A 57671-nucleotide genomic window follows, 5' to 3' on the forward strand; every position below is an offset into this window, starting at 1 on the left:
AATCCGGCGCATGTCGACCGAACTGAAAACCCACCAGCTGTCCATGACCGTGCTGATGTCGCCGGAGATGGCCAATTTCTCCGGCAAGGTCCACGGCGGTGCCATCCTGCGCCTGCTCGACCAGGTGGCCTACGCCTGCGCCAGCCGCTACGCCGGCAGCTACGTGGTCACCCTGTCGGTGGACCAGGTGATGTTCCGCCAGCCCATCGCGGTGGGCGAGCTGGTCACCTTCCTGGCCTCGGTGAATTACACCGGCACCTCGTCGATGGAGATCGGCATCAAGGTGGTGGCCGAGGACATCCTCAAGCGCAGCGTGCGCCACGCCAACAGCTGCTTCTTCACGATGGTGGCGGTGGATGAAGATGGCCGGCCGACGCCGGTGCCGACCCTGCAGCCATCCACCTCGGACGAGAAGCGCCGCCAGGCCGCCGCGCAGATCCGCCGCCAGCTGCGCCAGGAAATGGAACAGCGCCATCTGGAACTGCTGGCGTCGAACCCGCCGTCGCCGGAGGAGTGAGGTAGTGCCGGCCGCTGGCCGGCAACCTCCTCATTGCCGGCCAGCGGCCGGCACTACCCTGCCAGGTGGATCACCCCGTGTTCTGCACGCCCTGCGAAACACCGTTCACGCAGGCCACCAGTGCGCGCAGCAGATCGTCATCCTCGCGCCCGCTGGCCCGCCAGCGCTGCAGCAGGTCCACCTGCAGCACGCTGATCGGATCGACGTAGGGGTTGCGCAGGCGGATCGACAGCGCCAGCCGCGCGTCGTGGTCGAGCAGCGTCCGCTGGTCCATCAGCGCCAGCAGCCAATGCCGGGTCAGTTCCAGTTCGCGCTGCACCTGCGGGAAGAAGCGCCCGTGCAGCTCACCGGACAGCTTCGAGAACTGCTCGGCAATGGTGATATCGCCCTTGGACAGCACCATCGCGATGTCATCCAGGAAGGTGCGGAAGAACGGCCAGTCACGTGCCATCTCGCGAAGGGTCTGCTCGTGACCAGCATCGACCGCGGCCTGCAGGCCGCTACCCACGCCGTACCAGCCGGGAATGACCGCACGCGCCTGGCTCCAGGCGAACACCCACGGAATCGCGCGCAGGTTGCCCAACGCCGCGTCCTGACCGAGCCGGCGCGACGGCCGCGAGCCCAGGGTCATGCGCTCGATCACATCGATCGGCGTGGCCGTGCGGAAATAGTCCATGAAGCCGGACTGGCCAACGAAGGCGCGATACACCTCGCTGCTGGCCAAGGCCACCGCGTCCATCACCGGCCGCCAGTCATCCTCGCGCGGCTCAGGTGCGCGTGGCCGCAGGCTGGCGCGCAGCACCGCGCCGGTAGCCTGCTCCAGCGAACGCAGGGCCAGCGCACGGATGCCGTACTTGCGGTGGATCACCTCGCCCTGCTCGGTCACCCGCAGGCGACCATCGATGCTGCCACGCGGCGAGGCATCCACCGCGTGCGTGGTCTTGCCGCCACCGCGGCTGATCGAGCCACCACGGCCATGGAAGAAGGTCAGGCGGATGCCGGCCTCGGCCGCCACTTCCAGCAGTTCCACCTGCGCGCGCTGCAGGCCCCAGCGCGAGGCGGCGATACCACCGTCCTTGCTGCTGTCCGAATAGCCCAGCATCACCATCTGCACGTCGTCGCGTGCTTGCAGGTGTGCGCGATAGATCGGGTCGGCCAGCAGATCACGCAGGGTCGCGGTGCCGCGCTTGAGGTCATCCACGGTCTCGAACAGGGGGGCGATGTCCAGCGGCACCGAACCGCCCTCTTCCACCAGGCCGCCACGGCGTGCCAATGCGAGCACCGCCAGCACGTCGCTGCGATCATGCGCCATCGAGATGATGTAGTTGCCCAGCGCATCACCACCGTGGCGTGCGCGCGCATCGGCCAGCGCCGCGAACACCGCGTCCAGGCGCTGATTGCCTTCATCGTCACCCTTCGGCAACGGCGCCTCACCACTGGCATGCGGTGCCAGCAGGCGCGCGCGGCCCACGGCATCCAGACCGTCCCACACCGCGTCACCGCCCAGCACGGTGGCCAGCGCGCGCGCATGCACGCTCGACTCCTGGCGCACGTCCAGCCGTGCCAGATGGAAGCCGAAGGTCTTGACCCGCCACAGCAGGCGCTGCACGGCAAAGCCACCGGCATGCTCGCCACGGTGGGCGCGCAGGCTGTCGAGGATCAGCTGCAGGTCGTCGATCAGTTCGTCGGGGCCGGCATAGGCACCCTCGCCGTCGTCCAGCGTGGCCTGCAGGCGCGCGCGCATGCGGTCGTTGAGCAGGCGGTACGGCATGTCGGCATGGCGCGGCCGTGACTGTACCTGCGGCAGCAGCTGCTGGTAGTGCGCCACGCGCGCCTGCAATGCATCGCTGACCCCCACCCGCTCGGTGGACTGGCTGAGCAGGCTGGCCAGCTGCAGCAGTTCCTTCTGGTAGCGCCCCAGCACCGCCTGGCGCTGCGCATCCAGCGTGTTGCGGATGGTGGTGGCATCCACGTTCGGATTACCATCCATGTCGCCGCCCACCCAGGTACCGAAGCGCAGCAGTCGCGGCAGCGGCAGTTCTTCGCCATAGGTATCGCGCAGCGCCTGCTGCAGCGATTCGTACAGCACCGGGATCACCCGGTACAGCACCTGCACCAGGTAGAAGCCAACGTGCTCGCGTTCGTCATCGACAGTGGGCCGCACCGGCGAGGAATCGGTGGTCTGCCACGACGCGGTCAGCGCCATGCGGAAGCGCGCAGCATCGGCCGCGGCTTCACCCGGCGTGCGCTGGCCGTCGAGGTTGTCGACCAGGCTGGCCACCATCAACTGCTCTTTCTCCAGCAGCGCGCGGCGCACGGCTTCGGTGGGATGCGCGGTGAACACCGGCTCGATGTCGATGCGCGGCAGCCACTGCGCCAGCTCGTCCACGCCCACGCCCTGCGCCTTCAGGTGCTGCAGCGCGTCCTGCAGGCCATCGGGCTGCGGCGCGGCAGTGCCGGCCCGCTGGTAGTCACGCCGGCGGCGGATGCGATGCACGCGCTCGGCGATGTTGACCACCTGGAAGTAGGTGCTGAAGGCCCGCACCATGGTCTCGGCCTGCTGCGGCGAGCGCCCGGCCAGGCCATCGGCCAGCTCCGACAGCGGCGCCTGGTTCTCGCGGCGGGCGATGGCGCGGGTGCGCACGTCTTCCACATCGTCGAGGAAGGCGGCGGAGACCTGCTCGACCAGCAGGTCGCCAACCAGCGCGCCGAGCCGGCGCACGTCATCGCGAAGCGGAAGATCGGGAGAAGCGAACTCGATGCTGCTGCGGTACTCGTTCATCGGCGACGCACAGGCCTCGGTCAACGGATCCAGACCCCAAGCCTATCCCAGATCGGGCGTCGTGCTGCGATGCAAAAATGGTTTCATCTGGTAGTGCCGGCCGCTGGCCGGCAACCTCAGGTTGCGTGGGTCCATGAGGTTGCCGGCCAGCGGCCGGCACTACCGGGTCCGGTCAGCGCTTCTTCTTCGCCTTGCCCTGCTCGGCCGGGCCGATGGTCTGCTCCAGCCAGCGCTCGCTTTCAGCCAGCATGGTCATGATCGATTCGCGCGCGCGGTAGGCATGCGATTCGTTCGGCAGCATCACCAGCCGCGCGGTGCCACCCAGGCCCTTCACCGCGGCGAACATGCGCTCGCTCTGGATCGGGAACGTGCCGGAGTTGTTGTCGTCCACGCCGTGGATGAAGAGGATCGGATCCTTGATCCTGTCGGCGTAGTTGAACGGCGCCATCTTCTGGTAGACGTCCTGCGCCTGCCAGTAGTTGCGCTCCTCGGCCTGGAAGCCGAACGGCGTCAGCGTGCGGTTGTAGGCACCGCTGCGCGCGATGCCGGCCTTGAACAGGCGGGTGTGCGCCAGCAGGTTGGCGGTCATGAACGCACCGTAGGAATGGCCACCGATGGCGATGTGCTCGCGGTCGGTCACGCCACGCCGCACCACTTCATCCACCGCCGCCTGCGCATTGGCCACCAGCTGTTCGATGTAGGTGTCGTTGGGCTCCTTGTCGCCCTCGCCGATGATCGGCATCGACGGGCTGGCCAGCACCACGTAGCCCTTGGCCAGGAACGCCTGCGGGCCCCAGTAACTGATCGCGTTGAAACGGTACGGCGAATCGGTGACCTGGCTGGCCGCGGCCGCGCTCTTGAACTCGCCCGGGTAGGCCCACATCAGCAGCGGGCGCGGGCCGTCGCGCTTCGGGTCGTAGCCCGGCGGCAGCAGCAGGGTCGCGGTCAGATCGACGCCGTCCTTGCGCTTGTAGCGGATCTGCTCCTTCTGCACGCCCTTCAGCTGCGGCAGCGGGTGGGCAAAGTGGGTCAGCGCGCGCGGCGCGGCGCCGGCGTCGGCCAGCGACTGCACGTAGAAGTTGGCCGGCTCGTCCGGGCTTTCACGGCTCAGCAGCAGCGAACTGCCCTGTTCGTCCAGCAGCGCAACCGGCAACGAATAGCTCGGTGCCTGCGAGTGGAACAGGCGCGTCGCCTTGCCCGTGGCGATGTCGAAGCGATCGACGAACGGGCGGTCGCCTTCCGGCGAGGCACCGGCACCGGCCAGGTACAGGCTGCTGCCATCGGTGCTGGTCTGCAGCAGCGAGCGGCCGCGGTCGTCGCTGGACATCAGCGGCCGGCCCGGATCGGCGTAGCGGTCCTGCGCGTCGCGATCCCACAGCAGGCGCGGCTCGGCACCGGCGTTGTCCGGGGCGATCATCCAGGTCTTGGTCTTGCGGGTCTTCCACCACGATTCGGTCAGCAGGGCCAGGTCGCCACGGCCCCAGCTGATGCCGGCCAGGCGGCTGCCGAGCTGGGCCAGGGTCACCGGCGGTTTGTCGAAGGGTGCGGCCTGCATCAGCACCGCATCGCGCACCTTGGCCTCCCTGTTCGGGTCGCCGCCGTCCTGCGCCTCGGCCCACACCAGGGTGGCATCGGCATCACCGCGCCAGCGGATGTCACGCACGCCGGTCACCTCGGCATCGTTGCCGGTCGGCAGGCCTTCCACCAGCGGGCGTACCGCCACGGTGTGCACCAGCTTGCCGCTGGCACGGTCGATCACTTCGATGCGGCGCGGGAAGCTGTCCACCGGCACCACGTACGAGTACGGCCGCTGCACCGGCTGGCGCAGCACGTAGCGGCCATCCGGCGAAACCGAGAAGCCCATGAAGATGCCGGCCGCGCCGATCGGGCGGGTGTTGCCGTCAAGGCTGACTTCCACCGGCTGGGTGGTGGCGTAGTAGTCGAACTGGCGCGCGTCGGCCTCGTTCTTCAGCAGGTCCTGGTAGGTACGGATCGAGACGACGCCGCCGCCCTGGCTGGTCTGCTGCACGGCCGGGCCGGTCGGGATGCCGTCGGCGGCAGGGGCGGCGCCCAGGTTGGCCGGGCGGGTGAACACCACCAGCCCACGGCTGTCCGGCAGCCACTGGTAGCCACTTCCCATCACCGTGTTCAGGCCGGCCATGAGGCGGCGGGCGTTGCCGGCAGCCACGTCCACCAGCCACAGTTCATTGGCGCCGCTGGCGGCGTCCACCTGGTTGAAAGCCAGCCATTTCTGGTCCGGCGACCACATCAGGCTGGCGATCGACAGCGTGCCCGGCAGGCCGCTGATCGGCCGTTCCTTGCCGTCGGCCACGTTCATCAGCCACAGCTTCTGGCCGAAGCTGAAGCGGCTGTCGGAGAACGTACGCGGGTTGATGCGCTGGCCGGCCAGCTTCAGTTCCGGCTGCGCCACCACCTGGATCGACGGCAGCGACGGCATCTGCATCAGCGCGGCCACGTCGCGGCGCGGCGACAGGAACAGCGAGGGCGCGCGCGGCGCATCGACCACCGCCTGCAGCGCGGCCGAGGGCAGTTCGTACGCCGTGACGCCCTGCGCCTGCGTCGCAGCCGGCTGCGGGGTGGCCGAGAAGGCCAGCGGGGCCACTGCCAGCAGTCCCATCGACAGGACCAGGCCGGTCCAGCGCCGTGCGCGGCGCGTGTGCATGCTCATCGTTCCACCTGTGTGATGCGTGAAAACACCGACCTTAACAGGCCGTGCATACCTGCCCATCTGCCGATGGTTGGGTCATCCCTGTGTCATGACGGGGCCGCGATATAATGGGGGTCCTCCCCTGCCGAGGGGCGCTGCGACCGGATCCCACGAGGCCCGGCCAGGCTCGGTAAGGTGGCTATGCAACAACGGCGCCCGGCCAGATGCGAGCACCCGCTCGCCCACAACCGGAGCACACGAATGAACGCTGTTGCCAAGACCTTCTCCACCGAAGGTGATTACAAGATCCGCGACATCACGCTGGCCGACTGGGGTCGCAAGGAACTGGACATCGCCGAGCACGAGATGCCGGGCCTGATGTCGATCCGCCGCAAGTACCAGGCCGAGCTGCCGCTGAAGGGCGTGCGCGTGACCGGCTCGCTGCACATGACCATCCAGACCGCGGTGCTGATCGAGACCCTGAAGGACATCGGCGCCGACGTGCGCTGGGCCTCGTGCAACATCTTCTCGACCCAGGACCACGCCGCTGCCGCCATCGCCGCCACCGGCACCCCGGTGTTCGCCTGGAAGGGCGAAACCCTGGAAGAGTACTGGGACTGCACCCTGGACGCGCTGACCTTCACCCTGGCCGACGGCACCCTGACCGGCCCGGAGCTGGTGGTCGACGACGGCGGTGACGTGACCCTGCTGATCCACAAGGGCTACGAGCTGGAAAACGGCAGCGACTGGGTCAACACCGCGTCCTCCTCGCACGAAGAACAGGTCATCAAGAACCTGCTCAAGCGCGTCGCCAAGGAGCGCCCGGGTTACTGGGGCCGCGTGGTCAAGGACTGGAAGGGCGTCTCCGAAGAGACCACCACCGGCGTGCACCGCCTGTACCAGCTGGCCCAGGCCGGCACCCTGCTGATCCCGGCGATCAACGTCAACGACTCGGTCACCAAGAGCAAGTTCGACAACCTGTACGGCTGCCGCGAGTCGCTGGCCGATGGCCTGAAGCGCGCGATGGACGTGATGCTGGCCGGCAAGGTCGCCGTGGTCTGCGGCTACGGCGACGTCGGCAAGGGCTGCGCCGCGTCGCTGCGTGCCTATGGCGCGCGCGTGATCGTCACCGAGATCGACCCGATCTGCGCCCTGCAGGCGGCGATGGAAGGCTATGAAGTCAACACCATCGAATCGACCCTGGGCCGTGCCGACCTGTACGTCACCACCACCGGCAACAAGGACATCATCCGCATCGAGCACCTGAGCGCGATGAAGGACCAGGCCATCGTCTGCAACATCGGCCACTTCGACAACGAGATCCAGGTCGATGCGCTGGTGTCGTTCGCCGGCATCAAGCACGTCAACATCAAGCCGCAGGTGGACAAGTACATCTTCCCGAACGGCAACGCGATCTTCCTGCTGGCCGAAGGCCGCCTGGTGAACCTGGGTTGCGCCACCGGCCACCCGAGCTTCGTGATGTCCAACAGCTTCGCCAACCAGACCCTGGCACAGATCGACCTGTGGGCGAACAAGGACAGTTACGAGAAGAAGGTCTACCTGCTGCCGAAGAAGCTGGACGAGGAAGTGGCGCGCCTGCACCTGGAAAAGATCGGCGTGAAGCTGACCACCCTGAGCCAGGAACAGGCCGACTACATCGGCGTGCCGGTGGAAGGCCCGTTCAAGCCGGACCACTACCGCTACTGATGCCTGTGGTGTGCCGGCCCACGGCCGGCGCACCCGGTGCATGCAACACACGGAACGGGCGCCTTCGGGCGCCCGTTCTGCGTCTGCCCCTCAGAAGTCGAAGTTGACCGGAATCCTGGCCAGGCTGATGTCGGGCGGGTCGCCTCGCTTGCTGGTAAACGTCCAGGCCGATGCCGCGTCGACGGCTGCCGCATCCAGCGTGGGATGGCCACTGGACTCGGCGATGATCCTGCCGGTGACCCGGCCTTCGCGGTTGATCACCACCAGCACCACGGTCGTGCCTTTCAGACCCTGCTTGTACGCCTCCTGCGGATACCTTGGGGCAGGCGATGACAGCGGCCACCATCCCACCGGCGGCGCATCCGGCGGGTCGGTATCGACCAGGCAGCGCTCGGGTATGCGGATGCCCATGCGGGTGTCCTGCTTCGGATCCACTTCCATGGCAATGCCGCGACAGTTGCCCGCCAGCGCGGCGAGGAACAGCGCCTGCCGCCACGTTGCGCGGATATCCGACCCGACCCCGGTGAAACGGCATTGGTCGCCCTTTCGATGCGATGCCATCGACACCATGCCCGCATCGATCAAGTCCCGCACGGCCTGCCCGCGTGTACAGCGGCCCTCATTGGCCAGGGCCGGACCAGCGACCACCATCATTCCGGCAAGCAGACCCGCCGCGATCATCCGCTGATAGACCACTTCACTCCCCTGTGCTGCGTCCTGTTGACCCGAGTCTGCCACGCCATGCGTGGATGCTCCACCCGCAATAGCCTCGGTCAAGGCAATGCCTCCGCCCCGCGCTACGATGCCTCCATGACACCGGCCATCAACCTGCTCAAGCGCGAGAAGATCGCCCACACCGTGCGCAGCTATGTGCACGACGCCCATGCCGAATCCTATGGCGGCGAAGCCGTGGAGAAACTGGGCCTGGACCCGGCCCAGGTGTACAAGACCCTGCTGGCCAGCACCGAAACCCACGAACTGCTGGTCGCGATCGTGCCGGTGGCCGGCCAGCTCGACCTGAAGGCGCTGGCCGAAGCCGCCCGCTGCAAGAAGTGCGAAATGGCCGCGGCCGATGCCGCGCAGCGTGCGACCGGCTACCTGGTCGGCGGCATCAGCCCACTCGGGCAGAAGAAGCGCCTGCGCACCTTCCTGGATGCCAGCGCCGAAGTGCTGCCCATGCTGCATGTCAGCGCCGGGCGGCGTGGCCTGGAAGTGGAACTGGCGCCGGACGACCTGCTGCGCCTGACCGCCGGCCACTACGCGGCGATCGGCAAGGCACGCTGATGCGCTGGCCGTGGTCCGCCGCACCATCACCCCGGCTTGAAGATCCACAGGCCGATGTACTGCTGCAGGACCTGCTGTCACGCGACGGTGCACGCATCACCGACGCGGCACGCACGGTCGCACGGCTGTTCAGCGCGTCGTCGCTGGAGGCGCTGGCGGTGCACACGGACCTGATTGAAAAATGCTGCCAGGGCATCGCACTGGGCGGCATGCTGATCAGCAACCAGGCGCACCTGAAGGCGGCCCTGCAGCGGCTGCGCTACTGGCAGGCACGCCAGGGCTGCCTGTGCGCGCTCAATCCCGGCTACCCGTTCTTCGATCCGCGTCGCCTGCTTGAACAGGGGCAGATGCAGCTGCTCTCGGTGCAGGACGCCGAGGATGGATGGGGCGACTGCCACACCGTTGCCTGCACGCAGTGCGGCCGGCACTGGCAGGCGATCGACCGCGAATACCATTACCCCTGGTGGGAGTGGAAAGCCATCTGACAGGGACGCAGCCACGCATGGCGTGGCTCTACCGCGGTCCAGTAGATCCACGCCATGCGTGGATGGCGGTCACTCCACCAGCTCATACCGCATCGGCACCCGCACAATGGTCAACTCCGGCACGGTGCTCTCCGCTTCGGCACGGACGAAAGGCCAGCCACGCAGGTCATCCACCGCTGCTTCATCCAGCAGCGCATGGCCACTGGATGTCTCCACGATCACGGCGACAACCGCCCCGTGCGCATCAATCAAGGCCTTCAGCAGGCTGCGCCCGGACAGCCCCTGCTGCATGGCCTCCGGCGGATAACGCGGCGACACACCACGCGCCGGCTTCCACGCAATCCCCTCGCCCGCGAACAGGTCCCGGCTGCTGCGCGCCGCGCAATGCTTGGGCAGACGCAACTGCAGGGATAGACGTGCGTCATCCACGCTCACTTCCGCAGGCGTCGCGCAGGCATGCCGCGCGAGCATCTCCAGCATCTGCTGTTGCCGACGCAGCGCCTTGCCGTTGGCGGCAGTCACCTCCACCACGCAACGCGCATCCTTGGGCTGCATCGACAACGCGGTCACCCCCGCATCGCGCAGCGCGGGAACGGCCGCCAACGGCGAGCACGCCGTCTCCGCCGCCGGTCCTTCCGCCAGAGCTGCTGTGGCGGGCAGCAGGCCCGCCAGCACCATTGGAATCATCCCTGCCCAGCTCCGCATGCCCCGCCCTCCGTGCGTTCGTCTGGCCCGATCATACCTGGCGCATGGCAGCGGGTGATCGGGTCAGAGCCCCGCGGTGCGAGGATCTGACCCGCGACGGCTACGGCCGCCAGTTGGCGTTGTTCTCCCAGAACGCCACCGAGCGCTGGTAGGCCTCCCGGTCCAGCGGCACACCCGAGCCGCCCTCCTCCACGCCCAGCGCATTGCGCATCATGGTGATCGGCGCCATCGGCACCTCTTCCGGCTCGGCGGTGTAGATGCAGCCGACGATGCCCCAGTCGGCCTCGATCGGCGAACCTTCCTTGGCCAGCTGCTCGGCGCTGTACAGGATCACTACCAGATAGTTCGCGCGCGGCGACTCCACGCCTTCGAACCAACGCACCAGCACCGGCAGCTCATCACGGTTGCGCGCTTCGTAGCCGCTGCGCAGCTGGTGGCGGTTGGCCTCGGTCACCGGCACCGTCAGGCAACGCGTGCTGGTCCAGTTCTCGTAGACAAACAGCTTGCAGAACGGCGCATAACCGTCGAGCACCTTCAGCGGTGCGTGCGCATTGAGGTGCGCCTCGAACTGCTCGGCGGTGCAATCCTGGATGGTGTTGCCGCGCGGCACGCGCGGGAACAGGCGGGGACGGGCGAAATCGGTGAGGACGATGGACATGGCGCGATGTGATCAGGAGTTCTGCCGTACAGGGTAACCGCCCCGCAGGCGGCAGGGGCGGATGCCGATGCTCACTGGCATCCGATCCAGGATTGCCGCACCCTGCGCAGGACCCACCGCAAGGATCGCCGGCTCATGGAAGCAGCGCGCGTATTGCCCCGTCCCGCCCACCTTCGTCGCTGGCTGAAGGTGCTGGCCGTACTCCCGCTGGCGCCGCCGTTGCTGTTCGCCGCCGCCCTGTTCTGGCCGCTGCCGGCACCGCCGCTGCCCGAGCCCGGCAACAGCCGCCTGATCGTCAACGCCCGGGTGGTAGACGTCGTGCGCGGCCAGGTCAGCGAACCGACCACGGTGACGCTGCGCAACGGCACGATCACCGCCATCGGCGGAAGCGTTGCCGATGCAGCGTTGCCGGTCTTCGACGCCGGTGGCCGCTGGCTGCTGCCCGGCTTCTGGGACATGCACACCCATGCACTACAGTTGTCGCCGCAACTACAGTTCCCGCTGATGCTGGCCAACGGCATCACCGGTACCCGCGACATGATGGACTGCCCGCAGGCCACCGATCCGCTGATCGCCTGCGTGGCCGACAAGCGCCGCTGGACCGCACAGGCCATTGCCGGGCAGCAGGTTGCGCCACGCTTCGTGCAGGTCGCCAGCTTCTACTTCGAAGATCCTGCGCTCGCGCCGGAAGCCGCCGCTGAGCGTGCACGCACGTACAGCGCGCGTGGCGTTGACGCATTGAAGGTCTACAACCGGCTGCGTGCCGATACCTACCAGCGGCTGGCCACCGAGGCACAGCAGCTGCGTCGCCCGCTGGTCGGCCACCTGCCCAGGGCCGTGCCACTGGAAACCGCGTTGCAGGCCGGCCAGCGCAGCTTCGAGCACGCCCATCTGTTCGTACGCCACTGCTTCGACAACGCGGCGGCGTGGCGCGGTGGCACGCTCGATGGCGAAGACCCGACCGCGCTGGCCGAACGGATGGTCAGCGGCTACCAGCCAGCCCTCTGCAGCGAAGCGTTCGGATTGATGCAGGCCAGCGCTGCAGCGTTCGTGCCGACCCACGTCACCCGCGAGGAAGACGCGCGCGCACGCGATCCGGCCTTCATCAACGATCCGCGCCTGGCCTATCTGGATCCACTCTCCCGCTGGGCGTGGCGCGACGATCTGCAGGCCACGGTGGAGCGTTACCCAGGCCTGCGCGGCGAAGACGTGCTGAAAGCCTACTTCGCGCATGGACTGGCGCTGACCGGTGCCGCGCATCGTGCGGGCGTCACCGTGCTGGTCGGCACCGATACCGGGCTGGGCGGTTTCCGCTACCACGATGAACTGCAGTGGCTGCGACGGGCGGGACTGAGCCAGGCCGACGTACTGCGTGCCGCCACGCTGCAGGCCGCGCGTCATCTGGAGCTGCAGGCATCGCACGGCAGCATCGAGGTCGGCAAGGCCGCCGACCTGGTCCTGCTCGATGGCAACCCGCTGCACGACACCGCCAACACCCGCCGCGTGCACGCCGTGCTGCTGGCCGGGCACCTCTACGACCGCCCGCGACTGGATGCCCTGCAGGCCTACGCCCTTGCGCAGGCACGATCGCCCGCGGTGATGGCACGCCTGCTGTGGGGCTTCGCCACCAGCCCGGTCAGTGCCGAACTGTAGCGGCAGCTACAACGCCATCCGCTCGCGCAGCTCGCGTGCCTGCCGCCGCGATACTTCCACTTCGCTGCCGTCATCCAGCGCCAGGTCGTAGCCATCGCCGATGCTCGGCGTCACCGCGCGGATACGGCGCAGATTGACCAGCGTGTTGCGGTTGGCCCGGAAGAACAGCTCCTGCGGCAGGCGTGCTTCCAATGCGCTCAGGCTGCGGGTCAGCAGCGCGTTCTGGTCGCGGAACCACAGCCGCGTGTAGTTGCCATCCACCACCAGCCGCCGGATCTCGGAGACCGCCACGAACCAGCAGCGCTCGCCCTCGCGCACGAACACCTGGTCCTGCGCGCCCAACGTGCCACGCAGCGCGGGCGCTTCAGTCGTCTCCACCTCGCGCTGGCGCACCCGCTGCAACGCTTCCAGCAAGCGTGGTGCCTCGACCGGCTTCACCAGATAGTCCAGCGCATTGGCTTGGAACGCGCGCACCGCGTAGGTGTCGTAGGCAGTAACGAAGACCACCGCTGGCACCGTCTCCAGCCCATCCAGAACGTCGAAGCCACTGCCGGAGGGCATCTGCACATCCAGCAGCACCAGGTCCGGTGCCAGTGTTGCAATCGCCTCGCGCGCAGCGGGCACATCGTCGGCCTCGCCCACGCACTGCACCCACGGCAACGCCGACAACAGCGTGCGCAGCTCCTGCCGCGCCAGCCGTGCATCATCAACGATCAACACACGCAGCACGCCACTCATTGCGCAATCTCCAGCACGGCCTGCATGCGCTCGCCGACCGGCTGCAGGATGAAACGACCGCGCGTGCCCAGCTGTGCACGCAGATAGGCCAGGCCGACACCATGCCCGTGAGTGGGCTCGATCGCGCTGCCCAATGGATTGTCCACCTGCAGGCGCAGCACATCGTTGTCCAACGTGGCACGGATCTGCACTTCGCCGCCCCCGGGGCGGCTGGCGATGCCGTGCTTGATCGCGTTTTCCACCAGCAGCTGCAGCGCCATCGCCGGCAGCTGTGCCTGCGTGGCATCGGCATCGATCTGCTGCCACACCTGCAGGCGCTGTTCGAAGTGGATTGCCTCGATCGCCAGGTAGTCGTCCACCACCGCCAGTTCCTCGGCCAGCGTGACCTGCTCGCTGCGGTTGTGCGCCAGCGCCTGGCGCAGGGTGCGCGACAGGCGGGTGACCATGTCGCGCGCGCGCTCGGGATCTTCCAGGATCAACGCACGCAGGTTGTTCAGCGCATTGAACATGAAATGCGGATTGAGCCGCGCGCGCAGTGCATCGCGCTCCAGCGCGCTGCGTTCGGCTTCCGCGCGCAGGCGGGCCAGCTCCGCGCCACGTATCCGGCGCAGGCTGTGCAGGCCCGCCCAGAGCGCGGTCCACAGCGCCAGCATCACCGCCGTGGTGTACCAGTAGAGCAGCAGCGCCTTGGGGCTGAAGTCGGCCGCCTGGCGACCTGCGTCCACCCATCCCAGTGCCAGCGCCGTGTGCAGGGCGATGATCACCAGCGCCTGCGCCAGCGCCGCGCCGAGCGCCACCGACACTGCCAGCCGCAACAACAGCCCGGCGGTACCGCGCGACCACCAGCCGGTACGCAGGGCCATTGCGCGGATGCCACCGCTGCAGCCGAACAGGCTGACCGCCAGGCCAACCGTGATCAGCACGCCCGCGCTTCCGGCGTCGGCCAGATAGGCATGCCGCAGCCCGAGGCCGGCGACCGCGTAGAGTGCCCACACCAGCGCATTGAGCAGCCAGAAGCGTACCGACGAAGAGGAGTCCGGCATGTCCATTCCGAGGCGTGTTGAAACTCAGGGGTGACGGTCGAGGAAGGCCTGCACCTGCCCGCGCAGCCAGCTCGGATCATCCCACATCAGGAAGTGGAAACCCTGCGCGCTCATCGCGATCTGCACATCGTGCAGCGTCGCGTACTGGGCCTGGAACACCACCCGGGTGCTCGCTTCGGTGCCTCCCATCGGCTGGTAGCCGGCCCAGCTGCCCAGCACCAGTGTCGGCGCGCTGATCGAGGCGATGCTGTCACGCAGGTCGGTGGTCATCACCGCGTGCATCGCATCGGCCGTGGTCTGGCGGTCACTGCTTTCGCCCCAGCGGCCCAGTTCGGCCTGCCGCTGCGGGTCACGGGTCATGCCCGGCAGGCCGGCCTTCAGCTGCGCCTGCCATTGCGCGGCGTCGGCGGCGAGCATGCCCTTGCGCAGCTGCTCGGCCATCGGCCGCACGCTGTCCGCGGTGGCATTCGGGTCGCGTGCCGCCGGCAGGAACGGCAGCGCGTCCACCACCACCAGCGCGCTGACCGCCTTCGGCGCTGCCTGCGCCATCTGCAACCCCAACAGGCCCCCCAGGCTGTGGCCAACCACCACTACCGGCCCCAGATGCTGGTCATGCAGGTAGGCCAGCAGCTGCGCGCGCATCGCCGGCAGGAACCCGGCCGGGCGCGGATCGGCCGGCGCGGTGCCTGCAAAACCCGGCAGCTGCACCAGGTGGCACTGCACGTCCTTCAGGGCCAGGCAGGTCTCACGCCAGACCTCGGCGCTGCTGTTGAGGCCGGGGATCATCAACAGCGGGCGGCCCTTGCCGACCACCTCGACCTGCACCTTGCCGGGGGCCGGGGCCGCATGCGCCGATCCGGAACCCAGCACGGCCATCGCCATGCCGATCATCGCCAGCCGTGCCAGCGCCTTCATTGCATACCAGAGTGCCAGGAAGATCTTCATCGTCTGCTCCTTCATCGAGTGGGTGTTGCCGGGTTGGGCTCAGCGTGCCGCCAGCCACGGCGCCCCTGTTGCGAATCCGGAGCAACGGCCGGACACCCGGGCGAACGGTCGCCGGCGGGGGACGGTGCCCGTCACATCGCGAGTACACATCCATCTTGATGAAGCGATATACTTACCCGCACCTGCCGCCGCCGCCCGCGCCATGACCGCCATCAGCTTCGAGTTCTATCCTCCCAAGACCGACGAACAGCGCAGCCAGCTCGACCGCGCCGCGGACAAGCTGAAGGACTACGGGCCCGAGTACGTGTCATGCACCTTCGGCGCCGGTGGATCGACCCTGAGCTACACCTCCGAAACCGTGCGCCACCTCAACCAGCACCATGGCTTCGAAGCGGCCCCCCACCTGTCCTGCGTTGGCGGCACCCGCCAGGAAATCCGTGAACTGCTCAAGCTGTACCGCGCCATCGGCTGCGACCGCCTGGTCGCGTTGCGCGGCGACCTGCCCTCCGGCATGGGTTTCCCCGGCGACATGCGCTATGCCGCCGAACTGATCGCCTTCATCCGCGCCGAGCACGGCGACGCCTTCCGCATCGAGGTCGGTGCCTACCCGGAAACCCATCCGCAGGCGTCCGATGCGTTGGCCGACCTGAAGCACTTCAAGGCCAAGATCGATGCCGGTGCCGATGCGGCGATCACCCAGTATTTCTACAACCCGGATGCGTATTTCCATTTCGTCGACGCGGTGCAGCGGCTCGGCGTGCAGGTACCGATCACGCCCGGCATCATGCCGATCGCCAACTTCAGCCAGCTGCGCCGCTTTTCCGAGCAGTGCGGCGCGGAGATCCCGCGCTGGATCAGCCGCAGGATGCAGGCCTATGGCGATGACGTGGATTCGGTGCGTGCATTCGGCACCGAGGTTGTGGCCAGGCTGTGCCAGCGCCTGATCGAGGGCGGCGCACCCGGCCTGCACTTCTACACGTTGAACCTGGCCAAGCCGACCACGTCAGTGCTGAAACTGCTGCAGCTGTGAAAGCACGCCGCGCGAAGCGGAACGGCGTTACCCTGCGCGGATGATCCGGCTCTCCTTCCTGCTGTTGCTGCTGCCGCTGTGGTCTGCCACCAGCGTCGCCCACGCGCAATCCACGCGCCTGAACCGCTGCACCGATGCACAGGGCCGGAGCGTCTATACCGACCGCCCCTGCGACAGCCTGGGTGCACAGTCACGGCTGCCGCCGCCTGCGCCCACCGGCAGCACCCTGCAGCGCGACACCCTGGGTGCACGCTGCCCACGGCGGCTGAGCGAGCTGGTGGAAGCGCTGCGTACCGGCATCCTCAGCAACGACGTGAACCGGCTGTCCTCGCTGTACCTGTGGGGCGCGGTCTCCGACGCCGGCGCGCAGCGCATCCTCGGCCAGCTGGAATCATTGGCGCGGCGGCCGCTGGTGGACGTTGTGCCGGTGTATCCGCGGCAGGAACAGGACACCTCGCAGGCGCTGGAGCAGGGTGATCCGGTGCCAGGCTCCGAGCCCGAACCGGCTGCCGCGCGGCATCCGGTCGGCCTGCGCCTGGAGCAGACGTTGCCGGGCAGCGTTGCACGTGCCTCCACCGTGCTGGGATTGCGGCGGCAGTACGGGTGTTTCTGGATCACGTTGTGATCGCAGGGGCTCATCCACGCATGGCGCGGATCTACTGCATCCGGTGAGGGGTCAGCGCCGCACGTTGCGGGAAACCGACCCTGTTGGCATCACGCCGGCCACAGCCCGCGGATGGCGGCGATGCCCTGCCCGCCATGGCGGCGCGCTTCGGTGATGTGGCCGCTGCCCATGCCCCCCAGCGCATAGATCGGCAGTGACACCTGCGCACGCAGCTCGGCGAAAGCATCCCAACCCAGCGGTGCGGCGTCGGGGTGGCTGGCAGTGGCCTGCACCGGGCCCAGCACCGCGAAGTCGCAGCCCAGCTGTTGTGCCGCCTGCAACTGCTGCAGGTCGTGGCAGGACGCCGCCACCAGCTGCCCCTCGGGCAACGGGCGCTGCGACAGCTGCTGCAGCTGTTCGCTGCCCAGGTGCACGCCCACGCTCAACGCGCGTGCCAGCTCGATATCGCGGTTGAGCAGCCACTGCACACCGCTGCGACGATGTGCACGCACCACTTGCTCGACCATTGCCTGCCGCTGCGGGTGCGCCGGTGGCAGGCGCAGCTGGATGCGCTGCTGGCCCGCCGCCACCGCGCGCTGCAGCTGGTCATGCCACTGCTGCACGCTGCCGGCATCGTCGGCCGGCGCCGGGGTGATCAGGTAGCTGTCGGGCTGGCGCAGGGCCGCCACCACCGGCAGGTCGGCCGGCGGCATCGAATAGCGGCCCAGCTTGTCCGGCGCCACCCAGGTGATCGCCTGGCCTTCGCGCCCGCGCGGCGTGCCCTTCCAGCTGCGCACATGGCGCACTTCCAGGGTCAGGTGCTTGTCCGGATAGCGCTGCGGAACATCCATCAGCCACTCACCGACATCGGCCTCGATGCCCAGTTCCTCGCGCAGCTCGCGTACCAGCGCCTGTTCGGAGGTCTCGCCGGATTCGCGCTTGCCGCCGGGGAATTCCCACAGGCCGGCCATGTCGCGGTTCTCGGTACGGCGGTTGAGCAGCACGCGGCCACGGGCGTCGGTGATGACGGCGGCCACGACGTGGATCGATCGGGTGGGAGGAGCCATGCGCAGAGCATGCCCAGAACAGGGGGACCGGCGCAATCGCGGATCCACCCTGGATCACCCGCCGGAAATGAAAAGCCCCGCTTTCGCGGGGCTCTCCGGAGGTCAGCTCAGCTGGCCGTGGCAGTGCTTGTACTTCTTGCCACTGCCGCAGGGGCACGGGTCGTTGCGGCCGATCTTCGGCTCATCGCGCTGCAGCTGCGCTACGGCCTGGCGTTCGGCCTCCACCTGCGCCGCTTCCTCGTCGGCGCTGTAGCCGCCCGCGTCCTGGTGCTGGAACTGCGACTGGCTCAGGCGTGCCTGGGCCTGCTGGCGCTCTGCCGCTTCCAGCGCCTGCACCTCTTCGTCGCTGCGGATGCGCACGCGCGACAGCAGGGTCACCACTTCGCGCTTCACGTTCTCCAGCATGTCGGAGAACAGTTCGAAGGCTTCCTTCTTGTACTCCTGCTTCGGCTGCTTCTGCGCGTAACCACGCAGGTAGATGCCCTGGCGCAGGTAATCCATGCGTGCCAGGTGCTCCTTCCAGCTCTGGTCCAGCACGGTCAGCATCACGTGCTTCTCCAGCGCGCGCATGGTCTCTTCGCCCACGCCGGCTTCCTTCTCGGCGAAGTGCTGGTTGACGCGCTCCTGCACCTTGGCGGCGATGGCCTCAGCGTCCAGTTCCTCGTGGTCCTTGACCAGGTCGGTCAGCGACATCTGCAGGCCGAAGTCCGACTCCAGGGTCGCTTCCAGGCCACGCAGGTCCCACTGCTCGTCGATCGAGTTCGGCGGCACGAAGCGGGCCACCACGTCGAAGATCACGTCGTCGCGGATGCCGTCGACGTTGGCCTTCACCGACTCGGCGTCCAGCAGTTCGTCGCGCTGCGCGTAGATCACCTTGCGCTGGTCGTTGTTGACGTCGTCGAAGTCCAGCAGGTTCTTGCGGATGTCGAAGTTGTGGGCCTCCACCTTGCGCTGCGCCTTCTCGATCTGGCGGCTGACCAGGCGGTCCTCGATGACGTCGTCTTCCTTCATGCCCATCATGCGCATGGCCTTCTGCACCCAGTCGGAGGCGAAGATGCGCATCAGGTTGTCTTCCAGCGACAGGTAGAAGCGGGACGAACCCGGGTCACCCTGTCGGCCCGAACGGCCACGCAGCTGGTTGTCGATACGGCGCGACTCATGGCGCTCGGTACCGACGATGTGCAGGCCGCCGGCCGCCTTGACCGCCTCGTGGCGCTTCTGCCATTCGGCCTTGACCGCGGCCTTCTGCGCGTCGGTCGCGTCCTCGCCCAGCTCGTGGATTTCCGCTTCCAGCGAACCGCCCAGCACGATGTCGGTACCACGGCCGGCCATGTTGGTGGCGATGGTCACCGCCGCCGGACGACCGGCGTTGGCGACGATGGTCGCTTCGCGGTCATGCTGCTTGGCATTGAGCACTTCGTGCTGCACGCCGGCCTTGCGCAGGTGCTCGGACAGCATTTCCGAGGTTTCGATCGAGGTGGTACCCACCAGCACCGGCTGGCCGCGCTTGGCGCACTCTTCGATGTCGGCCAGCACCGCGTTGAACTTGCCCTTGCGGTTGAGGAACACCTGGTCCGGGCTGTCCTTGCGGATGGTCGGGCGGTTGGTCGGGATCACCACCACTTCCAGGCCATAGATGCTCTGGAACTCGAACGCTTCGGTATCGGCCGTACCGGTCATGCCGGACAGCTTCTTGTACATGCGGAACAGGTTCTGGAAGGTGATGCTGGCCAGCGTCTGGTTCTCGCGCTGGACCGGCACGCCTTCCTTCGCTTCCACGGCCTGGTGCAGGCCATCGGACCAGCGACGGCCGGACAGGGTACGGCCGGTGAATTCGTCGACGATGACCACTTCGCCATCGCGCACGATGTAGTCCACGTCACGCTGGTAGATCGCGTGCGCGCGCAGCGCGGCGTTGAGGTGGTGGACCACGGTCAGGTTCTGCGGGGCGTACAGGCCTTCGGTCTCGGCATTGAGGATGCCGGCGTCGACCAGCAGCTGCTCGGCGTGCTCCATGCCCGCTTCGGACAGGTGCACCTGCTTGCCCTTCTCGTCGACCCAGAAGTCGCCTTCGCCGTCTTCCACTTCCTGCTTGACCAGGTTCGGCACGACGCGGTTGACGCGGATGTACAGCTCCGGGGAATCGTCGGCCGGGCCGGAGATGATCAGCGGGGTACGTGCTTCGTCGATCAGGATCGAGTCGACTTCGTCGACGATGGCGTAGTGCAGGCCGCGCTGGTAGCGGTCGGCCTTGGACAGCGCCATGTTGTCGCGCAGGTAGTCGAAACCGAATTCGTTGTTGGTGCCGTAGGTGATGTCCGAGGCATAGGCTTCGCGCTTGTCGCTGTGCGGCATGCCCGGGTACACCACGCCCACGCTCAGGCCCAGCCAGTTGTACAGCTTGCCCATCTGCGCGGCATCGCGGCGGGCCAGGTAGTCGTTCACGGTGACCACGTGCACGCCCTTGCCTTCCAGCGCGTTGAGGTACACCGGCAGGGTCGCTACCAGGGTCTTGCCTTCACCGGTGCGCATTTCTGCGATCTTGCCCAGGTGAAGCACCATGCCGCCGATCAGCTGCACGTCGTAGTGGCGCATGCCCAGCACGCGGCGGCCCGCTTCGCGGCAGACCGCGAACGCTTCCGGCAGCACCTTGTCCAGGGCTTCGCCGCCGGCGATGCGCTGCTTGAACTCCGGCGTCTTGGCCTGAAGCTGCTCGTCGGAAAGCTTCTCGATCTCCGGCTCCAGCGCATTGATCTTGGCGACGATGCGGTTGAGCTGGCGCAGCTGTCGTTCGTTACGACTGCCAAATACGCGGGTAAGCAGGCTGTTGATCATTGAAGGAACCGGGTTGGATGGACACGACGCCCGGCCTCCCCCTTGGGATCCGTCCGCCGCAAACGAAACAGGGCGCCTGGCGCCCTGTCGATGGCAACACCCATTGTAGCTTGGGACGGCCGCAAGGGGTTTCAACCCCGTGGGTAGCGCCGGCCGCTGGCCGGGTACCTCGTTCGGGCCCCTCAAGGAATTGCCGGCCAGCGGCCGGCACTACCAGATCAACCGCATCGGGTCAGAGCCCTTCCGCGGCGCGGAAGGGATCCGACCGGGGATCAGCCGCGGCTGATGCGGCCGACCGGCGTGTTGCCGCCGTCGCCGAGGAACTTGCGCGGGTTGACCACGTTGCCGTTCTCCCACACTTCGAAGTGCACGTGGGCACCGGTCGAACGGCCGGTGGAACCGGCCTTGGCCACTTCCTGGCCGGCACGGACCAGGTCACCGGCCTTCACCACCAGGCGCGAATTGTGCGCGTAGCGGGTGACATAGCCATTGCCGTGATCGACGTCGACCACGTTGCCGTAGCCGCCCTTCACGCCGGCAAAGCTGACCACGCCTTCGGCCACGGCCATCACCGGATCACCGACCCTGGCGTGGAAATCCATGCCCTTGTGGGTGGCGGCACCGCGGCCGAACGGGTCGGCGCGGGTGCCGAAGCCGGAGGTCACGTAGCTGTTGCGGATCGGCATGCGCGAAGGCACGGCGTTCTGCTGCAGCTGGTGGTCGAACATCAGCGATTCCATCACCGACAACTGGCGGCCTGAAGCAGCGAAGCGCTGCTCCAGCACCTGTAAGTCGGCGTTGACGTCCTTGACCGGGATGTCGCTGGTCGGGCCGCCGGCGTCGCCGTCACCGAGACCCGGGGTCTCGTTGAAGTCGAACTCGCCGTCTTCCAGCTTGCCCATCTGGGTCAGCCGTTCGCCAAGCGCGTTGAGGCGGGTGGCTTGGGCCTGCAGCTCGCCCAGGCGGGCCGCCAGCGCGTTGACCTGGGTCTGCGCATCGCGCTTGACCTTGGCCAGCTCTGCATCCTGGCGCTCGACCTTGGCCTGCAGCCGGGAATCATTCAGCGCGCTGGCGCCAATGCCGCCGGCAAGGCCGATAATGCAGCCTACCCCGAGCACGCTGCCCAGCAGGGCGCGGGGGCGGTCCTCGAAATAGAACCGCAAACGCGTGATCGGCGACGCCTTGGCCTGTCCTTCACGCGTTTTGATTACGATCTTTTTGAATGCCATCAGTGAGTTTTCATGTCTGAGCCGAAATCCAGCGTTCGCCCCGCGTCAGTGCCGAAACCGGCGCTGGATGCGGTGATGGCGGACAAAAGCGGGAACCCGCTGCGGCGTGCCTTGTGGCTCGACGCGCTGGACCGTCAGTTGCGCCCCCAGTTGCCGCCACCTCTGCGCAGCCGTTGCCGGCTGGCCAATGTGGACGGGGAACACCTCGTTTTTCTCGTCGAGTCCCCGGTCTGGCATGCCAAGGTGCGGCTTGCCGAAGCCCAGTTGCTCGACGCGGCCCGTTCCATCGGGCTGAAGGCCACCAGGGTGACCATCAAGACTGCGTCTCCCACTCCCACGCGCTCCCCAGCGCTCGACAACCGGAATGGACCCCACGCAGTTTCAGCCGCCACGCACAAAGGGCTACGCGACGCCTTGGCTTGCCTGCAGGACGTTCCTTCGAAGCCGAAGAAGCGGTCCTGACGACAACGGAGCATCCGGCTCCGCTCCCCGTCGCTCGTGTCACCACGGCGTGAAACATTTCGGGGGCCGGGTCGCATCCTAGCTGCCATCCGGGGGCCTGTCGTTAGATTGGTGTTAACATTACGTTAAATTCAGGCTTTCGATCCAACAGGTTCACAAAACCGTGACCTCGAGCCGCGCTTGACGGACCTCAAGCACGCTGAATACGCCGCAGCCGCCACGAACGACAACGCCGCCCTCTCGGGCGGCGTTTTTGTCTTCCAATTCAACAACCTGCGGCAATCAGGCGTAGGCCGGAGTGGCGTATTCCACCGGATCCGGGGTCGCCGGCGAGTCGAAGCTGACCCATTCCCAGGCCGTGGCATCGGCCATCAGCGCGCGCACCAGCTTGTTGTTGAGCGCGTGGCCGGACTTGAAGCCCTCGTAGGCCCCCAGCACCTGGCCACCGGCCAGATAGAGGTCGCCGATCGCATCGAGGATCTTGTGGCGCACGAACTCATCGGCGTAGCGCAGGCCGTCTTCATTGAGCACGCGGAACTCGTCCAGCACGATGGCGTTGTCCATCGAACCGCCCAGGCCCAGGTTGCGCTCGCGCATGTATTCCAGGTCGCGCATGAAACCGAAGGTCCGCGCGCGGGAGATTTCCTTGGTGTAGGCCAGCGTCGAGAACTCGATTTCCTGGCGCGACTGCTTGGCCGGGATCATCGGGTGGTCGAACTGGATGGTGAAGCCCAGCTTGTACCCCTCGTACGGGGTGAAGCGGGCCACCTTGTCGCCCTCGGTCACTTCCACGGTCTTCAGCACGCGGATGAAGCGCTTGGGCGCATCCTGTTCCACGATGCCCGCCGACTGCAGCAGGAACACGAACGGGCCGGCCGAACCGTCCATGATCGGCAGCTCGGCCGAGGACAGTTCGACGATGATGTTGTCCACACCCAGCCCGGCCAATGCCGACATCAGGTGTTCGACGGTCTGGATCTTGGCGTCGTTGCAGGTCAGGCCGGTGCACAGGGTCACTTCGGTGACCAGTTCGGCCTTGGCCGGCACTTCCACCACCGGGTCCAGGTCCACGCGGCGGAACACGATGCCATGGTTGACCGGTGCCGGGCGCAGGGTCATGTAGACCTTGTCACCGCTGTGCAGGCCAACGCCGGTGGCGCGGATCGTGTTCTTGAGGGTGCGTTGCTGGATCATGGGGGATGGACCGGAAGTGACACATTAGATTAACACGCACGCTCCCCTACCCTGGCTGAAAGGCCGGCAGGACACACCGGCACGCCAGTAGGACGGGCGTGAAGCAGGGCGGCCGGGCCCATCCTGGCCCGGCGCCCGCGTTTTCAGGACATGGTGGCGCAACCCGGGGAGGACAAGCCCCGGGCTACCCCGCTCAGTCCGCCTGGCGGCGCAGGAAGGCCGGGATGTCCAGGTAATCGTTCGGCAGCTCCGCCGCTGCCGGGGCCGAAGCGGCCGGCGCCGACGGGGTGGAGGCCGCCGCGGTGTCGCTGCTGGCACGACGCAGGCCCAGGCCCATGCCGCCGACGGCCTTGGACACGGCGTCGCCGCCGTTGTCGAAGTCGCCGAACTCCGGCTGGCCGGTGGTCGCATTGCGCACCAGCTTGATCGGTGCACGCTCGCCCGGGCGCTGGGTCTTGCTGGCCGAGACGCGGTTCAGGCCGGTGGCGACCACGGTCACGCGCACTTCGTCCTGCATGTCCGGATCGAGCACGGTGCCGACCACCACGGTGGCGTCTTCGGAAGCGAAGCCATCGATGGTGCGGCCGATCTCGTCGAACTCGGCCATGGTGAAGTCGGCGCCGGCGGTGATGTTGACCAGGATGCCGTTGGCACCGGCCAGGTTCACGTCGTCCAGCAGCGGGTTCTGGATCGCCGATTCGGCGGCGGCCTGCGCGCGGTCATCGCCGCGGGCGGTGCCGGTACCCATCATCGCCAGGCCCATTTCGGACATGACGGTGCGCACGTCGGCGAAGTCGACATTGATCAGGCCCGGACGCACGATCAGGTCGGCGATGCCCTGCACGGCGCCCTGCAGCACGTCGTTGGCGGCACGGAAGGCCTGGATCATGGTCGCGTTGCGGCCCAGCACGGTGATCAGCTTTTCGTTGGGGATGGTGATCAGCGAGTCGCAGTGCTGGCTCAGTTCCTCGATGCCCTTCAGCGCCACCTGCATGCGGCGACGGCCTTCGAACGGGAACGGCTTGGTGACCACGGCCACGGTCAGGATGCCCATTTCCTTGGCCAGCTGGGCCACCACCGGCGCAGCGCCGGTGCCGGTGCCGCCGCCCATGCCGGCGGTGATGAACACCATGTCCGCACCCTGCAGCGCGTCCATGATGCGCTCACGATCTTCCAGCGCGGCCTGGCGGCCGACTTCCGGGTTCGCGCCTGCGCCCAGGCCCTTGGTCACGTTGGTACCCAGCTGCAGCTGCAGCTTGGCACCGCAATTCTTGATGGCCTGCGAGTCGGTGTTGGCGGTGATGAATTCCACGCCATCCACTGCCGAGTTGACCATGTGCGCCACGGCATTGCCGCCGCCGCCGCCCACGCCAACCACCTTGATCACCGCATTGGGTGCCATCTTTTCGATCAGTTCAAAATGCGCCATGTCCGTGTCCTCGTTGTATCCGCTTTGGCTGGCATGGGCATTCGGGCGTCCTGCCCTCCTGCTGCATGCCGGCGTTGCGGCTGTGTGGGTTGTGTGTTGCCGGTGTTGCGTTGTGATGCGGGTACTGCGGGTGTTGCGCCCGGGCGAGGCCCGGTCTTGCGGATTCCGCGTCAGAACTCGCCGCGGAACCAGGTCTTGAGTTTCTTGAACATGCTTCCGGCGCGGCCGGTCGGCAGCGACGGACGCCGCGGATGCTCGATCTGGCTGCCCATCAGCAGCAGGCCTACGCCGGTGGCATGCACCGGGTTGCCGACCACTTCGCCAAGCCCGGTGACGTGCTGCGGAATGCCCACGCGTACCGGCATCTGCAGCATTTCCTCGGCCAGCTCGACCACGCCTTCCATCTTCGAAGCACCACCGGTCAGCACCATGCCGGCGCGCACCAGTTCCTCGAAGCCGGAGCGGCGCAGTTCGGCCTGCACCATCTCGAAGATTTCCTCGTAGCGGCCCTGCACCGCCTGCGCCAGCGAATGGCGCGGCATGCGGCGCGGCGGGCGGTCGCCCACCGACGGCACCTGGATGCTTTCCTCGGCGGTGGCCAGCTGGGCCAGCGCGCAGGCGTAGCGCACCTTGATCTGCTCGGCTTCCGGGGTCGGCGTGCGCAGCATGTGCGCGATGTCGTTGGTCACGTGGTCGCCGGCGATCGGCAGCGAGGCGGTGTGGCAGATCGCGCCCTGCACGAACACCGCGATGTCGGTGGTACCGGCGCCCATGTCGACCAGCACCACGCCCAGCTCGCGCTCATCGGCAGTCAGCACCGCCACGCTGGAGGCCAGCGAGGACAGCACCAGGTCGTCCACCTGCAGGCCGCAGCGCTGCACGCACTTGCTGATGTTGGCCGCGGCCGACTGCGCGCACACCACCAGGTGGGCGTGCACTTCCAGGCGTACGCCGGTCATGCCGACCGGGTTGCGGATGCCTTCCTGCGAATCGTCCAGCACGTACTCGCGCGGAATCGCATGCAGGATCTTCTGGTCGGCCGGGATCGCCACCGCCTTGGCCGCGTCCAGCACGCGATCCAGGTCGCCCCAGGTCACTTCGCCGTCGCGGATCGGCACGATGCCGGGCGAGTTCTTGCACTGCACGTGGTTGCCGGAGATCGAGGCGTACACCGAGCGGATCTCGCAGCCGGCCATCAGCTCGGCTTCTTCCACCGCGCGCTGGATCGACTGCACGGTCGATTCGATATCCACCACCACGCCGCGCTTGAGCCCGCGTGACTCGTGCGAGCCGATGCCGATCACTTCGATCGGGTTGCCCGGCGAATACTCGCCTACCAGCGCCACCACCTTGGAGGTGCCGATGTCCAGGCCAACGATCAGCGATTTGTCACCCTTGCGATTCATGTCCTTTCCTGCGTCCTGCTGGCCGGGGTCGCCGGCGTTTTCGCCGGCGTGGCCGGGGTACCCCAGCTCAGCGTGAAACCATTGGTGTAACGGAGGTCGGCGCGCTCGATCGGCGCGTCCTGGCGGTTGAGCTGCGGCAGCACCTTGACGAAGCGCTGCATGCGCGAGCGCGCGTCGTCACGGCCGACCACCACTTCGGTGCCGTTGCTCAGCACCAGCGACCAGCTGCCACGCGCATCCATCGTCACCCGGCGCACATCGACGCCGGCCGGTGCGAACAATGCACGCGAGTCGCTGTACAGCTTCATCACTTCTTCGGTCTGGCTGTCCGGGCCGTCCAGTTCGGGCAGCGCCAGGTCGGCCAGCTTCTTCGGCGTGGGGAACAACTTGCCCTGCTCGGAGACCAGGCGGTCGTTGCCCCAGCGCGCGAACGGCTTGTGCTCGACCAGGGTCACTTCCAGCACATCCGGCCACTGCTTGCGCACCTGCGCGCTTTCCACCCACGGCAGTTTTTCCAGGGCGTCCTGCGCGTCCTGCAGCTTGACCGCGAAGAAACCGGCATGCGCATACGGCAGCAGCACCTGCTGCAGCTGTTCGGCCGGCACCCGCTTGAACTCACCGTGCACGCGCAGCTTCGCCAGCGGCCAGCGCTCGGCGCCGACCCAGCCATTGACCACGGCCACCACCGGCAGTGCAACCACCGACAGCGCCAACAGCCAGACGAAGATGCGCAGCACCGCGTTCATGCGTGCGGGGCCTCCAGGGTCTGCTCCAGCACGCGCCACACCAGTTCCTCGAAACCGATGCCGGCCTGTGCGGCCGCCTTCGGCACCAGCGAGTGGCTGGTCATGCCCGGTGCGGTGTTCACTTCCAGCAGGAAGAAGCGGCCGCTGGCGCGGTCGCGCATCACGTCCACGCGGCCCCAGCCGCGGCAGCCGGCGGCACGGAACGCGGCCAGCGCGATGCGGCGGATCTCGTCTTCGTCAGCACCGTCCAGGCCCGGGCACAGGTACTGGGTGTCCTCGGCGATGTACTTGGCGTTGTAGTCGTACCACTGGCCCTTGGGCACGATGCGGATCGACGGCAGCGCCACGTCGCCGAGGATGGCCACGGTCAGCTCGTCGCCGACCACCATCTGTTCCATCAGCAGCTGGCCGTCGTAGCGCGCGGCCAGGGCCACCGCCTCGTCCAGGCCAGCGTCGTCGGTGACCCGGCTGATGCCCACGCTGGAGCCTTCATTGGCCGGCTTCACCACCACCGGCAGCCCCAGTCCGGCGGCATTGGCATGCACGTCCTCGGCCGTGACCTTGCGGTACTGCGGGGTCGGCAGGCCCAGCGACAGCCACACCTGCTTGGTGCGGATCTTGTCCATGCTCAGCGCCGAACCCAGCACGTTCGAGCCGGTGTACGGCACGCCGAAGGCGTCCATCAGGCCCTGCACGATGCCATCCTCACCGCCACCGTTGTGGCCGTGCAGGATGTTGAACACGCGGTCGACACCGCCGGCGGCCAGCACCTTGGCCAGCGCCGGGATGCCGTCCACGGCGAACGCATCGATGCCGCGCGCCTGCAGCGCTTCAAGCACGTTGCGGCCGGAGTCCAGCGACACCTCGCGTTCGCTGGAACTGCCACCGAGCAGCACGGCGACGCGGCCGAACACGGCCGGGTCGGTCACGCGCAGCGGCGGGAAGGTCAGCGTGCTCACGCCTCGCCCTCCGCCTTGAACCCTTCCACGGCGATGTGGCTGGCCACGGCGCCGATGTCGCCGGCCCCCATCATCAGCAGCAGGTCACCGTCCTGCAGTACGTCCGGCAGCACGCTGGCCAGTTCGGCCGCCTTGCCCACCACCACCGGCTCGCTGCGGCCGCGCGCACGGATGGCGCGCGCCAGCGCATGCGAATCGGCGCCGGCAATCGGCTCTTCGCCGGCCGGGTAGACCTCGCTCAGCACCAGCGCATCGACGCTGGACAGCACCGCGGCGAACTTGTCGAACTGGTCGCGGGTACGGCTGTAACGGTGCGGCTGGAAGGCCACCACCAGGCGCTTGTCGGCCCAGCCACCGCGGGCGGCGGCGAACACCGCTTCCAGCTCGCTCGGGTGATGGCCGTAGTCGTCGATGATGCGCACCTTGGCACCGCTGGCGGTGGTCACTTCGCCCAGATCGTTGAAGCGACGGCCGACACCGGCGAATGCTTCCAGCGCGCGTGCGATGGCGTCCGGCGCCACGCCCAGCTGCCAGCCCACTGCCGCGGCGGCCAGTGCGTTCAGCACGTTGTGCTTGCCCGGCAGCGCCAGCACCACTTCCTGGCTGGTGCCCTGCGGCAGGCGCAGGGTGAAGCGCATGCGCGACCCTTCCTGCACCACGTTCTCGGCACGCACGTCGGCCTGCGGGCTCATGCCGTAGCTCATCACGTGGCGCGGGGTCTTGGCGGCCAGTGCGGCCACTTCCGGGTCATCGATGCACAGCACCGCCAGGCCGTAGAACGGCAGGCGCTGCAGGAACTCGGCGAACGCCGCCTGCACGCGGGCGAAGTCGTTGCCGTAGTTCTCCAGATGATCGGCATCAATGTTGGTGATGATCGACATCAGCGGGTTCAGGCGCAGGAAGCTGCCATCGCTTTCGTCGGCCTCGGCCACCAGCCACTGGCCACCACCCAGCTTGGCGTTGGCACCGGCGGCCAGCAGCTGGCCACCGATCACGAAGGTCGGGTCCAGGCCACCTTCGCTCAGCACCGCAGCGGTCAGGCTGGTGGTGGTGGTCTTGCCGTGCGTGCCGGCCACGGCGATGCCGCGGCGGAAGCGCATCAGTTCGGCCAGCATCGCCGCACGCGGCATGATCGGAATGCGCTGGCTGCGCGCTTCCATCAGTTCCGGGTTGTCCTCGCGGATGGCGCTGGACACCACCACGCAGTCGGTGCCCAGCACATTGGCCGCCGAGTGGCCGCGCATGATGCGCGCACCCAGGCCGGCCAGGCGGCGGGTCGCGCCGTTGTCGGCATTGTCCGAGCCGGAGACTTCGTAGCCCAGCGTCAGCATCACTTCGGCGATACCGCTCATGCCGGTGCCGCCGATGCCGACGAAATGCACGCGCGGGAAGGCGCGCACCAGGTCGTTGGTGTCGTGCAGGCGACGGATCATGCGCGGCCTCGCGCAGGGCAGGCGCGGTGGCATGCCTTCTTCATACAGCTTCCTCAAGAATGATATCGGCGATGCGCTCGGCGGCATCGACCTTGGCCAGGGCACGCGCGGCTTGCGCCATCTGCATGCGGCGGGCGGGATTTTCGGACAGATCACGCAGCAGTGCGGCAATGCCGTCGGCCAGCGTTCCGTCCTGCTTCAGCAAAACCGCCGCGCCGCGCTCGACCAGGTACTCCGCATTGCGGGTCTGGTGATCGTCGACGGCGGCGGGGAATGGCACCAGCACGCTGCCGACACCGACCGCGCACAGCTCGGCCAGGGTCGACGCGCCGGCGCGGCACACGACCAGATCGGCCCAGGCGAACGCGTCGGCCATGTCGGCGATGAACGGGGTGATTTCAGCCTGCACGCCGGCCTTGGCATACGCCTCGATTGCTTCGGCATGCATCTTCTCGCCACTCTGGTGGCGCACCTGCACCGGCAGGTCCGCGCCCAGCGCGGCAATCGCCTGCGGCACACCGGTGTTGAGTGCACGTGCGCCCTGGCTGCCACCGACCACCAGCACGCGCAGCGGGCCGTGGCGGTCGGCGAAGCGCTGTTCCGGCGGCGCGATGGCGGCGATTTCCGCACGCACCGGGTTGCCGACGAATTCCTCGCGCTGGGCGAAGGTGCCCGGGAAGCCGGTCAGCAGGCGGCGCGCATAGCGCGACAGGATGCGGTTGGTCAGGCCCGGTGCGCGGTTCTGCTCATGCACGATCAGCGGCAGGCCGTGCAGGCGCGTGGCCATGCCACCCGGGCCGGAGGCGAAGCCACCGAAGGCCACCACCGCACGCGGCTGGCGCTTGCGGATGATCATGCCGGCCGCGCGCAGCGCGCGCATCAGCCGCCATGGCGCCGCCAGCAGGGCCAGCTTGCCCTTGCCACGCAGGCCGGTGATCGCCAGCGTGTCGATGGCGATGTCGTGCTGCGGCACCAGGCGGGTTTCCATCGCACCGTCGGCGCCCATCCAGGTGACCGGCACGCCACGCTCGCGCAGCACGCGGGCCACGGCCAGGCCGGGGAAGATGTGGCCACCGGTACCACCGGCCAGGATCATCACCGGGCGTGCAGTGTCGTGGGCTGCGCTCATGACAGCCTCCCGAAGGTCGGTTCGACGCGCGACTGCAGGCGGCTGGTGCCACGCGCAGCGTTCGCCGTCGCTGCAGCCACCGGCTCTGCGCTCATCGGCACATGGGCTGCTGCCGGCGCGACCGGTTCATCCTGCGGCTCGGCAGCCGCGTCGTCGCCGCCACCGATACGCACGGCCTGGCGGCGCTCGGCGCGCTTGAGTTCATAGGACACGCGCAGCAGCAGGCCCATCGCCACGCAGGTCATCAGCACCGACGAACCGCCGGAGGAGATCAGCGGCAGGGTCAGGCCCTTGGTCGGCAGGATGCCCAGGTTCACGCCGATCGAGACGAAGGTCTGCATGCTGATCCACAGGCCGATGCCGAAGGCGATGTAGCCGGAGAAGTGGCGCTTCATTTCCACGCAGCGCATGCCCAGCCAGAAGGTGCGGCCGACCAGCAGTGCATACAGGGCCACGATCACGCAGGTGCCCAGGAAGCCGAATTCCTCGGCGGTGACCGAGAAGATGAAGTCGGTGTGCGCTTCGGGCAGGTAGTACAGCTTCTGCACCGAATTGCCCAGGCCGACGCCGGTCCACTCGCCACGACCCACCGCCATCAGCGCGTTGGACAGCTGGTAGCCGTCACCTTGCTGGTCGGCCCACGGGTCCAGGAAGGAGGTGATGCGGCGCATGCGGTACGGCTCGATGATCGCCAGTGCGCTCATGCCGACCAGGCCGATGATCACCGGCATCGACATGCGCGGCATGTTGACCCCGCCCAGCACCAGCATGCCGGCGGTGATCGCCAGCAGCAGGGTCGAGGAACCGAAGTCCGGCTGCAGCAACAGCAGCACCACCAGCGCACCGGCCACGCCCAGCGGCTTGAGCATCGCCGGCCAGGTCGCGTTGACCTCGTCGCGGAAGCGCACCAGGTAGCTGGACAGCCAGACGATGTACAGCACCTTCACCGCCTCGACCGTCTGGAACTTGGAGATGCCCAGGTTGATCCAGCGGCGCGCGCCGTTGACCGTGCTGCCCAGGCCCGGCGTGAACACTGCCAGCAGCAGCACGAAGCAGCCCAGCAGCAGCATCTGGTTGTACTGCTCGATCGACTTCAGCTCGGTGCGCGCGGCAATCACCGCCAGCACGATGCCGACCGCCAGGAAGATCAGGTGGCGGTTGAGGTAGTAGAACGGGCTGCTCATCAAGGCGATCGAGCTGGACGCCACCATCACCACGCCCACACCGGTGAGCGCGATGATCGCGCCCAGCAGCCACTTGTCGTAGCTGCCTTCGATGGCTTCAAGGCGTGTTGCCTGGCGGGACAGGTCGTTCATCTCAGCGCACCTTCAACGTGGCCAGGCCGATCAGCACGAGCACGACGGAGATGATCCAGAAGCGCACGATCACGCGCGGCTCGGGCCAGCCCTTCAGTTCGAAATGGTGGTGGATCGGCGCCATGCGGAACACGCGCTTGCCGGTCAGCTTGAACGAAGCGACCTGGATCATCACCGACAGCGTTTCGATCACGAACACGCCGCCCATGATCACCAGCACCAGTTCCTGGCGGGTGATCACTGCGATCGTGCCCAGCACCGCGCCCAGCGCCAGCGCGCCGATGTCGCCCATGAAGACCATGGCCGGATAGGTGTTGAACCACAGGAAGCCCAGGCCCGCGCCCGCGATGGCCGCGCAGATGATGACCAGCTCGCCGGCCCCCGGAATCTGCGGGATCTGCAGGTAGTTGGCGAACACCACGTTGCCCGAGGCATAGGCGAACACACCCAGTGCGCAGGCCACCAGCACGGTCGGCATGATCGCCAGGCCGTCCAGGCCGTCGGTCAGGTTCACCGCGTTGGAGAAGCCGACGATCCAGAAGTAGGCGATGGCCACGAAGCCGATGCCGGCCAGCGGCAGCGCCACCGACTTGAACATCGGGATGTAGAAGGTCAGCGCGGCCGGCACGTCGGCCGTATAGAACAGGAACAGGCCCGCAGCCAGGCCGAAGATCGACTGCAGCAGGTACTTCCAGCGCGACTTCAGGCCGTTCGGGTCGCGACGGACGATCTTGATCCAGTCGTCATACCAGCCGATGGCACCGAAGCACAGCATCACCGCCAGCACCAGCCACACGTAGCGGTTGCGCAGGTCGGCCCACATCAGCACCGACAGGGTGATGGTGAGCAGGATCAGCGAACCGCCCATGGTCGGCGTACCGGCCTTGGAGAAATGGGTCTGCGGACCGTCCTTGCGGATCGGCTGGCCGCCCTTGAACTGGGCAAGCTTGCGGATCATCGCCGGGCCGAGCCACAGCGACAGGAACAGGGCCGTCAGCGCGGCAAGGATGGCGCGGAACGTCTGGTAGTTGAACAGCCCGAACAGGCTCTCCAACTGCTGCAACCATCGAGCCAGTTCATACAACATGCGGGGATTCCTCTCCTTGCGCCAGCAGCGCTTTGACAATCGTGTCCATGGCGCTGCCACGGGAACCCTTGACCAGGCAGCGCACGCCGGGGTGCAGCTCGTCCTTCAGCGCCTGCGACAGCGCGTCATGGGTAGTAAAATGACGGCCGCCCTCGCCGAAGGCGGCGGCAGCGGCGGCGCTGAGCGGACCCAGCGCGTACAGGCGCTTGAGACCGGAGGCGCGTGCACGCAGCCCAGCCTGCGCATGCAGCGCCTCGGCATCCGGGCCCAGCTCGCGCATGTCGCCCAGCACCAGCCAGCCCTCTTCCGGGGCAGCGGCCAGGGCATCGATGGCGGCGGCCAGTGAACCCGGGTTGGCGTTGTAGCTGTCATCCACCAGCACCGCGCCGTTGCGCAGCTGGTGGGCGATCTGGCGGCCCGGCACCGGCTGCGCCTCGGCCAGTCCAGCCGCGATCAGCGCCAGATCGACACCGGCAGCCAGCGCCAGGCTGGCCGCGGCCAGCGCATTGCTGACGTTGTGCCGGCCCGGCAGACCCAGCACCACGCGGGCTTCGCCCATCGGCGAAACCAGGGTGAACTGGCTGCCCTGGGCACCGGCGCGGATGTCGCGCGCGGTGATGTCCGCGGTGTGCTCCAGGCCGTAGCGCAGCACACGGCAGCGCGCCGGCGTGCCGACGAAATGCTGTTCGAACCAGCGGCCGTAGGCATCGTCGACGTTGATCACCGCCACGCCATCGGCCGGCAGCGCCGCGTAGATCGCGCCCTTGGTGACGGCTACGCCGAGCAGGCTGCCCATCCGTTCCAGATGGGCCGGTGCGATGTTGTTGACCAGCGCGTAGCGCGGGCGGGCGATATCGGTCAGGTAGGCGATGTCGCCCGGCTTGCCGGCGCCCATTTCGTAGACGGCGTAGTCGGCATCTTCCGGCGCGTCGATCACCGCCAGCGGCAGGCCGATCTCGTTGTTGCGGTTGCCCGGGTTGGCGTAGACCACTTTATGCGCGTGCTGCGCCACCTGCTGCAGGATCGACAGCAGCAGGCTCTTCACGCTGGTCTTGCCATTGCTGCCGGTAATCGCGAACACCTCGGTCTCGCGGTCGCGCTGCATGCCGGTGGCGATCTTCGCCAGCGCCAGCTCGCTGTCGGCCACCAGCACCTGCGGCAGCTCGGTCGGCAGCAGCCGCTCGACCAGCAGGGCACTGGCGCCGCGCGCCAGCGCGTCGGTGGCGAAGTCATGACCGTCGAAACGCTCGCCGCGCAGCGCCACGTACAGGCTGCCCGGGCCGAGGCTGCGGGTGTCGTTGCTGACCGCATCGATGGCCACGTCGTCGCCATGGATCTCGCCGCCGGCCCAGTGTGCGATCAGCGAAAGCAGGGTGCGCTTCATGCGATGCCCTCCCCGGCCTGAGCGGCCAACACTCCGGCCTTGGCAGCCAACGCAGCGGCAGCCACTTCGGTGTCGTCGAAGTCATGACGAACGCCATTGACCTCCTGGTACGGCTCGTGGCCCTTGCCGGCGATCAGGATGATGTCGCCGGCACCGGCACGCTTCACCGCCAGGCCGATCGCGCGCGCGCGGCTGCGCTGCACGGTCACGGCATCGGCATTCTGGAAGCCGGCCAGGATGTCGGCCACGATCACGTCGCCGTCCTCGCCACGCGGGTTGTCGTCGGTGACGATGACCTGGTTGGCAAGACGCTCGGCAATGGCAGCCATCTGCGGCCGCTTGCCGGTATCGCGCTCGCCACCGCAGCCGAACACGCAGAACAGCGCGCCATGCAGGTGGCCGTGCAGGCTGTCCAGCGCCTGTTCCAGCGCGTCCGGGGTATGCGCGTAATCGACCACCACGGTCGGCAGGCCGTCTTCGCCGCCGAGGCGGTTCATGCGGCCACGGATCGGCTGCAGCGCCGACAGCACCTCGGCGATGCGCGGCAGCGGCTGGCCCTGCGCATGCAGGGTGCCGGCCACGGCCAGCAGGTTGTCCACGTTGAAGCGGCCCAGCAGCGGCGACTGCACCGCGGCACGCTGGCCGTCGATGACCAGTTCGAAGGCGATGCCACGGCCGTCCAGCTGCAGCGCTTCGGCGCGCACGCTGGCATCGGTGGCACCGCGCGAGCTCAGGCCGATCGGCTGCACGCCCGCCGGCAGGCCAGCGAACAGCTGGCGACCGAACGCATCATCCAGGTTGACCACTGCCGCCTTCAGGCCCGGGCGATGGAACAGCCGCGCCTTGGCCGCGCCGTAGCTGGCCATGTCGCCGTGGTAGTCCAGATGGTCGCGGGTGAGGTTGGTGAACACCGCCACGTCATAGTGCACGGCATCCACGCGGCCCTGGTCCAGCGCATGCGAGCTGACTTCCATCGCCACCGCACGTGCACCGGCATCGCGCAGCTGCGCCAGCAGCGCGTGCATCTGCAGCACCAGCGGCGTGGTGAACCCGGTCGGTTCAACCGCGCCATAAAGTCCGGCGCCCAACGTGCCGATACTGCCACTGGGCGTTCCGAGCAGGTGCCAGGCCTGGGCCAGCAGCTGCACGGTGGAGGTCTTGCCGTTGGTGCCGGTCACGCCGACCATCGCCATCGCCCGCGACGGCGCGCCATGGAACTGGTCGGCCATCGCACCCATGCGCGCGCGCAGGCCCGGCACGGCGATCGCATCGGCCGGTGCCGGAAGCTCGGCAGGCGCCGGCGGCTCGAACAGGATGGCGCTGGCACCGGCCGCGCGGGCCTGCTCGACAAAGCCCAGGCCATGCGCGCCGAACCCGGCGATGGCAACGAAGGCATTACCGGGGCGCACGGCGCGGCTGTCCAGCACCAGGCCGGTCAGAACGGGGTCATGGCCCGCCAGGGCCACGTCCGGAAGCAACTGCGAAAGCAACATCGAAGGACTCATTGCGTGCCTCCCGTAGCGGGCGGCGTCTGGGCATGCGCGCTCGGCAGCGCAGCATCGAATTCAGCGGCGGCATCCACCGGCAGTGCGGCTTCGGCCGGCGGCGCAGGCAGGATCGAGGCCGAATGGCCGACCTTGCCGGACTGCTGGGCGGCCAGCCACGACTGCAGGTCGTCCAGCGGCACGTCCATCAGGCGCAGGGTGCCTTCCATCACGTTGTGATAGACCGGCGCCGACACCAGGCCGCCGTAGAACTTGCCGGCCTGCGGGTCGTTGATGACGATGACGGTGGCGAAACGCGGGTTGGTGGCCGGCACCACGCCGGCGAACAGCGCGTTGTAGTGGCCGCGCTCGTAACCGCCGGGGCCGGCCTTGCGCGCGGTACCGGTCTTGCCGGCCACGCGGTAGCCCAGCACCGCCGCCTGCTTGGCGCCGCCCTGGGTCACCACCGTTTCCATCATCGCCACCACCTGCTTGGCGACGTTCTCGTCGATGATCTGCTGGCCTTCGTTGCGCTGGCCCTTGACGAAGGTCGGCGCGATCAGGCGACCGCCGTTGGCCAGCGCCGAGTAGGCGGTGGCGATCTGCAGCGGGGTGACGTTCAGGCCGTAGCCGTAGGACATCGTGGTCTTGGTGGTGCCCGACCAGCGCGCCGGGCGCAGCACCACGCCACCGGATTCACCCGGGAAACCGCTGTGCGGCACCGAGCCATAACCGAAGCGGCGCACGCCGTCGTAGAACACCTGGTCCGGCATCTTCGCCGCGACCTTGGCCGCACCCACGTTCGAACTGCGGGTGATCACGCCGGTCACGTTCAGCACGCCGTTGTTGCGCGGCACGTCGCGGATGGTGAAGCGGCCCAGGGTCATGTAACCCGGGTTGGTGTCGATGATGGTGTCCTTGGTCACCGCACCGGCCTGCAGCGCGGTGGCGATGGTCAGCGGCTTCATCGTCGAACCCGGCTCGACCAGATCGGTCACCGCACGGTTGCGGCGCGCATCGGGCAGCGCGCCGGTCAGCGAATTCGGGTTGTAGGTCGGCAGGTTGACCATGGCCAGGATCTCGCCGGTGGTCACGTCCATGATCACCATCGAACCGCCGGCCGCCTTGTTGGCCACCAGCGCGTTGCGCAGCTCCTTGAAGGCCAGGTACTGGATGCGGCGGTCGATGCTGAGGGTCAGGTCCTTGCCCGGTTCGGCGGCGCGCAGCAGATCGCTCTCGACGGTCTCGCCCTTGCGGTTGCGGATCACCCGCTTGGCGCCGGCCTTGCCGCGCAGCCATTCGTCGAACGCCAGCTCCAGGCCTTCCTGGCCGCGGTCGTCGATGTTGGTGAAGCCCAGCACGTGCGCCATCGCCTCACCCTGCGGGTAGAAGCGGCGGAACTCGCGCTGCGCGGCCACGCCCGGAATCTTCAGCGCGACCACTTTCTCTGCCTCGTCCGGATTGATCCGGCGGCGCAGGTACATGAATTCCTTGTCCGACTTCTGCGACAGGCGGCTGCTCAACTCATCCACCGACATGCCGACCGCCTGGGCCAGCTCCGGGATGCGCTCGGGCGAACGCAGCAGGTCCTGCGGGTTGACCCAGATCGAGGCAACCGGCGTGGACACCGCCAGCGGCTCGCCGTTGCGGTCGGTGATCATGCCGCGCGAGGTCTTGATCGGCAGCTCGCGCAGGTAACGGGCCTCGCCCTGGCGCTGGTAGAAGTCGCTGTTGATGATCTGCACGTAGGCGGCACGACCGACCAGCGACACCGAACACAGGCCCAAGGCCAGCGCGACCCAGCGCAGGCGCTGGCGCAGGTTGAAGGCGTTGCGCGGGCGGTTGCGGCCGGTCTTGCTCATGGCCGCACCACCACGATGTCGGCGGCCTCGGGGAACTTCATGCCGAGCTTCTCGCGGGCGATGCGATCGACACGATTGGCTTCGGCCAGGGTGGCCTGTTCCAGCTGCAGGCGGCCGAACTCCAGGTTGATGTCATCGCGCTTGCGCTCGGCGCGCGACAGCTCGATGAACGTCTGCCGATGACGGTGACGCACGAACACGACGCCGATCGCCGAGGCCACGGTCGAGGCCAACAGGATGATCAGCAGCAGCCGGCTCATGCATCGGCCTCCCGCTTCTGGGCCACGCGCAGCACGGCGCTGCGGGCACGCGGGTTGGCCGCCAGCTCTTCGTCGGTGGCCTTGATGGCGCCGCCGATCAGATCCAGGGTGGGCACGAACACCTCCGCCTCGGGCAGGCGGCGGTTGGCCGGCGGCGCCTTGGCCAGTCGGTTCATGTACTGCTTGACGATGCGGTCTTCCAGCGAATGGAAGCTGATGATCGCCAGGCGGCCGCCGGGCTTGAGCCGTTCCACCGCCGCATCGAGGCCGGCTTCCAGATCGGCCAGCTCGCGGTTGATGTGGATGCGGATGGCCTGGAAGCTGCGCGTGGCCGGGTGGATCTTGTCCTTTCCACGTGGCATCACCGAGGCGATCAGCTCGGCCAGTTCGGCGGTGCGGGTGAACGGCTGCTTCTCGCGGCGGGCCACGATGGCACGCGCGATGCGGCGGCTCTGGCGCTCTTCGCCGTAGGTCCACAGCACATCGGCGATCTCGCGGTCTTCGACGCGGTTGATCCACTGCGCGGCGCTTTCGCCGCTGTCCGGGTCCATGCGCATGTCCAGCGGGCCGTCCTTGCCGAAGCTGAAGCCACGCTCGGCCACGTCCAGCTGCGGCGACGACACGCCCAGGTCGAACAGCACGCCGTCCAGGCCGTCGGCCGTCGCATCCCACTGCAGCAGCTGGGCGAAGCTGCCACGGAAGATGGACACGCGCGGGTCCGGCGCGAAATCGCGCTCGGCAACGGCGATGGCTTCCGGATCCTTGTCCATGACCAGCAGGCGCCCCTCGGGACCCAACTGGGTGAGCACGCCACGTGCATGACCGCCACGACCGAACGTGCCATCCAGATAACGTCCGTTTTCGATCACCCTCAGGCCTTCAAGGACCTGGGTGTACAGGACCGGCAGGTGCACCGCCGGCGACTGCGACACCGGAAGGTGACCGGTCTGCGCTTCTGGGCGCATCCGGGCACCCCGGCTCACAACTTCAGGTCGAGCAACCCATCACCCAGATCCTCGTCAGACAACGTCTGCTGGATCAGGGCCCGATGCGCCTGCTCGCTCCACAATTCGAACTTGTCGCCCATACCGAGCAATACCGCCTTCTTCTCAATGCCCACCGCACCGCGGTGGCTGGCGGGGATGCTGATGCGACCGTTGCCGTCCAGCTCCAGATGGGCGGCCGAGCCGACCAGCTTCTGCTGCAACAGGCGCACGACGCGCTGGGTGTTGGGCTTGGACATCACATCGTCGCGGACCCGCTCCCATTCCGACTCTGCGTACAGCCACAGGCAGCCGGCTTCGAACGGGTTGTAGGTCAGTACGAGACGGTTGTTGCTGGCGCGCGCGACGAGGTCGCGGTAAGCGGTGGGAACCGCCATGCGCCCTTTATCGTCAACTGTGATGGCCGTCTCGCCCTGGAACACGACGCGTGCACCTATCCTTCGCCCGGTGAAACATTGAACCACGAAAACCCACAAAACACCCGGATTTCCCTCTGATGCCCACCTTAGCAGCGGGCCGAGGGTTGTCAACAACTTTTCCGCAGGGAAATCGCCAGCCGCATCAATGGCTTGCAACAACCTTTAGAGAATTGTTCAAGGCTTATCCACAAGTTGCTGATCCGTCTCAATTTTTGAGATTGAACGGAAGTTCAGGGGTGTGGACAGGGCGTGAAACATCGGCCGCGCATTCATCCAGAGCGGGCCAAAAACGGCGCCGGACTGCGCAAACCGTGCACAATGACGCCATGTGCCTGCTCGCTCTTGGCTGGATGCACCACCCGCGCTGGCGGCTGGTGATGACCGGCAACCGTGATGAGTTCCACGCCCGCCCGACGGCGGCGCTGGCCCCCTGGCAAGATGAGACCTCCGTCATCGGCGGACGCGACCTGCGCTCCGGTGGCGGCTGGGCCGGGGTGGGTGCCTCGGGCCGGATGGCGGTGGTCACCAATGTCCGCGATCCGCTGGCCGCCCAGACCGGTCCGTCGCGCGGCGCGCTGGTGGCCGACTTCCTGCGCGGCCGCGACCCGGCCGCCGTGCACATCGACCGCCTGGCGGCCGTGGCCGGGGCCTATGCCCCGTTCAACCTGCTGCTGGCCGACGGCGACAGCCTGGAGTACCTGGGCAACCACCCGGCCGAGCGCCAGACCCTCGGCCCCGGCGTGCACGGCATGTCCAACGGCGCGCTGGACGCGCCCTGGCCGAAGACCCGGCGGCTGATGGCGGCCCTGTCGGCCTGGCTGCAGGCCGGCGATGGCGAGCTGGCCCCGCTGTGGACCGCGCTGGCCGACGAACACCGCCCCGCCGACGGCGAGCTGCCCGATACCGGCATCGGCCTGGAACGCGAACGCTGGCTGAGCCCGGCCTTCATCCGTGGCGACGACTACGGCACCCGCGCCAGCACCGTGCTGTTGATCGATGCCGACGGCCACGGCGAGATCCACGAGCGCCGTTTCGGCCCGCAGGGCGTCGCACTCGGCCAGAGTCGCGTCGACTTCTGACCCTGTACCTGTTTTCTGTGTCTATAAATGTCTGCCTGCACGCCACACGATGACTGGGCGCGGTCCTGCCGCACACCCGACCGATCCACAGGGAGTCTTCGATGCGTCGTGTTCTTGTTCTTGCTGCCACCCACCTGCTCACCCTCGGCCTCGGCTTTGGCCTGGGCGTCTACCTGCTGCCGATCCTGATCGCCCCGGACGATCCGCCTGCCGCGCAGGTGCAGGACGCCATGGGCAAGGCCGCCTACCACACCACCTTCCGGCGCGAACTCAAGGGCAGCGATGCGGTGCACTGGGCCGAAGGCAAGGTGAGCGTCAGCCCCACCCAAGTGGCCTTCGACGGCAAGATGGGGCCGGGGCCGGACTACAAGGTCTACCTGGTGCACGGGTTCGTCGACAACAAGGCCGACTTCCTGAAGGTCAAGGCACAGTCCCGGCGCATCGGCGAGGTGAAGACCTTCAACCGTTTCCTGGTCGATGTACCTGATGACGTCAACGTGGACGACTACACCACGGTCGTGGTGTGGTGCGAGCGCTTCTCGCAGTTCATTTCAGCCGGGCAGTACCGCACGCCGGGCTGAGGCCGGACATCATCCCGGTAGTGCCGGCCGCTGGCCGGCAACAGCACGATGCGTCTGCTGGTGAGGAGGTTGCCGGCCAGCGGCCGGCACTACCGATGCGCGGTTCATGCATATAGAAGAAGGAGGCGGAGCCGGCCGATAAGCCGGGTTCTGTCGTGGACAGTCATTCCTCTAGGCGTTACGTCACCGCAACGCTCAAGCAACCTACCCGGATCCAACGCGGGCCGCGCCAAAGGATCCCTATTTGGTCTTGCTCCAGGTGGGGTTTGCCGTGCCGGTCTGTTGCCAGACTCGCGGTGCGCTCTTACCGCACCATTTCACCCTTACCGGCCTTCCGAAGAAGACGTAGGCGGTATCTTTCTGTTGCACTTTCCGTCGGCTTTCGCCGCCCAGGCGTTACCTGGCACCTTGCCCTATGGAGCCCGGACTTTCCTCGGCACCCCCGAAGGGATGACGCGACTGTCTGGCCGGCTCCGCCAGCGCGCATTCTAGCGCAAATGCCAACACCACCGCGCGCCACCCTTCCGATTCAGCTGCCTGCGCACTTCGGTCCGCACGATCCACCGGCAACAGGCCTTGATGTTCCTTTTTGTCGGTCGATATTCAAAACTACCGACATTATGGAACAATGCCAACATGACCGCTGCCGAGGCCAAGGCCCGAAAACTGCTGCGGCGTGCAGGCAGCCTGCGCGCCCGCGAACTGGTGGCCGCAGGCATCGCCCGCGTCCAGCTGTCCCGTCTGGTCGAGGCCGGCGCGCTGATCCGGTTGTCGCGCGGCGTCTACGCGCTGCCGGGCAGCAACAACGGCGAGGCCGATGAAGGGCTGCGGATCATTGCAGAGCGCATGCCGAAGGTCCGCCTCTGCCTGTTGAGCGCCCTGCGTCTGCATGGCCTGACCACCCAGGCACCGTTTGAACTGTGGGTGGCCATCGGCAACAGCGACCGCCCGCCCCGGATCGACTGGCCGCCGCTACGCGTGGTGCGCATGTCGGCAACGACCCTCCAGGCGGGGCTGGAAGAGCGCCGTGTAGGCACACGCCGCATATACGTCAGCAACGTTGCGAAAACCGTCGCCGACTGCTTCAAATTCCGCAATCTGGTGGGTCTCGATGTCGCTATCGAGGCCCTGCGTGACGCGCTTGGCAACCGCGCCACCACCCCGGATGCGTTGATGAAATATGCACGGCTCTCCCGCGTTGCCAGACTGATGAGACCGTATCTCGATGCCCTGGCGTGACCCCCTCTTCCCTGCTTCCTCTTCCCCACCGCGTGGCCTCGATCCGGCAGCGACTGCTCGATCACGCGCGCACCCGCGGCGACGACTTCCAGTTCGTGCTGGACAGGTTCGCCGTTGAACGCCTGCTCTACCGACTCTCTACCTCCACGTTCCGCGACCAGTTCCTGCTGAAAGGCGCCATGCTGTTCGCGGCGTGGTTCGATGCGCCGCACCGGCCCACACGGGATGCCGATTTCCTGGGATTCGGAAGCGCTGAGCCACGCCACCTGCTGCACATCACGCGCTCGCTCTGCGCAATGCCGGGTAACGACGGGCTCCGCTTCGATCCAGAGAGCATCACCCTCGACGCCACGCGAGAAGAGGCGGCATACGAGGGCCTGCGCATGCGTCTGGTGGCCTATCTGGGCCGTGCACGCTGCCATGTGCAGTGGGACATCGGGTTTGGCGACGCGGTGATCACCCCACCGCCGGAAATCATCTATCCGGTCATGCTGGATGAACTTCCCGCCCCCTGCCTACGTGTCTATCCGCGCGAAACGGTGTTCGCCGAGAAGCTGGAGGCCATTGCCGCGCTGGGTATTGCCAACAGCAGGATGAAGGACTTTTTCGACCTGCTGGCGCTGGTACGCGAAGACGCCATGGATCGCGCCAGCCTCGCAGCCGCCATAGAGGCGACGTTTGATCGACGCGGCACCCCTGCGCCGCCACCTCCACCCTATGGGCTGACCCAGGCATTCGCCGCAGATACCCAGAAGCAGGCTCAGTGGCGCGCGTTCCTGCGCAGGAACCGCCTGCCCGCACCAGACCTTTCCACGGTGCTGACCGAGATTGCCGACTATCTGGACACCCTCGACACAGCCGTAAAGCCCTGACGCCGCAAGGCCCGGCGCTATCGGTTCCGCCCGGGTGGGTGCAGACCTGGGCGCGGCCCGTCCATCCACGCATGGCGTGGATCTACCGATGCCGCTGCTCCGGTGGGTGCGGATTCTGCCCTGGTGGGTGCGGATTCCGCTCTGGTGGGTGCGGACCTTGGTCCGCACGATCCCTCAACTGCCGTACAACGCCTTGCGCGGTGCGCCGGTCAATTCGGCGGCCAGCTTGGCGGCCGTCGACGGCGGCAGGTGCTCGCTCAGCTTGGCGTACACGCGGCGGCCATGCGCCAGCTGCGCCTCCTCGTCATCGCCAGCGCCCTGCACCATCACCACGAACTCGCCCTTGCGCTGGTTCTCGTCGCCTTCCACCTTCGCCAGCAGACCGGCCAGGTCGCCATCCAGCACGGTCTCGAACAGCTTGGTCAGCTCGCGCGCCAGCACCGCCGGGCGCTCGCCGCCGAAGATCGCGGCCATGTCGGCCAGCGACTCGGCGATGCGGTGCGAGGATTCGTAGAACACCATCGTGCGCACTTCACCGGCCAGCAACTGCAGGCGGTCACGGCGTCCGCTGGCCTTGGCCGGCAGGAAGCCCTCGAAGCTGAAGCGGTCGCTGGGCAGCCCGGCCACGCTGAGCGCGGCGATGGCGGCGCAGGCGCCCGGAATCGGGCTGACCTTGATGCCGGCCGCGCGCGCGGCACGCACCAGGCGGAAACCGGGGTCGCTGACCAGCGGCGTACCGGCATCGCTCACCAGCGCCAGCGATTCACCGGCCTGCAACCGCGACACCAGGCGCTGCGACAACGCTTCCTCGTTGTGCTCGTGCAGCGCCACCAGCGGCTGCTGGATGCCGAAATGGGACAGCAGCTGGCCGCTGCGGCGGGTGTCCTCGGCACAGATGGCGGCCACCGAACGCAGCACCTCCTGCGCGCGCGGGCTCAGATCGGCCAGGTTGCCGATCGGGGTGGCGACGACGTACAGGGTTGGCACACTCATTTCAGCGGTACTCACGGGGCAAGGGTAGAATCGTAGCGTGTACCCGGCCACGGCCGCTGCCCTCATCGCATGGACCTGATCATGAACAAGCCCGCCGCACGGATCTCCGCCCTGTCGTTGTCGCTGATGCTGCTGGCCGGTTGTGCCACCACCAGCCTGACCAGCACGCCCGATTCGCCGGCCCAGAGCCAGGCGCTGGCGCTGATCGAACAGGGCAAGCCGCGCGACGCCGCGTTGCAGCTGGAAGGCCTGGCCGCCACCCTGCGTGGGGGTGCCCGCAGCAACGCCCTGGCCGACGCGGCTTGGGCCTGGCACCTGGCCGGTGACAGCACCCGCGCGCGCAGCCTGCTGGGCCAGCTGACCGCCCGCCAGCTGTCCGGCGCCAGCCTGCAGCGCTACCAGCTGACCGGCGCCGAGCTGGCCCTGGCCGACAAGCAACCGGCGCAGGCGCTGGCACTGCTGAAGGATCATGCCGACAGCGTTGCGGTCGGCCTGCGCACCCGCTGGCTGCTGGCACGCGCCCAGGCACTGCAGGGCACCGGTGATGCCTTCGGTGCCGCCGCCGAACGTGCCCGCGCCCATGCCAGCCTGACCGGCAGCGCCCGCAGCGACAACCAGGCGGCCATCGCCGGCCTGCTCGGCACCCTCGACGACGCCACCCTGCGCAGCCGTGCCGCCGCGTTGCCGGCCAACGACCCGCTGTACAACTTCGCCGGCCGTGCGCTGATCGCGCGCGGCCTGCCGCTGCCGCGCCCGTTCGATCGCGATGGCGCGGCCCAGTTCGATACCAGCAAGCGCCCGCCGGCGCTGAGCGATGGCTACCGCCCGCCGGTCAAGCTGGCCGTGCTGCTGCCGCTCAGCGGCCGTCTGGCCACCGCCGCGCAGCCGGTGCGTGATGGCCTGCTGGCCGCCTACTACGGCGAGACCCGCCGTCGCCCGGACATCAACTTCATCGACACCGCCGGCACCCCGGCCGGTGCACTGGCCGCGTATGACAAGGCCGTCGCCTCCGGTGCCGACTTCGTGGTCGGCCCGCTGGGCCGCGACGAAGTGGACGCGGTGTACGGCCGCCAGCAGCTGCAGGTGCCGGTGCTGGCGCTGAACCGCGGCAAGGATGCACCGCCGGCCGGCAGCGCCGGTTTCTCGCTGGCCCCGGAAGACGACGGCATCGTGGCCGCCGAATACCTGCGTGGCCGCGAGCGTGGCAAGGCACTGGTGATCAACAGCGCCGACGACACCGGCCGCCGTGCCGCCGCCGCCTTCGCGCAGCGCTTCGCCCAGCGTGGCGGCCAGGTGGTGGCCACGATCGGCGTGACCGATGCGGTCGGTGATGTGGGCGCGCAGGTGCGCAATGCCGGCCAGGTCGATGCCGTGTTCCTGGCCGTGCGTGCCCCGCAGGCGCGCCTGCTGGCGCCGCAGCTGGCACTGGCCGGTGCCGGTGGCGCCACCCGTGTCGGCACTTCGCAGCTGACTGTCGGCAGCGGCAAGGTGGAAGAAGACGTGGCGCTGGACGGCATCGTCTACCCGAACGAAGCCTGGAACGTGCGCAGCGTGTCCGGCCTGCCGTCGGCCAGCCAGGTGGCCAGCACCCTGCCCAGCGCACGCGGCGCGGCCGGCCGCCTGTTCGCCTTCGGCGCCGACGCCTGGAAGATCACTGCCTACCTGGACAAGCTGTCCAACGAAGGCGGCCTGGACGGCGCCACCGGCACGCTGTTCCTGGACAGCAACGGCAACATCCTGCGCCAGCCGGCGTGGTCCACCTTCAATGGCGGCCGGCCGATGCCGATCGTCGGTGGTCGCTGAGCGCAGCCAACGTGGCTCGGCGGTGGAAGCCGCCGCCGAGCAGCATCTGCAACAGGCCGGGCTGCAGCCACGTGCACGCAACGTGCGCTATCGCGGCGGCGAACTGGACCTGGTGATGGACGACGCCGGCACCGTGGTGTTCGTGGAAGTGCGGTACCGCGCGCGTTCGGACTTCGGTGGCGGCGCCGCGTCGGTGGATGCGCGCAAGTGCCGGCGCCTGGCGCATGCCGCGCAGCTGTTCCTGCAGGACAACCCGGCGCTGGCCAATGCGCCTTGCCGCTTCGATGTGGTCGAAGCCAGTGGCGAACCGCCGCAGCTGCACTGGCTGCGTGATGCGTTCCGGCTGGATGACTGCTGATGGGCACCACCTGCTCTGGTAGAGGCCGACCTTGGTCGGCGCTTCTGTGCCAACCAAGGTTGGCACCTACCAAGAGCGCGCAGCCCGACGGAGGCCGACCGTGGTCCGCACCCACCTGCTCTGGTAGAGGCCGACCTTGGTCGGCGCTTCTGTGCCAACCAAGGTTGGCACCTACCAAGAGCGCGCAGCCCGGCGGAGGCCGGCCTTGGTCCGCGCCCACATGCTCTTGTAGTGGCCGACCTTGGTCGGCGCTTCTGTGCCAACCAAGGTTGGCACCTACCAAGAGCGCGCAGCCCGGTAGCAGCCGACCTTGGTCGGCGCCCACCCGCTCTGGTAGTGGCCGACCTTGGTCGGCGCTTCCGTTCCAACCAAGGTTGGCACCTACCCAAGCGCGCATCCCCGTTGATACCCCTGCTTCCCCGCGAGATCCGTCATGAGTACCGCACTGCCCGCCGCACTGGTTGCCGAAGTGTCCGCCCTGCTGGGCGCGGAGGGCTGGCGCATGGACGACAGCGCGCTGGAAGCGAACGCGCAGGACAACTCATGGCGCCACCAGCGCCCCGCGGCCGTGGCGCTGCCCGCCGATGTGGAGCAGGTGCAGGCGCTGGTGCGTGCCTGCCACGCGCATGGCATCGCGCTGGTCGCACGCGGCGCAGGCACCGGCACCACGGGTGCGGCGGTGCCACTGCCGGGCAGCATCGTGCTGTCGTTCACCCGCATGGACCGCATTCTTGAAATCCGCGCCGGTGACCGCTGCGCGGTGGTGCAGCCGGGTGTGTTGAACGGCACACTGCAGCAGGCGCTGGCACCGCACGGCCTGTTCTGGGCGCCGGACCCGTCCAGCGCGGACATCTGCAGCGTGGGCGGCAACCTGGCCTGCAATGCCGGCGGCCCGCGCGCGGTGAAGTACGGCACCAGCCGCGACAACGTGCTGGGCCTGGTGGCGGTCACCGGCACCGGCGAGGTGATCCGCTGCGGCGGCGCCTACACCAAGGATTCCACCGGCTATGACCTCACCCATCTGCTGGTGGGCAGCGAAGGCACGCTGGCACTGATCGTGGAAGCCACCTTGAAGCTGACGCCGCTGCCGGTCAGCCAGGCCGGCCTGCGCGTGCTGTACCGCGATGCAGACGCTGCCGCCGCCGCAGTATCGCGTCTGATGTCGCAGCCGGTCGTGCCCACGCGCCTGGAGTTCATGGACGCACGCAGCCTTGAACTGCTGCGCCTCAACGGCGCCGACGTGCCCGAGGCCGGCGCGATGCTGCTGGTCGAAGCCGATGGCGACCACGACACCCTGCCCTACCTGCTGCAGGCACTGGCCAGCGCCGCTGAAGGCGACGGCATGATCGCGCTGGACGTGGCGATGGAAGGCCGCGCGCGTGACCAGCTGTGGGCCGCTCGCAAAGCCCTGTCGCCGGCACTGCGCAGCGTCGCCCCGGGCAAGATCAACGAAGACGTGGTGGTGCCGGTGTCGCGCATTCCCGATCTGGTAGCGGGCGTGCAGGCACTGGCACGCGACTACACGCTCACCATCGTCACCTTCGGCCATGCCGGCAACGGCAACCTGCACGTCAACATCCTCTACCACCCGGACGACGCCGCCGAGAACGCCCGTGCACACGCCGCACTGCCGAAGATCTTCGAACTGACGCTGGCGCTGGGTGGCACGCTCTCCGGCGAGCATGGCATCGGCTTGGCCAAGCGCGATTTCATGGCCAAGGCCTTCAGCGCGGAAACGCTGGCAACGATGCGCGCGATCAAGGCCGCGCTGGACCCGGATGGCATCCTCAACCCGGGCAAGGTGCTGCCGCCGGCCTGAGGACGTGCAACGCTTTTGTAGAGTCGAGCCATGCTCGACTGCCTTTGCGCCAGGCGTAGAGTCGAGCGCGCGTGGTGGGGCCAGAGCCCATTGCATCCGCAACGGGATCTGACCCCAACCCGCTCACTTACCAGGCCAGGCGCACACCCACCTGCCCGCCCACATCGCGGTAGCCGTGGTCACCACGCTGCATGCTCAGGCCACCCCACGCCCCCAGGCGCTGGCTGATCTTCAACTCGGCACCGGCCTGCACCTCATAGCGGTTGCGCGGCAGATCGGTCCGCAGCGTTTCACCGCGGAAGTCGATGGCATTGCGGCCACTGCTGCGCAACCAGTTCACCCCCAGGTACGGCTGCACCAGCGTGCCCATGCCTGCGCGCTGGCCGAACGCGCGCACACCCACGCGTCCGGCCAGCCCGCCTGCCTCTGCGCCATCCACCACCGTGCCGTTGCGTTCCACGTGTCGATCGCCGCTGTAGCCGGTATAGGTCAGCTGCATCTGCGGCTGCACATACACGTTGCTGGATGCACCCTGCCACACGTTGAAGGTGTAGCCGCCTTCCAGCGATGCACTGCGCGTGCGCGAATCGTAGCTTTCGCGGTCCAACGCAACGCCCTGCACACGGTTGCTGAAACGCGCGTACTGCAGTTGTGCGTCCACATACGCGCCTTCGCTGCCATCGGCCTGCTGAAGCCAGGTGCCATACACGCCCACCGCCGTGCCGCGCACGCGACCCTTGGCGCTGTAACCGGTCAGGTCAGAGACCACCGTATTGTCCGCACGGCCGCTGCCCAGCATCACCCCCAGCGCTGCATTGCCGCGCCGCCACACATCGGTGCCGATCTGCATCACCGAGGTATTTCCATCCACAGACAGCTGCCCGCCCACCGCAGTGAAATCGGCATTGCTGCGGGCCACGCGCGCCCAGGCAGCACGTTCCTCGCCCATCGCCACCGCACCCATGCGATCACTCAAGCGGTGCGCGAACATGTTCACCGCCGCCGACTGATTGGCCAGATAGGCGCCCGCTTCCGGGCGCAGCACCGGCGGCGGGGTGATCGGGTCTACCGGATCGATCGGGTCGATGGGATCCACCGGGTCCGGGTCCGGGCCGGGGTCCACCACGCAGCCCGGCGCGTTCGGATCCTCTTCGCAGACATCAAACCACTGCGAACGCAGGTACCAGTTGCCATCGTTCGGGTCCAGCAGGCCACCCTTGAACAGGAAGTATTCGTAGGCACCGCCCACGGCGCGGCCAGCCAGCGAATAGTCCGCCAGCGACGCACCGTCGATGCGGATCAACGGAATGCCGTCGAAGGTGGCTGCACCCACGCCGCCGATGTTGTTCACCACGATGGATGCATCACCACTGGCATCACCGCGCACGTGCAGGCGATCGATGTCCGAGGTATCACCGGCCAGCGCACCATTGAACAGGAAGGTGGCGCCTTCGCTGTGCAGGTCGCCGTCCACCGTCAACACATTGAATCGACCGCTGCCATCAGACAACGCGACCTGGCTGTTGCGCACTGCCAGATCCTGCACGGTGGCATTGCCATTGAGTACCCACTGGCTGCCGCCATCCAGCGCCATGCCCTGCACAAGATGGGACGCACCAAACCAACCCGCGTTGTTGGTCAACTGCACGTGCACTTCTGACTGCGGCACCAGGCCGGCATCTTCGTCCTCGGGGGTGATCACAATGTCGCCGATCATCAACGCGCCGCTGTCCAGCTTCACATCAAAGCGCCCGGCCACGGCCGCATCCAGCGCCAGTGCAATGCCATTGCCGCCGGATACCACTGCGCCATTGGCCAGGTTCAGGCCGGGGTCGCGGCTGCTGCGTACCCAGATGCCGCCGTGCTTCTCGCTGACCAGCGCACCGCCATCGATCTGCAGCCTGCCCCCGTCAACAATGGCCGCCGCCCAGGCACCCTCACCCTCGGTAATCACGTGGGTATTGGTCAGGTTCATCTCCCCGCGTCCATCGGCCAGCACACCGTGGGCCTTCTCACCGCGTGTGCGCAGCACGCTGTCGGCCAGGTGCACAGTGCCGCCCTTGCGTGCCGTAGCGCCGTAAGCGCTCTCACCCTCGGTCAGAACATCAATGTGCGATGCCGTGATGCTGGGCGTGGTGATGTTGTCCCCGAAGGTGTGCAGCGCATGGGCATTCATGCCCGTGGTATGCAGCCGGGTCTGGCTCAGTGTGGCGTCACCGTGATACACGGCCACGGCGGGGTTGTGGTCGCCACCGGTGGTGATCGCTGACGCATGCACGGTCGCCTTGCTGTTTCCCAGCACCGATACGCCCACGCCATTGCGCACAACAATGCTCGAACTCTCGATGTTGGCCTCACCATCTTCCATTCCCAGATCGATACCGCTCTTCTCAGCCTCGAGCTGGCTGTTGCGCATGTCCAGGTACGATCCCTTGCGAAGCCCGACGCCCCACGTTCCGTCCATCACTACGCCGTCCAGCAGCAGCGATCCGCCACCACCCGTGGCGAAGCTGATGACGCTTCCGTTTGCGCCCGCCGTATGGATACGGCCGCCCCGGAACTCAACATCGCCACCCACATACAGGCCCGCGCCTGCGCGCTCGTGGGTCAGGTTGACATCCACATTCTCCAGCAGAAGCTGGCTGCCCAGGCCACTGGAAACGCCCGACGCACCGGCACCGGTTCCGTTGATCTGCACGTCGCGCAGCGTCGCCCGCGCGTTGCCGCCATACTCCAGCATCACCGCGTTGCCGGAAGTGTTCTGTTCAAAGCGCACCCGCTCGATCAGTGCACTGCCGTCGCTGACGACCAAGCCACTGGCTTGATTATGCGTCTCGACCACGCTGTCGCGAAGCTGCACATCGCCGCCGCGCACCGACACCCCGTGCCCCAGCCCACCACGGGTAATGATGTGGACATTGCTGGCCTCCAGCGTTCCGCCTTCAATGCCGATACCAAAACTGGCCTGGCCCTCCGTTTCAATACGTGTACCAGTCAACGTTGCGGCGCCGCCACCGGCAATCGAAACACCAGCGGCACCGTAACCCGTGGTGACGATGCTGCCGCCGGTCAGAGCGACATGGCTGCCCGCCCCCTCTACACGTACGGCCGCCGCACGCATGCCCTCGGTACGCAGGTTCACCTCGCCCGCAGGCACGATCGTGCCACCGTTGAGCGCGTGGAAGGCATAGCCGGCAGGATTTCCCGGCTCGACCGGATCAGTGGTCGTGTAATCCCCTGCGGCTGGGATCTGGTCATCACCATCGGCAACGACCTGCTGCGCGAGCGCAGGCAACGCTGGAAAGAGAAGCATGGACAGCGCAATGGACAGTGCTCGGCGCGGTGGAAGGGATGCATGCATGGTGTATCTCCTGGTAACTGCCGCACATGCTCCATGTGCGGCTTCCAGGCAGATATCGAATCTCTTGCAGACAGGGTGCGACCTGCGGTCGCAGTCGTAACTGATGGATGAACCGCGCGCAGGGTCAAGCGAGCTTTACAACTAGTTGCATGGGACGGACAGAGCCCTTCGCGGAAACTGCAGGCCAATCGAGACACATGACTTCGCTAAAGCCCTTTTGATCACCCCGCCTTCACTGCGCCCTGGCGTATACGTCACCAGGCTGAACAGGGGCCAGGAAGGCAGGGTCGATGTCGCTACCACCGATTTTCCCCAGCAAAGGACCACTCCTATGAGCTATTCCCTCTCCACCATTACGTCCCCCGCGCTGCGCCCGCTGGCCCGGGGGCTGCTGCTGGCCCTGGCCACGCTTGGCGCTGGTTCCGCGCTGGCCGGCGATCTGGACAATCAGCACGCCACCGTCATTGCAGGAGACCCCATTGAAAGGTGGTCGCTGAAGAATGCTTCCACGTTGACAGGCAATAACGCACAAATGGACAGGATTCTGGTCCAGGACACCTCCTCCGTGACTCTCAGCGGCGGACGTGTCACGCGTATGGGATCGGGCCTTGGCATGGGACAGTACTCGGCGCTGCTGGAGAATGATGCAGCGTTGACCGCAACTGGAACCGAGTTTCGCGGAGGCGGCATTTTCCTGAGCGGCGGCAACACCCAGGCTCATCTCACTGGCGGCAAGATAGTCGTACTGGCTTCTGAAATGAACCCCATAGCCGGCAATACCGCTGGCGTCGATCTGGCGAGTTCTGCGGGCGGCTCCGGCGCACGCAACCCCTATGCACGACTGGATTCCATGCAGGTGTACGTGGAAGATGCACCCGGTGTTCCGGCCTATAACACCGGTCTGGGCGTGCGCATCCAGTTTGGCAATATGGAGATAGTCAACGGCTCGCAGATCTTTGGTGCCAATGTGGGCGCCATGCTGTGGGGCGATGGAAACCCAGCAAACCGCGTTGGTCTGAGCATCGAAGATTCCACGCTGCAATCAGGCCGGGGTGCAGCCATTAGGGTCATGTCGCTGCTCGACAATGACTACGATATTCTTGTCGCCAACAATTCAACGCTGCTCGGTGCGGACGGAAATCTGCTGCTGGTTGGCAACGAAGCTCCACGTACCGGACGCACCGACGTCCACTTCACCGTGGACGATTCGCGTCTTGCCGGCAACGTGACCTTTGATCCCACCACCGTTACCAACGGTACGCTCGATGTGATCCTGCGCAACAAGGCGCAGATCGATGGCCGCTTCACCAACGTCACCACGGCCGACATCGGCAGCGACAGCACCTGGCTGATGACCGGCGACAGCACCGTCGGCGCCCTCACCCTGGGCAACACCGGCACCGTCGCACTCGGCAACGGCAGCACCTTCAACATCCTCAACGTCGATACCTTCACCGGCAACGGCGGCACCCTGCTGTTCAACACCCAGCTGGGCGATGACACCTCGGCCACCGACAAGCTCATCATTGCCGGCGATACCAGCGGCCAGGCCAATGTGCGCGTGGTCAATGCCGGTGGTGCCGGTGCCAAGACCGACAAGGGCATCGAGCTGATCCGCGTGGGCGGTGCGTCCAACGGCCAGTTCGACCTGCAGGGCCGTGCGGTGGGTGGCCAGTACGAGTACTTCCTGTTCAAGGACGCCACCAACGGCGGCTGGTACCTGCGCTCGGAACTGGCCACCGTACCGGACCCGTGCGTGGTGGACCCGACCTTGCCGGAATGCGGACCGATTGTGGACCCGGTCGATCCGGTGGAACCGACCCCGGTGCTGCGCCCGGAAACCGGCGCCTACCTGGCCAACCAGTTCGCGGTGGACCAGCTGCTGCGCCACGGCTGGCGTGACCGCCAGGGCGGCAGCACCACCGCCGAGGAAGGCGTGCGTGGCTGGGCCCGCGTCGATGCCAACCAGAGCAAGTTGGGTGCGGTGAATGACCAGCTTGACCTGCGCGTGGACCGCTCACGCGTGCAGCTGGGTGCGGATATGGGCGTGTTCGACAACGGCCGTGGCCGCCTGGGCGTGATGGGTACGCTGGCGCAGTCCAGCGCTACCTCGCGTTCCGAGCTGACCGGCTACAGGCCAAGGGCAAGGTGGAAGGCGGCGCGCTGGGCGTGTACGGCAGCTGGAACAACGATGCCCTGTACGTGGATGCCAGCGTGCAGCGCGGCCAGTTCCGCAACCGCGTGCAGGGCGAAGGCCTGGCCGAGGAGCGCTACGATTCGGATATCTGGCAGAGCGCGCTGGAAGCCGGTTACCGCATCGGCATCGGCCAGATCGGCAGCACCGCCGTGAGCCTGCAGCCGGAGCTGCAGTTGATCTACACCAACACCAGTACCGACCGCCACGAAGAAACCAACGGCACCGTGGTGCGTGCGCTGGACAACAACGGCCTGTCCGGCCGCCTGGGCCTGCGCCTGCAGGGCGAAGGCCACAGCACCGCCGGTGCCTCGGTCAGCCCGTATGTGGTGGCCAACTGGTACCGCGATGGCGCCAACAATGGCATTGCCTTCGATGATGAGGTGCTGAAGGCGGCCGTTCCGCGTAACCGCTACGAGCTCAATGCCGGTGCACGCGTGCAGTTCCGCAGCGGGCTGAGTGCGTGGGGTGGCTTCGGTGTGATGCGTGGTGACCAGGGTTACCGCGAAGCCACTGCCAACCTGAGCGTCGCGTACAAGTGGTGAGCTAGATGAAACAACGGCGCCGGAGAAATCCGGCGCCGTTTTTCTTTCTGTAGAGTCGAGCTTGCTCGACTGTTGTCGGCCGCAGTCGAGCAAGCTCGACTCTACGAAAAGCAGCCGAGCATGGGCTGGGCTCTACATGGGACCATCAACGTCGACAGGTCACGCCTGGCAGGTCTGCTTCAGCGAACGACCTCGTATGTCGTGCGAACCAGTCCATCGTCTGTCGCATGACTCCCCCGCACCACCAACTGCAGCTCGGTTTTCAATCCACCGAACAAGGAGCGCCCTGCCCCGAGCACGATGGGTGCGACCGAGATCGTGAGCTCGTCAACCAGATCCGCGCGTAGAAACGCTTGAATCGTGCGGCCGCCATCGATGTAAACCTCTTGGACGCCCAGGGCATCAAGAAGCCGAGTCGCCTCCTCGACCGATCCTGCCACTCGCACACGCGGGTCATCGACCTGGCCACGCGTCGTCAGCACGACCACCTGCATGCCTTCAAACGGCCACTCATCAAACCCGGCGACTGTCTCGTAGGTGGCCCGCCCCATGACGATGGCGTCGATCTTCCCGATGAACGTGTTCCAGACCAGCGCAGGATGCTCGATCGCCGCGTTGACGTTGTGGCGACGTGCTGGGAGATCGGTCAGCCAATCAAGCGTACCGTCGTCGCGGGCAATCTTGCCGTCGACACTTGTGCCGATGAACACCCGTCCGCGCCAGGTTCGAGCCGTAGTCATTTCCATCTCCATCGATCGGTCGGGGGGGGGTAGGAGGGTACAGGCTCCAGACGATACCGAGTGCAGACACACTCGGCTGCATTGCTGTCTGTAGATCCAAGCCCACGCTCGGCTGCACGTAATAAGCCGAGCGTGGGCTCGGCTCTACAAGACATGTCGCGATCTGCACGCATTGACGGCTTTCGCCACGTGGCTGCAAACATTCGTACTTTTTCTACTTTCCAACTTTTCTCATTGGCAGCACTGGCGCTGCATGCAAATGATGTGCGGCCACCGACAACGGGTGGCACGGGCTTCCAATCCCGTATGAAGGATCTGTTGGTTACGCTTGTCTGCCGGCGCCGCTCATTCCCTGTGGGTGGCGTCGGCAGACATTCTGTCCGCGCATCTATGGCGGGCGGTGCGTGGGGGCCTCGTGCCCGCCGGCCTTTTGCAGATCCTTCACCGGTATTGGAACCACGCATCGTCCGCCGCCCTTGCTGTTAAGCAGGGCGGCTCCTTCGCGTAACGCATAAGGAAGCCATCATGAGCGCCAATCGCTACCCGTTCCTGTTCGCCACCCTGGGCGACCTTGCCAACCAGCTGCCCGCCGAGATTGCCGAGCCGCTGGAAACCACCCTCGCCGCAAACCCTGCCGCCAACGGCATCACCCTGCTGGACTGCCTGCAACGCATCCGCGAGGTGGAGGCGGCCGATGGCCAGCCCCTGCAGCGGAAAGGGCGTTCATCCGGCCAGTGCATGGCGCTGGCACGCATCAACCGCGCCAACGCCGGGCTGACGGTGCTGCTGGAACTGCTGCACGCCAGCGAGCGCGTGCGCGTGGATGGCGAAGAAGCGCAGCAGGTGGGTAACGATGTGCGCGAGGGCCTGCTGCTGGCCTGCCGTGGGTTGTCGGAGTACGTGGATACCCAGGTCTACGCGGCCTGACCACTGCCGCCGGGCAATCGCTTTGGTAGAGTCGAGCTGGCTCGACTGCAGTTGCCAAGAGCAGTCGAGCAAGCTCGACTCTACAAGACGGGGCTTTCCCGCCTCAGCGGTAATCCAGCGTCAGAATCGCCTGCCCGCTGATGCTGCCCGGCTGCAGGATGCCGCCGCTGCGGGCGTACCGCGCCTGTAGCGGCACGTCCTGCGCACCCGCAGACGACGCACCGTGGCTCCATGCCGTGCGCAGCTGCACAGGCCTACCGCCGCGCAGCAGTTCAATGCTGACGCCCTTCGCGGTGCTGCCTGCCCCAGGCACCAGCTGCGAGCCCACGTTGCTGGCCTGGTTTGCATCGGTAAGGGTAAAGCTCACGGGAATCCCGGCCGCGCTGCAGGTCATCCTCACATTGAAGTCGGTGTCACGCGCATGGCTGCCAGCAGCGCTCAGGTCGGCGGTCTGCACCTCCGGCAGCTGCACAGGCACATCATTCAGCGAGCAGGACTCAACGCGCATCGCCACCGACGCTGACAAGGTCGATTCAGCCCGCAAGCCCAGCCGCGGGTGCTCAAGCACGTACTTCCCCAATGGCGTGGCAGCCACGTTGGTCATGCCGGGCCGCGCAACCACTCCAACATGGGGCTGAGCCATCAGCTGACCGCCATTGGCGGTACCTACGTCCCGAAATTCCTGTAACTCACCGTCCTTCAGGGAAAACGAAACACCGCCAGCGTTCACCGATCGCACATGGAAGAAATAGAGCGGTGAGGTACTACTGGTCTCGTAGGTCACGTAGGTGAGACCGTCATAGACAACGGTGGATACCGGCTTCAGGCCCTGGCCCTCCAACCGCAGGGTCAGATCGTGCCTGTCACTGCTGGCGCACCCGGTGAACTTGAACTCCGGCCCGGCTGCCGACAGAAGCGCAGCACCGGGAAAGCTTGGATCCTGCTGGAAATGCGGTGAGTGAGTGCTGTTGACCGACGCCGTGCACGCCCATGTGCCACCTGTCACCACGCTTAGGCCGAGGGTGGCAGCGAGATGAAGCGGAGAACGATGGCGGCTTCGGGTACGAGATCGATTCATTGATTCTTCTTCAGTAGCACGCGGTGGAAAGATGGCCAGCAGTTAGCGGTGATGATCACCCGCTCTGGTGCTATGGATCGGTGCCAAACAGCTGCCGTTGTTGACCGAAAAGGGACGTGCAAGTGCGCCGATGGTGAAACAACAACGGCGGAGCGCGCAGGTGGCCGCGCAGACTGAATGCCGCATGCCTTCCCTCTCAACGCCAATCTACCGAACGATCTGCAGATTGCGCGCACAGCAATCGCGCGAGCCGCCACCCGGATCGGAGGTGCCTTTTTCCTCAGACGCTATCGGTACGTGGCCGTGATGATTGCCTGCCCTTCCACTACGCCTGCACCGAACGCCCCAGCTTCCCGATAGTAGCGGGCGGCCAAGGCAATGTTCTGCGAACCGTTCTGGCTTTCTGCCAGCATCCAGCGCTGCCCAAGCACCACGGGCGTGTCCTCCCGCAGTAGCTCCACGCGCACGCCGGTGGCGGTGGCGTTGCTGGTCGGGGTCAGCCGGCTGCCAGTGTTTCCCGGCCCGTTGGCGTCCGTCAGTACCAGGCTTACGGGGTAT

47 protein-coding genes, 1 other RNA gene, 2 pseudogenes and 1 riboswitch (1 of these 51 running past the window's edge) are annotated in these 57671 nt (G+C 67.2%); of the genes and pseudogenes, 18 read left to right on the forward strand and 32 right to left on the reverse strand.

What is annotated here, in order from left to right:
- Window positions 1-10 precede the first annotated feature (10 nt).
- On the forward strand, window positions 11-517 hold the full coding sequence (locus N7590_RS08985; RefSeq protein ID WP_053511962.1) for an acyl-CoA thioesterase: 507 nt from the start codon (window positions 11-13) through the stop codon (window positions 515-517).
- A 70-nt stretch (window positions 518-587) separates the two neighbouring features.
- Here N7590_RS08985 and ppc read toward each other — a convergent pair whose 3' ends face one another.
- Both ppc and N7590_RS08995 read right to left on the reverse strand, forming a co-directional pair.
- The gene (ppc, locus tag N7590_RS08990) at window positions 588-3299 is read right to left on the reverse strand and encodes a phosphoenolpyruvate carboxylase (RefSeq protein ID WP_164242479.1); all 2712 of its coding nucleotides are present in this window, start codon (window positions 3297-3299) and stop codon (window positions 588-590) included.
- 172 nt (window positions 3300-3471) lie between these two features.
- A complete protein-coding gene (locus N7590_RS08995) occupies window positions 3472-5988 on the reverse strand; it encodes a prolyl oligopeptidase family serine peptidase (protein ID WP_164241700.1) in 2517 nt (838 codons plus the stop codon).
- A gap of 120 nt (window positions 5989-6108) precedes the next feature.
- Window positions 6109-6192, forward strand: a riboswitch (S-adenosyl-L-homocysteine riboswitch).
- 36 nt (window positions 6193-6228) lie between these two features.
- Here N7590_RS08995 and ahcY point away from each other — a divergent pair.
- Window positions 6229-7674 carry an adenosylhomocysteinase gene (gene ahcY / locus N7590_RS09000; RefSeq protein ID WP_004154241.1) on the forward strand — a complete coding sequence of 482 codons (1446 nt, stop codon included), beginning with the start codon at window positions 6229-6231 and terminating at the stop codon, window positions 7672-7674.
- Between the two features lie 90 nt (window positions 7675-7764).
- Here ahcY and N7590_RS09005 read toward each other — a convergent pair whose 3' ends face one another.
- Window positions 7765-8451: a TonB family protein gene (locus N7590_RS09005; RefSeq protein ID WP_164086700.1), complete on the reverse strand. Its 687-nt coding sequence runs from the start codon at window positions 8449-8451 to the stop codon at window positions 7765-7767.
- Window positions 8452-8484: 33 nt separating this feature from the next.
- Here N7590_RS09005 and ybaK point away from each other — a divergent pair, with 33 nt between their 5' ends.
- Window positions 8485-8958: a Cys-tRNA(Pro) deacylase gene (gene ybaK, locus N7590_RS09010; protein WP_164241699.1), complete on the forward strand. Its 474-nt coding sequence runs from the start codon at window positions 8485-8487 to the stop codon at window positions 8956-8958.
- On the forward strand, window positions 8958-9443 hold the full coding sequence (locus tag N7590_RS09015; protein ID WP_164241698.1) for a hypothetical protein: 486 nt from the start codon (window positions 8958-8960) through the stop codon (window positions 9441-9443). The genes ybaK and N7590_RS09015 overlap by 1 nt, the downstream gene beginning before the upstream one ends.
- Window positions 9444-9512: 69 nt before the next feature.
- Here the strand turns inward: N7590_RS09015 and N7590_RS09020 are convergent, their stop codons facing one another.
- A complete protein-coding gene (locus N7590_RS09020; protein ID WP_230078947.1) occupies window positions 9513-10121 on the reverse strand; it encodes an energy transducer TonB in 609 nt (202 codons plus the stop codon).
- 127 nt (window positions 10122-10248) lie between these two features.
- Window positions 10249-10806: a DUF3228 family protein gene (locus N7590_RS09025; protein ID WP_164241697.1), complete on the reverse strand. Its 558-nt coding sequence runs from the start codon at window positions 10804-10806 to the stop codon at window positions 10249-10251.
- 135 nt (window positions 10807-10941) lie between these two features.
- On the opposite strand from N7590_RS09025, the gene N7590_RS09030 reads away from it, so the two are divergent.
- Entirely contained in the window at window positions 10942-12459 is a 1518-nt protein-coding gene (locus tag N7590_RS09030) for an amidohydrolase family protein (protein WP_345781933.1), read from the forward strand.
- A 6-nt stretch (window positions 12460-12465) separates the two neighbouring features.
- Here the strand turns inward: N7590_RS09030 and N7590_RS09035 are convergent, their stop codons facing one another.
- Genes N7590_RS09035 through N7590_RS09045 form a run of 3 tightly spaced genes read right to left on the reverse strand, consistent with a single transcriptional unit; the run spans window position 12466 to window position 15185 of the window.
- Window positions 12466-13197: a LytTR family DNA-binding domain-containing protein gene (locus N7590_RS09035; RefSeq protein ID WP_053510448.1), complete on the reverse strand. Its 732-nt coding sequence runs from the start codon at window positions 13195-13197 to the stop codon at window positions 12466-12468.
- Window positions 13194-14240, reverse strand: a complete 1047-nt coding sequence (locus N7590_RS09040) for a histidine kinase (protein ID WP_164241695.1) — start codon at window positions 14238-14240, stop codon at window positions 13194-13196. The genes N7590_RS09035 and N7590_RS09040 overlap by 4 nt, the downstream gene beginning before the upstream one ends.
- 24 nt (window positions 14241-14264) lie before the next feature.
- Window positions 14265-15185, reverse strand: a complete 921-nt coding sequence (locus N7590_RS09045; RefSeq protein WP_164241694.1) for an alpha/beta hydrolase — start codon at window positions 15183-15185, stop codon at window positions 14265-14267.
- Between the two features lie 202 nt (window positions 15186-15387).
- Here N7590_RS09045 and metF point away from each other — a divergent pair, with 202 nt between their 5' ends.
- Together metF and N7590_RS09055 are read left to right on the forward strand one after the other, a co-directional pair.
- Window positions 15388-16215 (forward strand): methylenetetrahydrofolate reductase [NAD(P)H], encoded by an 828-nt coding sequence (gene metF, locus N7590_RS09050; protein WP_004154233.1) that lies wholly within the window; start codon window positions 15388-15390, stop codon window positions 16213-16215.
- 40 nt (window positions 16216-16255) lie between these two features.
- Window positions 16256-16840, forward strand: a complete 585-nt coding sequence (locus N7590_RS09055) for a DUF4124 domain-containing protein (RefSeq protein WP_164241693.1) — start codon at window positions 16256-16258, stop codon at window positions 16838-16840.
- A gap of 89 nt (window positions 16841-16929) precedes the next feature.
- On the opposite strand, the gene N7590_RS09060 is transcribed toward N7590_RS09055, so the two are convergent.
- The 3 genes from N7590_RS09060 to N7590_RS09070 all read right to left on the reverse strand — a co-directional run bounded on the left by N7590_RS09060 (window position 16930) and on the right by N7590_RS09070 (window position 21950).
- Complete coding sequence (locus N7590_RS09060) at window positions 16930-17886, reverse strand: Nudix family hydrolase (protein ID WP_164241692.1); 957 nt, start codon at window positions 17884-17886, stop codon at window positions 16930-16932.
- Between the two features lie 102 nt (window positions 17887-17988).
- Window positions 17989-20721, reverse strand: coding sequence for a preprotein translocase subunit SecA (secA, locus tag N7590_RS09065; protein ID WP_164241691.1), 2733 nt, complete (start codon window positions 20719-20721; stop codon window positions 17989-17991).
- Between the two features lie 272 nt (window positions 20722-20993).
- Entirely contained in the window at window positions 20994-21950 is a 957-nt protein-coding gene (locus tag N7590_RS09070) for a M23 family metallopeptidase (RefSeq protein ID WP_004154230.1), read from the reverse strand.
- A 12-nt stretch (window positions 21951-21962) separates the two neighbouring features.
- Here N7590_RS09070 and N7590_RS09075 point away from each other — a divergent pair, with 12 nt between their 5' ends.
- A complete protein-coding gene (locus tag N7590_RS09075) occupies window positions 21963-22412 on the forward strand; it encodes a DUF721 domain-containing protein (protein WP_004154229.1) in 450 nt (149 codons plus the stop codon).
- 282 nt (window positions 22413-22694) lie between these two features.
- Here N7590_RS09075 and lpxC read toward each other — a convergent pair whose 3' ends face one another.
- The 15 genes and pseudogenes from lpxC to mraZ all read right to left on the reverse strand — a co-directional run bounded on the left by lpxC (window position 22695) and on the right by mraZ (window position 39527).
- Entirely contained in the window at window positions 22695-23606 is a 912-nt protein-coding gene (lpxC, locus tag N7590_RS09080; RefSeq protein ID WP_004143722.1) for a UDP-3-O-acyl-N-acetylglucosamine deacetylase, read from the reverse strand.
- Between the two features lie 193 nt (window positions 23607-23799).
- On the reverse strand, window positions 23800-25035 hold the full coding sequence (gene ftsZ, locus N7590_RS09085; RefSeq protein ID WP_040008912.1) for a cell division protein FtsZ: 1236 nt from the start codon (window positions 25033-25035) through the stop codon (window positions 23800-23802).
- Between the two features lie 170 nt (window positions 25036-25205).
- On the reverse strand, window positions 25206-26441 hold the full coding sequence (gene ftsA / locus N7590_RS09090; protein WP_005408083.1) for a cell division protein FtsA: 1236 nt from the start codon (window positions 26439-26441) through the stop codon (window positions 25206-25208).
- Window positions 26442-26512: 71 nt separating this feature from the next.
- Window positions 26513-27187, reverse strand: a pseudogene (locus N7590_RS09095) (cell division protein FtsQ/DivIB); the annotation flags it as partial.
- Window positions 27184-28146 (reverse strand): D-alanine--D-alanine ligase, encoded by a 963-nt coding sequence (locus N7590_RS09100; protein WP_164241690.1) that lies wholly within the window; start codon window positions 28144-28146, stop codon window positions 27184-27186. The gene N7590_RS09100 and the pseudogene N7590_RS09095, both read right to left, overlap by 4 nt.
- Window positions 28143-29579 carry a UDP-N-acetylmuramate--L-alanine ligase gene (gene murC / locus N7590_RS09105; protein WP_053448801.1) on the reverse strand — a complete coding sequence of 479 codons (1437 nt, stop codon included), beginning with the start codon at window positions 29577-29579 and terminating at the stop codon, window positions 28143-28145. The genes N7590_RS09100 and murC overlap by 4 nt, the downstream gene beginning before the upstream one ends.
- A gap of 40 nt (window positions 29580-29619) precedes the next feature.
- A complete protein-coding gene (gene murG, locus N7590_RS09110; RefSeq protein ID WP_053448800.1) occupies window positions 29620-30708 on the reverse strand; it encodes an undecaprenyldiphospho-muramoylpentapeptide beta-N-acetylglucosaminyltransferase in 1089 nt (362 codons plus the stop codon).
- Window positions 30705-32024, reverse strand: a complete 1320-nt coding sequence (gene ftsW, locus N7590_RS09115; protein WP_053448799.1) for a putative lipid II flippase FtsW — start codon at window positions 32022-32024, stop codon at window positions 30705-30707. Before ftsW ends, murG begins: the two co-directional genes overlap by 4 nt.
- A gap of 1 nt (window position 32025) precedes the next feature.
- Window positions 32026-33111 carry a phospho-N-acetylmuramoyl-pentapeptide-transferase gene (gene mraY / locus N7590_RS09120; RefSeq protein WP_004154219.1) on the reverse strand — a complete coding sequence of 362 codons (1086 nt, stop codon included), beginning with the start codon at window positions 33109-33111 and terminating at the stop codon, window positions 32026-32028.
- A complete protein-coding gene (gene murF, locus N7590_RS09125; RefSeq protein WP_164241689.1) occupies window positions 33101-34495 on the reverse strand; it encodes a UDP-N-acetylmuramoyl-tripeptide--D-alanyl-D-alanine ligase in 1395 nt (464 codons plus the stop codon). The genes mraY and murF overlap by 11 nt, the downstream gene beginning before the upstream one ends.
- Window positions 34492-36000, reverse strand: coding sequence for a UDP-N-acetylmuramoyl-L-alanyl-D-glutamate--2,6-diaminopimelate ligase (locus tag N7590_RS09130; protein WP_053510459.1), 1509 nt, complete (start codon window positions 35998-36000; stop codon window positions 34492-34494). The genes murF and N7590_RS09130 overlap by 4 nt, the downstream gene beginning before the upstream one ends.
- Window positions 35997-37841, reverse strand: a complete 1845-nt coding sequence (locus N7590_RS09135) for a penicillin-binding transpeptidase domain-containing protein (protein ID WP_004154216.1) — start codon at window positions 37839-37841, stop codon at window positions 35997-35999. The genes N7590_RS09130 and N7590_RS09135 overlap by 4 nt, the downstream gene beginning before the upstream one ends.
- A complete protein-coding gene (ftsL, locus tag N7590_RS09140; RefSeq protein ID WP_005412242.1) occupies window positions 37838-38101 on the reverse strand; it encodes a cell division protein FtsL in 264 nt (87 codons plus the stop codon). Before ftsL ends, N7590_RS09135 begins: the two co-directional genes overlap by 4 nt.
- Window positions 38098-39066: a 16S rRNA (cytosine(1402)-N(4))-methyltransferase RsmH gene (gene rsmH, locus N7590_RS09145; protein WP_004154215.1), complete on the reverse strand. Its 969-nt coding sequence runs from the start codon at window positions 39064-39066 to the stop codon at window positions 38098-38100. The genes ftsL and rsmH overlap by 4 nt, the downstream gene beginning before the upstream one ends.
- A 14-nt stretch (window positions 39067-39080) precedes the next feature.
- A complete protein-coding gene (mraZ, locus tag N7590_RS09150; RefSeq protein ID WP_004143635.1) occupies window positions 39081-39527 on the reverse strand; it encodes a division/cell wall cluster transcriptional repressor MraZ in 447 nt (148 codons plus the stop codon).
- 323 nt (window positions 39528-39850) lie between these two features.
- Here mraZ and N7590_RS09155 point away from each other — a divergent pair, with 323 nt between their 5' ends.
- Together N7590_RS09155 and N7590_RS09160 are read left to right on the forward strand one after the other, a co-directional pair.
- The gene (locus N7590_RS09155; protein ID WP_164241688.1) at window positions 39851-40603 is read left to right on the forward strand and encodes an NRDE family protein; all 753 of its coding nucleotides are present in this window, start codon (window positions 39851-39853) and stop codon (window positions 40601-40603) included.
- Window positions 40604-40704: 101 nt separating this feature from the next.
- The gene (locus N7590_RS09160) at window positions 40705-41184 is read left to right on the forward strand and encodes a DM13 domain-containing protein (RefSeq protein WP_279935367.1); all 480 of its coding nucleotides are present in this window, start codon (window positions 40705-40707) and stop codon (window positions 41182-41184) included.
- Between the two features lie 123 nt (window positions 41185-41307).
- On the opposite strand, the gene rnpB is transcribed toward N7590_RS09160, so the two are convergent.
- Window positions 41308-41659, reverse strand: an RNA gene (gene rnpB, locus N7590_RS09165) — RNase P RNA component class A.
- A gap of 161 nt (window positions 41660-41820) precedes the next feature.
- Between rnpB and N7590_RS09170 the strand changes: the two genes are divergently transcribed.
- Entirely contained in the window at window positions 41821-42423 is a 603-nt protein-coding gene (locus N7590_RS09170) for a type IV toxin-antitoxin system AbiEi family antitoxin domain-containing protein (RefSeq protein ID WP_164241687.1), read from the forward strand.
- Window positions 42420-43295, forward strand: a complete 876-nt coding sequence (locus tag N7590_RS09175; protein WP_239544312.1) for a nucleotidyl transferase AbiEii/AbiGii toxin family protein — start codon at window positions 42420-42422, stop codon at window positions 43293-43295. The genes N7590_RS09170 and N7590_RS09175 overlap by 4 nt, the downstream gene beginning before the upstream one ends.
- Window positions 43296-43469: 174 nt before the next feature.
- Here N7590_RS09175 and rsmI read toward each other — a convergent pair whose 3' ends face one another.
- A complete protein-coding gene (rsmI, locus tag N7590_RS09180) occupies window positions 43470-44288 on the reverse strand; it encodes a 16S rRNA (cytidine(1402)-2'-O)-methyltransferase (protein ID WP_008265809.1) in 819 nt (272 codons plus the stop codon).
- An 81-nt stretch (window positions 44289-44369) separates the two neighbouring features.
- Between rsmI and N7590_RS09185 the strand changes: the two genes are divergently transcribed.
- The 3 genes from N7590_RS09185 to N7590_RS09195 all read left to right on the forward strand — a co-directional run bounded on the left by N7590_RS09185 (window position 44370) and on the right by N7590_RS09195 (window position 48268).
- Window positions 44370-46091 carry a penicillin-binding protein activator gene (locus N7590_RS09185; RefSeq protein WP_164241686.1) on the forward strand — a complete coding sequence of 574 codons (1722 nt, stop codon included), beginning with the start codon at window positions 44370-44372 and terminating at the stop codon, window positions 46089-46091.
- Window positions 46081-46449 (forward strand): YraN family protein, encoded by a 369-nt coding sequence (locus N7590_RS09190; RefSeq protein ID WP_180879035.1) that lies wholly within the window; start codon window positions 46081-46083, stop codon window positions 46447-46449. Before N7590_RS09185 ends, N7590_RS09190 begins: the two co-directional genes overlap by 11 nt.
- A 433-nt stretch (window positions 46450-46882) precedes the next feature.
- Window positions 46883-48268: an FAD-linked oxidase C-terminal domain-containing protein gene (locus tag N7590_RS09195; RefSeq protein ID WP_164241685.1), complete on the forward strand. Its 1386-nt coding sequence runs from the start codon at window positions 46883-46885 to the stop codon at window positions 48266-48268.
- A gap of 127 nt (window positions 48269-48395) precedes the next feature.
- Here the strand turns inward: N7590_RS09195 and N7590_RS09200 are convergent, their stop codons facing one another.
- Window positions 48396-51629 (reverse strand): autotransporter outer membrane beta-barrel domain-containing protein, encoded by a 3234-nt coding sequence (locus N7590_RS09200; protein WP_164241684.1) that lies wholly within the window; start codon window positions 51627-51629, stop codon window positions 48396-48398.
- Between the two features lie 1351 nt (window positions 51630-52980).
- On the opposite strand from N7590_RS09200, the pseudogene N7590_RS09205 reads away from it, so the two are divergent.
- Together N7590_RS09205 and N7590_RS09210 are read left to right on the forward strand one after the other, a co-directional pair.
- A pseudogene (locus tag N7590_RS09205) lies at window positions 52981-53691 on the forward strand (autotransporter outer membrane beta-barrel domain-containing protein); the annotation flags it as partial.
- 107 nt (window positions 53692-53798) lie between these two features.
- Window positions 53799-54368 carry an autotransporter outer membrane beta-barrel domain-containing protein gene (locus N7590_RS09210; protein ID WP_279935370.1) on the forward strand — a complete coding sequence of 190 codons (570 nt, stop codon included), beginning with the start codon at window positions 53799-53801 and terminating at the stop codon, window positions 54366-54368.
- Window positions 54369-54547: 179 nt separating this feature from the next.
- On the opposite strand, the gene N7590_RS09215 is transcribed toward N7590_RS09210, so the two are convergent.
- Window positions 54548-55120, reverse strand: coding sequence for a dihydrofolate reductase family protein (locus tag N7590_RS09215; RefSeq protein ID WP_164241682.1), 573 nt, complete (start codon window positions 55118-55120; stop codon window positions 54548-54550).
- A 513-nt stretch (window positions 55121-55633) separates the two neighbouring features.
- On the opposite strand from N7590_RS09215, the gene N7590_RS09220 reads away from it, so the two are divergent.
- Window positions 55634-56035: a hypothetical protein gene (locus N7590_RS09220; protein ID WP_053511988.1), complete on the forward strand. Its 402-nt coding sequence runs from the start codon at window positions 55634-55636 to the stop codon at window positions 56033-56035.
- 103 nt (window positions 56036-56138) lie between these two features.
- Here the strand turns inward: N7590_RS09220 and N7590_RS09225 are convergent, their stop codons facing one another.
- Both N7590_RS09225 and N7590_RS09230 read right to left on the reverse strand, forming a co-directional pair.
- A complete protein-coding gene (locus N7590_RS09225; protein ID WP_080376045.1) occupies window positions 56139-57113 on the reverse strand; it encodes a fimbrial protein in 975 nt (324 codons plus the stop codon).
- A 287-nt stretch (window positions 57114-57400) separates the two neighbouring features.
- Window positions 57401-57671: the final stretch of a fimbrial protein gene (locus N7590_RS09230; protein ID WP_164242609.1), read on the reverse strand. It continues 713 nt past the right edge of the window; only the last 271 of its 984 coding nucleotides appear in the window; its start codon lies off the right edge, out of view; the stop codon is at window positions 57401-57403.

It is taken from the genome of Stenotrophomonas sp. GD04024, assembly GCF_029837545.1.
Lineage (GTDB): Bacteria > Pseudomonadota > Gammaproteobacteria > Xanthomonadales > Xanthomonadaceae > Stenotrophomonas > Stenotrophomonas forensis.

Coding starts and splice junctions, on each gene's coding strand:
- N7590_RS08985 (WP_053511962.1), top strand. CDS start 11: ATGTCGACCGAACTGAAAACCCACCAGCTGTCCATGACCGTGCTGATG.
- ppc (WP_164242479.1), bottom strand. CDS start 3,299: ATGAACGAGTACCGCAGCAGCATCGAGTTCGCTTCTCCCGATCTTCCG.
- N7590_RS08995 (WP_164241700.1), bottom strand. CDS start 5,988: ATGAGCATGCACACGCGCCGCGCACGGCGCTGGACCGGCCTGGTCCTG.
- ahcY (WP_004154241.1), top strand. CDS start 6,229: ATGAACGCTGTTGCCAAGACCTTCTCCACCGAAGGTGATTACAAGATC.
- ybaK (WP_164241699.1), top strand. CDS start 8,485: ATGACACCGGCCATCAACCTGCTCAAGCGCGAGAAGATCGCCCACACC.
- N7590_RS09015 (WP_164241698.1), top strand. CDS start 8,958: ATGCGCTGGCCGTGGTCCGCCGCACCATCACCCCGGCTTGAAGATCCA.
- N7590_RS09020 (WP_230078947.1), bottom strand. CDS start 10,121: ATGGTGCTGGCGGGCCTGCTGCCCGCCACAGCAGCTCTGGCGGAAGGA.
- N7590_RS09025 (WP_164241697.1), bottom strand. CDS start 10,806: ATGTCCATCGTCCTCACCGATTTCGCCCGTCCCCGCCTGTTCCCGCGC.
- N7590_RS09030 (WP_345781933.1), top strand. CDS start 10,942: ATGGAAGCAGCGCGCGTATTGCCCCGTCCCGCCCACCTTCGTCGCTGG.
- N7590_RS09035 (WP_053510448.1), bottom strand. CDS start 13,197: ATGAGTGGCGTGCTGCGTGTGTTGATCGTTGATGATGCACGGCTGGCG.
- N7590_RS09040 (WP_164241695.1), bottom strand. CDS start 14,240: ATGCCGGACTCCTCTTCGTCGGTACGCTTCTGGCTGCTCAATGCGCTG.
- N7590_RS09045 (WP_164241694.1), bottom strand. CDS start 15,185: ATGAAGATCTTCCTGGCACTCTGGTATGCAATGAAGGCGCTGGCACGG.
- metF (WP_004154233.1), top strand. CDS start 15,388: ATGACCGCCATCAGCTTCGAGTTCTATCCTCCCAAGACCGACGAACAG.
- N7590_RS09055 (WP_164241693.1), top strand. CDS start 16,256: ATGATCCGGCTCTCCTTCCTGCTGTTGCTGCTGCCGCTGTGGTCTGCC.
- N7590_RS09060 (WP_164241692.1), bottom strand. CDS start 17,886: ATGGCTCCTCCCACCCGATCGATCCACGTCGTGGCCGCCGTCATCACC.
- secA (WP_164241691.1), bottom strand. CDS start 20,721: ATGATCAACAGCCTGCTTACCCGCGTATTTGGCAGTCGTAACGAACGA.
- N7590_RS09070 (WP_004154230.1), bottom strand. CDS start 21,950: ATGGCATTCAAAAAGATCGTAATCAAAACGCGTGAAGGACAGGCCAAG.
- N7590_RS09075 (WP_004154229.1), top strand. CDS start 21,963: ATGTCTGAGCCGAAATCCAGCGTTCGCCCCGCGTCAGTGCCGAAACCG.
- lpxC (WP_004143722.1), bottom strand. CDS start 23,606: ATGATCCAGCAACGCACCCTCAAGAACACGATCCGCGCCACCGGCGTT.
- ftsZ (WP_040008912.1), bottom strand. CDS start 25,035: ATGGCGCATTTTGAACTGATCGAAAAGATGGCACCCAATGCGGTGATC.
- ftsA (WP_005408083.1), bottom strand. CDS start 26,441: ATGAATCGCAAGGGTGACAAATCGCTGATCGTTGGCCTGGACATCGGC.
- murC (WP_053448801.1), bottom strand. CDS start 29,579: ATGATCCGTCGCCTGCACGACACCAACGACCTGGTGCGCGCCTTCCCG.
- murG (WP_053448800.1), bottom strand. CDS start 30,708: ATGAGCGCAGCCCACGACACTGCACGCCCGGTGATGATCCTGGCCGGT.
- ftsW (WP_053448799.1), bottom strand. CDS start 32,024: ATGAACGACCTGTCCCGCCAGGCAACACGCCTTGAAGCCATCGAAGGC.
- mraY (WP_004154219.1), bottom strand. CDS start 33,111: ATGTTGTATGAACTGGCTCGATGGTTGCAGCAGTTGGAGAGCCTGTTC.
- murF (WP_164241689.1), bottom strand. CDS start 34,495: ATGAAGCGCACCCTGCTTTCGCTGATCGCACACTGGGCCGGCGGCGAG.
- N7590_RS09130 (WP_053510459.1), bottom strand. CDS start 36,000: ATGAGTCCTTCGATGTTGCTTTCGCAGTTGCTTCCGGACGTGGCCCTG.
- N7590_RS09135 (WP_004154216.1), bottom strand. CDS start 37,841: ATGAGCAAGACCGGCCGCAACCGCCCGCGCAACGCCTTCAACCTGCGC.
- ftsL (WP_005412242.1), bottom strand. CDS start 38,101: ATGAGCCGGCTGCTGCTGATCATCCTGTTGGCCTCGACCGTGGCCTCG.
- rsmH (WP_004154215.1), bottom strand. CDS start 39,066: ATGCGCCCAGAAGCGCAGACCGGTCACCTTCCGGTGTCGCAGTCGCCG.
- N7590_RS09155 (WP_164241688.1), top strand. CDS start 39,851: ATGTGCCTGCTCGCTCTTGGCTGGATGCACCACCCGCGCTGGCGGCTG.
- N7590_RS09160 (WP_279935367.1), top strand. CDS start 40,705: ATGCGTCGTGTTCTTGTTCTTGCTGCCACCCACCTGCTCACCCTCGGC.
- N7590_RS09170 (WP_164241687.1), top strand. CDS start 41,821: ATGACCGCTGCCGAGGCCAAGGCCCGAAAACTGCTGCGGCGTGCAGGC.
- rsmI (WP_008265809.1), bottom strand. CDS start 44,288: ATGAGTGTGCCAACCCTGTACGTCGTCGCCACCCCGATCGGCAACCTG.
- N7590_RS09185 (WP_164241686.1), top strand. CDS start 44,370: ATGAACAAGCCCGCCGCACGGATCTCCGCCCTGTCGTTGTCGCTGATG.
- N7590_RS09195 (WP_164241685.1), top strand. CDS start 46,883: ATGAGTACCGCACTGCCCGCCGCACTGGTTGCCGAAGTGTCCGCCCTG.
- N7590_RS09200 (WP_164241684.1), bottom strand. CDS start 51,629: ATGCATGCATCCCTTCCACCGCGCCGAGCACTGTCCATTGCGCTGTCC.
- N7590_RS09215 (WP_164241682.1), bottom strand. CDS start 55,120: ATGGAGATGGAAATGACTACGGCTCGAACCTGGCGCGGACGGGTGTTC.
- N7590_RS09220 (WP_053511988.1), top strand. CDS start 55,634: ATGAGCGCCAATCGCTACCCGTTCCTGTTCGCCACCCTGGGCGACCTT.
- N7590_RS09225 (WP_080376045.1), bottom strand. CDS start 57,113: ATGAATCGATCTCGTACCCGAAGCCGCCATCGTTCTCCGCTTCATCTC.